This is a genomic window from Burkholderia sp. AU38729, assembly GCF_020419725.1.
GTDB lineage: Bacteria > Pseudomonadota > Gammaproteobacteria > Burkholderiales > Burkholderiaceae > Burkholderia.
The window spans coordinates 115,344-170,867 of record NZ_JAIZQO010000002.1 but is presented as its reverse complement, the minus strand read 5'-3'; the positions used below and the strand labels follow the sequence as shown (position 1 = coordinate 170,867).

General features: G+C 68.2%; 52 protein-coding genes and 2 pseudogenes (2 of these 54 running past the window's edge). 30 read left to right on the top strand and 24 right to left on the bottom strand.

Features of this window, described 5'->3' with window-relative positions:
- The 5 genes from LGM56_RS05850 to LGM56_RS36925 all read right to left on the bottom strand — a co-directional run.
- Nucleotides 1–307: the 5' portion of a hypothetical protein gene (locus tag LGM56_RS05850; RefSeq protein ID WP_089427567.1), read on the bottom strand. The gene continues 68 nt to the left of window position 1, outside the view; the window shows 307 of its 375 coding nt (coding positions 1–307); its start codon is at nucleotides 305–307; its stop codon lies beyond the left edge, outside the window.
- A 287-nt stretch (nucleotides 308–594) separates the two neighbouring features.
- Complete coding sequence (locus LGM56_RS05845) at nucleotides 595–1,530, bottom strand: DMT family transporter (protein ID WP_226203456.1); 936 nt, start codon at nucleotides 1,528–1,530, stop codon at nucleotides 595–597.
- 125 nt (nucleotides 1,531–1,655) lie between these two features.
- The gene (locus LGM56_RS05840; RefSeq protein WP_226203454.1) at nucleotides 1,656–2,306 is read right to left on the bottom strand and encodes an AEC family transporter; all 651 of its coding nucleotides are present in this window, start codon (nucleotides 2,304–2,306) and stop codon (nucleotides 1,656–1,658) included.
- A gap of 182 nt (nucleotides 2,307–2,488) precedes the next feature.
- Entirely contained in the window at nucleotides 2,489–3,373 is an 885-nt protein-coding gene (locus tag LGM56_RS05835) for a LysR substrate-binding domain-containing protein (protein ID WP_226203452.1), read from the bottom strand.
- A gap of 139 nt (nucleotides 3,374–3,512) precedes the next feature.
- Nucleotides 3,513–4,082 carry a helix-turn-helix domain-containing protein gene (locus tag LGM56_RS36925; RefSeq protein ID WP_319000750.1) on the bottom strand — a complete coding sequence of 190 codons (570 nt, stop codon included), beginning with the start codon at nucleotides 4,080–4,082 and terminating at the stop codon, nucleotides 3,513–3,515.
- Between the two features lie 453 nt (nucleotides 4,083–4,535).
- On the opposite strand from LGM56_RS36925, the gene LGM56_RS05825 reads away from it, so the two are divergent.
- The gene (locus LGM56_RS05825; protein ID WP_226203448.1) at nucleotides 4,536–5,966 is read left to right on the top strand and encodes a cytochrome P450; all 1,431 of its coding nucleotides are present in this window, start codon (nucleotides 4,536–4,538) and stop codon (nucleotides 5,964–5,966) included.
- A 208-nt stretch (nucleotides 5,967–6,174) separates the two neighbouring features.
- Nucleotides 6,175–6,492 carry a panthothenate synthetase gene (locus LGM56_RS05820; protein WP_226203446.1) on the top strand — a complete coding sequence of 106 codons (318 nt, stop codon included), beginning with the start codon at nucleotides 6,175–6,177 and terminating at the stop codon, nucleotides 6,490–6,492.
- A 75-nt stretch (nucleotides 6,493–6,567) separates the two neighbouring features.
- On the opposite strand, the gene LGM56_RS05815 is transcribed toward LGM56_RS05820, so the two are convergent.
- Nucleotides 6,568–7,038 (bottom strand): hypothetical protein, encoded by a 471-nt coding sequence (locus tag LGM56_RS05815; protein ID WP_226203444.1) that lies wholly within the window; start codon nucleotides 7,036–7,038, stop codon nucleotides 6,568–6,570.
- Between the two features lie 49 nt (nucleotides 7,039–7,087).
- Nucleotides 7,088–7,888: a helix-turn-helix transcriptional regulator gene (locus LGM56_RS05810; protein ID WP_124577893.1), complete on the bottom strand. Its 801-nt coding sequence runs from the start codon at nucleotides 7,886–7,888 to the stop codon at nucleotides 7,088–7,090.
- Nucleotides 7,889–8,029: 141 nt separating this feature from the next.
- Between LGM56_RS05810 and LGM56_RS05805 the strand changes: the two genes are divergently transcribed.
- Entirely contained in the window at nucleotides 8,030–9,436 is a 1,407-nt protein-coding gene (locus LGM56_RS05805) for an APC family permease (RefSeq protein ID WP_089497034.1), read from the top strand.
- 80 nt (nucleotides 9,437–9,516) lie between these two features.
- Entirely contained in the window at nucleotides 9,517–10,626 is a 1,110-nt protein-coding gene (locus LGM56_RS05800; RefSeq protein WP_226203442.1) for a P1 family peptidase, read from the top strand.
- A 129-nt stretch (nucleotides 10,627–10,755) separates the two neighbouring features.
- On the opposite strand, the gene LGM56_RS05795 is transcribed toward LGM56_RS05800, so the two are convergent.
- Together LGM56_RS05795 and LGM56_RS05790 are read right to left on the bottom strand one after the other, a co-directional pair.
- Nucleotides 10,756–10,968: a hypothetical protein gene (locus LGM56_RS05795; RefSeq protein WP_069251508.1), complete on the bottom strand. Its 213-nt coding sequence runs from the start codon at nucleotides 10,966–10,968 to the stop codon at nucleotides 10,756–10,758.
- Between the two features lie 137 nt (nucleotides 10,969–11,105).
- A complete protein-coding gene (locus tag LGM56_RS05790) occupies nucleotides 11,106–13,289 on the bottom strand; it encodes an FUSC family protein (protein WP_226203440.1) in 2,184 nt (727 codons plus the stop codon).
- Between the two features lie 200 nt (nucleotides 13,290–13,489).
- Between LGM56_RS05790 and LGM56_RS05785 the strand changes: the two genes are divergently transcribed.
- A complete protein-coding gene (locus LGM56_RS05785) occupies nucleotides 13,490–14,437 on the top strand; it encodes a LysR family transcriptional regulator (RefSeq protein ID WP_226203438.1) in 948 nt (315 codons plus the stop codon).
- Between the two features lie 124 nt (nucleotides 14,438–14,561).
- Here LGM56_RS05785 and LGM56_RS05780 read toward each other — a convergent pair whose 3' ends face one another.
- Together LGM56_RS05780 and LGM56_RS05775 are read right to left on the bottom strand one after the other, a co-directional pair.
- On the bottom strand, nucleotides 14,562–14,864 hold the full coding sequence (locus tag LGM56_RS05780; protein ID WP_089497030.1) for a DUF4148 domain-containing protein: 303 nt from the start codon (nucleotides 14,862–14,864) through the stop codon (nucleotides 14,562–14,564).
- Between the two features lie 217 nt (nucleotides 14,865–15,081).
- The gene (locus LGM56_RS05775) at nucleotides 15,082–16,224 is read right to left on the bottom strand and encodes a porin (RefSeq protein WP_226203436.1); all 1,143 of its coding nucleotides are present in this window, start codon (nucleotides 16,222–16,224) and stop codon (nucleotides 15,082–15,084) included.
- A gap of 258 nt (nucleotides 16,225–16,482) precedes the next feature.
- Between LGM56_RS05775 and LGM56_RS05770 the strand changes: the two are divergent.
- The 3 genes and pseudogenes from LGM56_RS05770 to LGM56_RS05760 form a co-directional block, all read left to right on the top strand.
- Nucleotides 16,483–16,617: pseudogene (locus tag LGM56_RS05770) on the top strand (cytosine deaminase); the annotation flags it as partial.
- A 168-nt stretch (nucleotides 16,618–16,785) separates the two neighbouring features.
- Nucleotides 16,786–18,120, top strand: coding sequence for a chloride channel protein (locus LGM56_RS05765; protein ID WP_226203434.1), 1,335 nt, complete (start codon nucleotides 16,786–16,788; stop codon nucleotides 18,118–18,120).
- A gap of 207 nt (nucleotides 18,121–18,327) precedes the next feature.
- Entirely contained in the window at nucleotides 18,328–19,650 is a 1,323-nt protein-coding gene (locus LGM56_RS05760; protein ID WP_039367294.1) for a TIGR00366 family protein, read from the top strand.
- Between the two features lie 68 nt (nucleotides 19,651–19,718).
- Here LGM56_RS05760 and LGM56_RS05755 read toward each other — a convergent pair.
- A pseudogene (locus LGM56_RS05755) lies at nucleotides 19,719–20,074 on the bottom strand (hypothetical protein); the annotation flags it as partial.
- A gap of 184 nt (nucleotides 20,075–20,258) precedes the next feature.
- Between LGM56_RS05755 and uppS the strand changes: the two are divergent.
- From uppS to LGM56_RS05740, 3 genes are all read left to right on the top strand, one after another.
- Nucleotides 20,259–21,026 (top strand): polyprenyl diphosphate synthase, encoded by a 768-nt coding sequence (uppS, locus tag LGM56_RS05750; protein ID WP_226203432.1) that lies wholly within the window; start codon nucleotides 20,259–20,261, stop codon nucleotides 21,024–21,026.
- 118 nt (nucleotides 21,027–21,144) lie between these two features.
- Nucleotides 21,145–22,149 carry a terpene synthase family protein gene (locus LGM56_RS05745; protein WP_226203430.1) on the top strand — a complete coding sequence of 335 codons (1,005 nt, stop codon included), beginning with the start codon at nucleotides 21,145–21,147 and terminating at the stop codon, nucleotides 22,147–22,149.
- Between the two features lie 164 nt (nucleotides 22,150–22,313).
- Nucleotides 22,314–23,054: a class I SAM-dependent methyltransferase gene (locus tag LGM56_RS05740; protein WP_226203428.1), complete on the top strand. Its 741-nt coding sequence runs from the start codon at nucleotides 22,314–22,316 to the stop codon at nucleotides 23,052–23,054.
- 34 nt (nucleotides 23,055–23,088) lie between these two features.
- Here LGM56_RS05740 and LGM56_RS05735 read toward each other — a convergent pair whose 3' ends face one another.
- Nucleotides 23,089–24,510 carry a cytochrome-c peroxidase gene (locus tag LGM56_RS05735; RefSeq protein ID WP_089497019.1) on the bottom strand — a complete coding sequence of 474 codons (1,422 nt, stop codon included), beginning with the start codon at nucleotides 24,508–24,510 and terminating at the stop codon, nucleotides 23,089–23,091.
- Nucleotides 24,511–24,605: 95 nt separating this feature from the next.
- A complete protein-coding gene (locus tag LGM56_RS05730; protein WP_226203427.1) occupies nucleotides 24,606–26,279 on the bottom strand; it encodes a phospholipase C in 1,674 nt (557 codons plus the stop codon).
- A gap of 349 nt (nucleotides 26,280–26,628) precedes the next feature.
- Between LGM56_RS05730 and LGM56_RS05725 the strand changes: the two genes are divergently transcribed.
- Nucleotides 26,629–27,540, top strand: a complete 912-nt coding sequence (locus LGM56_RS05725; protein WP_226203426.1) for an EamA family transporter — start codon at nucleotides 26,629–26,631, stop codon at nucleotides 27,538–27,540.
- Nucleotides 27,541–27,570: 30 nt separating this feature from the next.
- Here LGM56_RS05725 and LGM56_RS05720 read toward each other — a convergent pair whose 3' ends face one another.
- Nucleotides 27,571–28,044 (bottom strand): Lrp/AsnC family transcriptional regulator, encoded by a 474-nt coding sequence (locus LGM56_RS05720; protein WP_039367332.1) that lies wholly within the window; start codon nucleotides 28,042–28,044, stop codon nucleotides 27,571–27,573.
- 319 nt (nucleotides 28,045–28,363) lie between these two features.
- On the opposite strand from LGM56_RS05720, the gene LGM56_RS05715 reads away from it, so the two are divergent.
- The 6 genes from LGM56_RS05715 (at nucleotide 28,364) to LGM56_RS05690 (ending at nucleotide 32,749) form a co-directional block, all read left to right on the top strand.
- On the top strand, nucleotides 28,364–29,749 hold the full coding sequence (locus LGM56_RS05715; RefSeq protein ID WP_069251526.1) for an amino acid permease: 1,386 nt from the start codon (nucleotides 28,364–28,366) through the stop codon (nucleotides 29,747–29,749).
- A 46-nt stretch (nucleotides 29,750–29,795) separates the two neighbouring features.
- A complete protein-coding gene (locus LGM56_RS05710) occupies nucleotides 29,796–30,998 on the top strand; it encodes an amino acid aminotransferase (RefSeq protein WP_175238704.1) in 1,203 nt (400 codons plus the stop codon).
- Nucleotides 30,999–31,160: 162 nt separating this feature from the next.
- Nucleotides 31,161–31,559 carry a DUF488 domain-containing protein gene (locus LGM56_RS05705; protein WP_226203425.1) on the top strand — a complete coding sequence of 133 codons (399 nt, stop codon included), beginning with the start codon at nucleotides 31,161–31,163 and terminating at the stop codon, nucleotides 31,557–31,559.
- Between the two features lie 138 nt (nucleotides 31,560–31,697).
- Nucleotides 31,698–31,988 (top strand): DUF1488 domain-containing protein, encoded by a 291-nt coding sequence (locus tag LGM56_RS05700; protein ID WP_089427535.1) that lies wholly within the window; start codon nucleotides 31,698–31,700, stop codon nucleotides 31,986–31,988.
- 16 nt (nucleotides 31,989–32,004) lie between these two features.
- A complete protein-coding gene (locus tag LGM56_RS05695) occupies nucleotides 32,005–32,244 on the top strand; it encodes a UDP-glucose 4-epimerase (protein WP_089497012.1) in 240 nt (79 codons plus the stop codon).
- Nucleotides 32,245–32,398: 154 nt separating this feature from the next.
- Nucleotides 32,399–32,749 (top strand): metal ABC transporter ATPase, encoded by a 351-nt coding sequence (locus LGM56_RS05690; protein WP_226203424.1) that lies wholly within the window; start codon nucleotides 32,399–32,401, stop codon nucleotides 32,747–32,749.
- 45 nt (nucleotides 32,750–32,794) lie between these two features.
- Here the strand turns inward: LGM56_RS05690 and LGM56_RS05685 are convergent, their stop codons facing one another.
- From LGM56_RS05685 to lhpI, 3 genes are all read right to left on the bottom strand, one after another.
- The gene (locus LGM56_RS05685; protein WP_089497010.1) at nucleotides 32,795–33,574 is read right to left on the bottom strand and encodes a helix-turn-helix domain-containing protein; all 780 of its coding nucleotides are present in this window, start codon (nucleotides 33,572–33,574) and stop codon (nucleotides 32,795–32,797) included.
- Nucleotides 33,575–33,590: 16 nt separating this feature from the next.
- Complete coding sequence (locus LGM56_RS05680) at nucleotides 33,591–33,995, bottom strand: response regulator transcription factor (protein WP_226203423.1); 405 nt, start codon at nucleotides 33,993–33,995, stop codon at nucleotides 33,591–33,593.
- A 170-nt stretch (nucleotides 33,996–34,165) separates the two neighbouring features.
- Nucleotides 34,166–35,101, bottom strand: a complete 936-nt coding sequence (gene lhpI, locus LGM56_RS05675) for a bifunctional Delta(1)-pyrroline-2-carboxylate/Delta(1)-piperideine-2-carboxylate reductase (RefSeq protein ID WP_226203421.1) — start codon at nucleotides 35,099–35,101, stop codon at nucleotides 34,166–34,168.
- Nucleotides 35,102–35,363: 262 nt separating this feature from the next.
- Here lhpI and LGM56_RS05670 point away from each other — a divergent pair, with 262 nt between their 5' ends.
- The 6 genes from LGM56_RS05670 to LGM56_RS05645 all read left to right on the top strand — a co-directional run bounded on the left by LGM56_RS05670 (nucleotide 35,364) and on the right by LGM56_RS05645 (nucleotide 42,695).
- The gene (locus LGM56_RS05670; protein ID WP_226203419.1) at nucleotides 35,364–36,101 is read left to right on the top strand and encodes a FadR/GntR family transcriptional regulator; all 738 of its coding nucleotides are present in this window, start codon (nucleotides 35,364–35,366) and stop codon (nucleotides 36,099–36,101) included.
- A gap of 121 nt (nucleotides 36,102–36,222) precedes the next feature.
- Nucleotides 36,223–37,344 carry a branched-chain amino acid ABC transporter substrate-binding protein gene (locus tag LGM56_RS05665; RefSeq protein WP_226203417.1) on the top strand — a complete coding sequence of 374 codons (1,122 nt, stop codon included), beginning with the start codon at nucleotides 36,223–36,225 and terminating at the stop codon, nucleotides 37,342–37,344.
- A 65-nt stretch (nucleotides 37,345–37,409) separates the two neighbouring features.
- Nucleotides 37,410–38,417 carry a trans-3-hydroxy-L-proline dehydratase gene (gene lhpH, locus LGM56_RS05660; RefSeq protein WP_226203415.1) on the top strand — a complete coding sequence of 336 codons (1,008 nt, stop codon included), beginning with the start codon at nucleotides 37,410–37,412 and terminating at the stop codon, nucleotides 38,415–38,417.
- Nucleotides 38,418–38,592: 175 nt separating this feature from the next.
- On the top strand, nucleotides 38,593–41,181 hold the full coding sequence (locus tag LGM56_RS05655) for a penicillin-binding protein 1A (RefSeq protein ID WP_226203413.1): 2,589 nt from the start codon (nucleotides 38,593–38,595) through the stop codon (nucleotides 41,179–41,181).
- Between the two features lie 79 nt (nucleotides 41,182–41,260).
- Entirely contained in the window at nucleotides 41,261–42,142 is an 882-nt protein-coding gene (locus LGM56_RS05650) for a PilZ domain-containing protein (protein WP_226203411.1), read from the top strand.
- A 223-nt stretch (nucleotides 42,143–42,365) separates the two neighbouring features.
- Nucleotides 42,366–42,695 (top strand): DUF4148 domain-containing protein, encoded by a 330-nt coding sequence (locus LGM56_RS05645; protein ID WP_069251539.1) that lies wholly within the window; start codon nucleotides 42,366–42,368, stop codon nucleotides 42,693–42,695.
- 132 nt (nucleotides 42,696–42,827) lie between these two features.
- Here LGM56_RS05645 and LGM56_RS05640 read toward each other — a convergent pair whose 3' ends face one another.
- The 3 genes from LGM56_RS05640 to LGM56_RS05630 are packed head-to-tail and all read right to left on the bottom strand — an operon-like array spanning nucleotide 42,828 to nucleotide 45,144.
- Nucleotides 42,828–43,721 carry a DMT family transporter gene (locus tag LGM56_RS05640; protein ID WP_226203408.1) on the bottom strand — a complete coding sequence of 298 codons (894 nt, stop codon included), beginning with the start codon at nucleotides 43,719–43,721 and terminating at the stop codon, nucleotides 42,828–42,830.
- 8 nt (nucleotides 43,722–43,729) lie between these two features.
- Complete coding sequence (locus tag LGM56_RS05635) at nucleotides 43,730–44,518, bottom strand: DUF2182 domain-containing protein (RefSeq protein WP_226203406.1); 789 nt, start codon at nucleotides 44,516–44,518, stop codon at nucleotides 43,730–43,732.
- A 23-nt stretch (nucleotides 44,519–44,541) separates the two neighbouring features.
- Nucleotides 44,542–45,144: a DUF1326 domain-containing protein gene (locus LGM56_RS05630; protein ID WP_089458173.1), complete on the bottom strand. Its 603-nt coding sequence runs from the start codon at nucleotides 45,142–45,144 to the stop codon at nucleotides 44,542–44,544.
- Nucleotides 45,145–45,490: 346 nt separating this feature from the next.
- Here LGM56_RS05630 and LGM56_RS05625 point away from each other — a divergent pair, with 346 nt between their 5' ends.
- A complete protein-coding gene (locus tag LGM56_RS05625; RefSeq protein ID WP_226203404.1) occupies nucleotides 45,491–45,895 on the top strand; it encodes a lysozyme inhibitor LprI family protein in 405 nt (134 codons plus the stop codon).
- A gap of 82 nt (nucleotides 45,896–45,977) precedes the next feature.
- On the opposite strand, the gene LGM56_RS05620 is transcribed toward LGM56_RS05625, so the two are convergent.
- Both LGM56_RS05620 and LGM56_RS05615 read right to left on the bottom strand, forming a co-directional pair.
- On the bottom strand, nucleotides 45,978–46,625 hold the full coding sequence (locus LGM56_RS05620) for a response regulator transcription factor (protein ID WP_006483707.1): 648 nt from the start codon (nucleotides 46,623–46,625) through the stop codon (nucleotides 45,978–45,980).
- Entirely contained in the window at nucleotides 46,622–48,730 is a 2,109-nt protein-coding gene (locus LGM56_RS05615) for a PAS domain-containing sensor histidine kinase (protein ID WP_226203402.1), read from the bottom strand. The genes LGM56_RS05620 and LGM56_RS05615 overlap by 4 nt, the downstream gene beginning before the upstream one ends.
- A gap of 323 nt (nucleotides 48,731–49,053) precedes the next feature.
- On the opposite strand from LGM56_RS05615, the gene LGM56_RS05610 reads away from it, so the two are divergent.
- From LGM56_RS05610 to LGM56_RS05590, 5 genes are all read left to right on the top strand, one after another.
- On the top strand, nucleotides 49,054–49,524 hold the full coding sequence (locus LGM56_RS05610) for a universal stress protein (protein ID WP_226203400.1): 471 nt from the start codon (nucleotides 49,054–49,056) through the stop codon (nucleotides 49,522–49,524).
- Between the two features lie 368 nt (nucleotides 49,525–49,892).
- Nucleotides 49,893–50,399 (top strand): cupin domain-containing protein, encoded by a 507-nt coding sequence (locus tag LGM56_RS05605; protein ID WP_226203398.1) that lies wholly within the window; start codon nucleotides 49,893–49,895, stop codon nucleotides 50,397–50,399.
- A 185-nt stretch (nucleotides 50,400–50,584) separates the two neighbouring features.
- Nucleotides 50,585–51,610: a DedA family protein/thiosulfate sulfurtransferase GlpE gene (locus LGM56_RS05600; RefSeq protein WP_041493311.1), complete on the top strand. Its 1,026-nt coding sequence runs from the start codon at nucleotides 50,585–50,587 to the stop codon at nucleotides 51,608–51,610.
- Between the two features lie 443 nt (nucleotides 51,611–52,053).
- A complete protein-coding gene (locus tag LGM56_RS05595) occupies nucleotides 52,054–53,436 on the top strand; it encodes an amino acid permease (RefSeq protein WP_089458175.1) in 1,383 nt (460 codons plus the stop codon).
- A 218-nt stretch (nucleotides 53,437–53,654) separates the two neighbouring features.
- Nucleotides 53,655–54,590, top strand: coding sequence for a universal stress protein (locus tag LGM56_RS05590; RefSeq protein WP_089496996.1), 936 nt, complete (start codon nucleotides 53,655–53,657; stop codon nucleotides 54,588–54,590).
- Between the two features lie 553 nt (nucleotides 54,591–55,143).
- On the opposite strand, the gene LGM56_RS05585 is transcribed toward LGM56_RS05590, so the two are convergent.
- Nucleotides 55,144–55,524, bottom strand: the 3' portion of a protein-coding gene (locus LGM56_RS05585; protein ID WP_089496995.1) for a hypothetical protein. The gene runs 54 nt beyond the window's last position; only the last 381 of its 435 coding nucleotides appear in the window; the start codon falls outside the window, past its right edge; its stop codon occupies nucleotides 55,144–55,146.

The window sequence follows — 55,524 nt, the reverse complement described above, 5'->3', positions numbered from 1 at the left end:
TCGAGAAGAAGTACAGCGGCTTGCCCTTGTACGCCCATTGCGGGCTGCCGTCATCGCGCTTGATGATCGTGTAGGGGCCGACCGGGACGTCGGTCGCGCTGGCCTTGTAGGGCGGCCAGAAGGATTCGCATTGGCCCGTGCAGGCGCTGGTGCCGGCGTTGGGCTTGTCCTGGTCGAATGCGTAGACGGTCATCCCGTTTGCGGCGACGAGCGCGCCGTTTTCGACTTTCGTGATCGAGCCTTGGGCCGACGCCGAAGCGGATGCAATGGCGAGCAGGGCGGAACTGACGAGCAGCGCGGCTTTCATGAGGGCCTCCTGTAATCCGGTGGGCGGCCGCGATGGCGCACGGGCGAGCGTGCGCCGGGATCGCGATGAATGGTGCCGGAACGCGGTGCCGTTACCGCCGGTGCGAGCGACGCAGGGTCGAGTGGCGGTGAACGGGGCGCTCCATTCACGATAGGCGGTTTTTGGCGGGGCTGCGAGAACATCGGGGGGCGTATCGGCCGCGCGTGGGCGTGACACAACGGCCGTCACGCTCCGGCGCCGGGATTCGACATCCGTCCCCTTGGGCGCGAGGAGCGCATGCCGATGCGTCAGCGCCTCGCGCGATTGGTCAACGCGACGCCCGCGATCACGAGCGCACCACCGGCCAGCATCGACGGCGACAACGGCTCGCCGAGCAGCGCGACCGACAGCAGCACGCCGAACACGGGGACCAGGTTGGTGAACACGGCCGCACGGGCCGGCCCGAGTTCGCGGATGCCCTGCGAATACCAGACGAACGCGACTACCGTGCCGATCGCGCCGAGGTAGAGCATCGACGCGACGGCCTGCCACGTCAGCGGCGTGCCGCTGACGGCGGGCGAGCCGAACAGGTGCGCGCCGATCAGCAGCGCGAGGCCCCACAGCGCCGCATACGTCGTGGCCGCGAGCGGCGACAGTCCGTCGAGCGCGCGTCGGCCGATCACCGTATAGGCGGCCCAGCTCAGCACCGCGCACAGCATGAAACGTTCGCCCGAGCCGAACGTGTCGCCGAGATCGGTCAGCACCCGCAGCAAGTCGCCGCGGCTGATCACGACCAGCGCGCCGAACAGCGCGACGGCGATGCCGGCCCAGCGCGACAGCGACAGGCGCTCCCCGTGCACGACGATCGACAGCAGCACGGCAGTGGCCACCGGGTTCAGCGCGACGAACAGCGCGGTGCGGCCCGCCGGCATCCGCGCCAGTGCCGCGAAAAAGCACACGTTGTACAGGAAGATGCCGGTCGCGCCGAGCCCGAAGGTCGTCAGGATCTGGCGGCCGCTCAGCTTCGGCAGCCCGCCTTCGATCTTCCACGTCAGCACGACCAGCAGCAGCGCGGCGATCGCGAAGCGGCCGGTGGCCGCGGCGGTCGCGGACATCGTTGCGGCCAGGATCCGACCTGCGATGAATGTGCCGCCCCAGAACAGCGCGACGAGCGTGAGCTTCACGTAGATGGCCGCATGCGGCCGGGGGGCGACGAGGGCGGCGGGCGGGGCGGGAGCGTTCATGTGAAGGGTTTCTCGGTGAGCGCCTGCGGCCACGCGTGAGCGACCGCGCGCGGCCGACGATGCGGAATCGCGCGATGGCCGGCTGGCAGTCTGGATTCAGGGGGAAGGAGGGAGGCGCTGCGTCGTCAGCGAAACGCGGGCGCCGACGCGAGCGCGCTCAGCACGACCGGCATCGCGAGCGCCGCGGCGACCGTCTGGAACGCGGTGATGCCGGCCATCAGCGGTGCATCGCCGCCGAGCTGGCGCGCCATGATGTAGGACGCCGACGACGTCGGCAGCGCCTGGAACAGCAGCGCGACCGTCAGCGCCGCCGCGCCGAGCCGCGTGTCGCCGTAGCGCGCGAACACGAGCACGCACATCAGGTTGGCGGTCGGGACGATCGCCGCGACGCATACGGCCGCGAGCGCGATGCCTTTTGCGCCGAACAGGCCGGCCGCGAGCGCGGTGCCGACATAGTTGTTGAAGCGCACGGCGCCCTGGAAGACCGACGTGAAGCCGGCGCCGTCGACCCGCACGAACCGGCGGACCAGCAGGAGAAGCGCCGCGGCGAGTGCGGTCGAACCGACCAGCGCGGCCGCGAGCGGTAAAACGGGCAGTGATTGCAGCCGTGCGTTCGCGAGGCCGTCCGCGAACAGCGCGGGCAGCAGCACGTAGTAGCACAGCCGCTCGGCCTGCGGCCAGAACGCATCGCCGATGAAGCCCGTGCGCCGCAGGCCGTGGCCGAACGCGACCAGCAGGGCAACCGGCGCCAGCGCGAGCACGATCGGGCCGATCATCGACGCGCCTTCACGCGAGCCGTGCTGGCCGTGCTGGCCGCCGTGAGCGACAGGCCCGAAACACGGCAGAACGAGGCGGGAATCCATCCGGCGGGCAACATGGCGACACGCATTCGAAAGAGTGACGATGCCGCCAAGTTAACACGCGCAAGCAACAGGAATAATGGTTAATTATCGGGTGTTCAATGAGAAATTCTCATCGATGACGCGGTGACTTCGGCGGCCAGCGCACGTGCGAAACGCTCGGCCGGACGCGACTGGTGTTCGAGCAGGACGACCGCGCGCGCCATCTGCGGCTGGCCGAACGGCAAGCGCGTGACGGGCGGCAGCCGCGCGAGCGTCGCATCGGGGAGCGCGACGATCGCCGCGCCGAGCCCTCGCGCGACCATGCGCGCGATCGTTTCCGCGCTGTCCAGCACCATCTCCTCGCGCACGCGCACGCCGATGCGGCGCAGCTCGGCGGCGATCATGCGGCCGGCCCAAGCCTGTGCATCGAAGCGGATGAACGGCAGCGCATCGAGCAGCGTGACCGCATCGCGTTCCGCATGGTCGGGCGGCGCGAGGAGCCAGAAGCGATCCTCGTACAGCGTGGTCCACGTCAGTTCCGCCGGATGCGGGCGCACGGGGCGCGTCGTGATCGCCGCATCGAGTTCGCCGGCCGCGACGCGGTTCGCGAGTTCGGCCGACATCCCGGCCGACACGTGCACGCGCAGCCGCGGGTGCGCCGCGCGCAGCGCGAGCAGCGCGTCGGGCAGCGGGCCGGACAGCGCGGTCTGGATCGCGCCGATCCGCAGGCGGCCGACCAGCTTCTTCTCGTCGCTGAGCGCGTCGGGAATCCGGTCGACCATTGCGAGCACCTGCTCGGCCTGGGCCAGCAGGATGTTGCCGGCCTCGGTGAGCACCGGCTGCCGGCGCGAGCGATCGAACAACTGCACGTTGTATTCGCTTTCGAGCGTCTTGATCTGCAGGCTCACCGCCGATTGCGTGAGGCCGATGGCTTCGCCGGCGCGTGCGAATGTACGGTGTCGGGCGATGGCGACCAGCGTTCTGAATGCGCGTAATGACATGGGTGAAGTCACATGAGGGGCGGGATGGACCGCGGACGACAGGCATGCGCAGGGTCCGCGCCCATCGTGCCCGCTCGGGTTGGATCGGGCAACCGGGAACCGGTACGGCAACGGCGGCCGAAGCGCGATCGCCGGCGCCTTACACCCACAGCCGGTACATCCAGAACGATTCGTCGTCGATGAAGCGTTGCGTGAATTCGCTCGGCGAGAACCCCGTGATGCGCTTGACCTCGCGGCTCAGGTGCGCCTGGTCGGCGAACCCTTCGTCCAGCGCCAGCGTGGCCCAGTTGAACGCGGCGCCGGCTTCGTACCGGTCGCGCGCCGCGAAGAACGCGCTTTCCGTCCTGACGAGCGTTTGCCATTCGCGCAGCGATCGGCCGCTGTAGGTCTTGATCCGCCGCTCGACCTGGCGCGGGCTGTGGGTATCCCGCCATTCGCGCGCCTGCAGCGCGAGGCGCTCGACCCAACTGCGTCCCGCATTACGTAGCGATGACAGCGGCGTCGTGGGCCGCAACGCCTGCCAGCGAGATGCAAGATGACGTTCGATCGCCGCCAGCGCATCGGCATCGCGGTCCGCGCCGGCCAGCGCATCGAGCAGCGGGTGCCAGTCGTCGCCGAGGCACGCATGGGCGTCGAGCACGCGATCGTGGATGTCCGCGAGCGCGATGCCGAACAGCGCCCGCGCCGCATCGGCGGTGAAGCAGATCATGCCGATTCGTCCGCCCGTCGGCGCCCAGGCCACGGTAGGGGCCGAATGGCTGCCCGACAGCGTCACGGCGGCACCGAAGGGGCGCCACCGGGGCCCGTCGGCCGTGGGTTCGACGAAGCCCACGTCGAGATCCCGATACCATGACACGCACACGAGCGGCGTGGCCGGAAAATGCGAGAGCCGCTGCGCGTCGCTCAAGGCGACCCCGCGCGTATCGTGCAACACGATCGCGACCACCGCGCCCTGCAGGGCAGCCGGCGCGGGGTATAGCCGTCCACGCGGCGCTCGCCCGTCGCTCGGCGCGCGAGGGGCGCGCGCCAGCGGATCGGGGCACGACGGCGGGATCGATGACGGGTCGGAGAACATGACGCTGGAGTATAGGGAGCGGCCCGACGCGTGTCGATGTCGTTTGCGTTCAAGACCGCTGCCATGCCGGTGCGGACAATCCGGCCCATGAACACGCGATCCACATCCTCATGTCCATTCCATACGGGCGCTGCTGCTGCGGCGCCCGTGCTTCACCCGCCCGGCGTATGGCCGCCGGGGCCGCCTGCCGGCCTGACGGGTTGGGGGCTGCTGCGCGCGATGTCGCGCGACCTGCTCGGCGCGCTGGCCGGCTGGCAGCGCGCATACGGTGACGTCGTGCACGTGCGCGTGTGGCCCGAGCATGCGGTGGTCGTGACCGATCCCGCGCTCGTGCGCGAACTCCTGGTCACGCATCACGATGCGCTCGGGCGCTGGGAGCGTGCCGTCCGCGTGTTTGCGGAGGTCCACGGCCATAGCGTGCTGATCGCCGAAGGCGACGCGTGGCGCGACAAGCGGCAGGCGTTGCAGCCGAATTTCATGCCGAAGGCGGTACAGACGTTCGTGCCGTCGATCGCGGCGACGGCCGGACATGCGCTCGCGCAGTGGCCCGCGCGCGATCCGGACTGGCCGATCGAAAGCGCGCTGACGTCGCTGGCGATGGACGTGATCATGCGCACGATGTTCTCCGACGCGATCGGCGACGACGCACGGGCGGCCGAGGAAGCCGTACGCGCGGTGAGCGCGGCGGCCAACGCCGATTTTTACTGGCCCGCGAGCACGCCGGACTGGGTGCCGTGGAAGCGCGGCAAGGCACGGGCGATGGCCGTGCTGAACGGGCTGATCGACCGGCAACTGCATGCGCGTCTCGACCTGCCGGCGCGTGCGTGGCCCGACGATCTGCTGTCGCGTTTGTTGCGGCTGCATCGGGACGACGCGCGGCGATGGCCGTTGCAGGCCGTGCACGACGAATGCATGACCGCGTTCCTCGCGGGCCACGAGACGACGGCTGGGGCACTGACCTGGTGGGCGTGGTGCATGGCGACGAATCCGGCGGCGCAGGCCGCCGCGCGCGATGAAGTGTCGCGTGTGCTGGGCGGTTGCGCACCGTCCGCCGAGACGCGAGCGTCGCTACGCTACCTGACGCACACGCTCGAGGAAACGCTGCGCCTGTATCCGTCCGCGCCGATGCTGATCAGCCGCCGCGCGTCGCGGCCGATCGTGCTGGGGCCGTGGCAGTTTCCCGCGCGGACGCTGTTCATGCTGCCGCTGCAACTCATGCAGCGCGATGCGAGATGGTTCGACGCACCCGACGTATTTCGCCCCGAGCGTTTTGCCGACGACGCGCCGGCCGCACCGCGCGGAACCTATATGCCGTTCGGCACGGGCCCGCGCGTGTGTCTCGGGCAGCATCTGGCGATGACGGAAATGACGGTCGTCGCGGCGATGATCCTGCAGCGCTACGCGTTGTCGGCGCCGCCCGGCAGGGTGCCGCCGCGGCCGGTGCTGAACGTGACTCTGCGGCCGGACCGGCCGCTGCATCTCGCGATCGCGCCGGCGGCGGATGGGTGTTCCGCGTGATGCGGTCGGCGCGGCCGGGCGAGCGTGCCGCTGAGTCGACGGCAGATATCGAACGCGACGGCAGGCTCGGCTGATCGCGACACGCAACGCAATCGAATCGTCGGAATGTGAATGCGTGCCGGCCGCTGCCTTCGACGCCGCTGGCGCGGCATCGCGCAGCACCTATGCTTGAAGGGCCCAGGCCGGGCGCAGCCCAAGGAGGATGGTCATGCGCATGCTTCTCAACATACGAATTCCTCACGAGCCGTTCAACACGCTGGTGCGCGACGGCAGCGTCGGCGACGTGATCGGGCGAATACTCGAAGCGGTCAAGCCCGAGGCCGTGTATTTCACGGAGCAGAACGGCGGGCGCGGGGCGGTCGTGATCGTCGACCTGAATGATCCGTCACAGATCCCGGCGCTCGCGGAGCCGTGGTTCCTGATGCTGAATGCGGACTGCGAGTTCCGCGTGGTGATGTTGCCGGACGATCTCAAGCACGCCGGGCTCGCGCAGATCGGCGCGACGTGGAAGTCGACACAGACGTAGCGGGAATCGGCGCATGACGATACCCCTGCTCGAAACCCGGGCAGGCGGTTTGGCGCGCCGTCGTTCGCGTGCCGGCTATCGCGCAGGCTGCGACGGTTCGGCGTTCGCGGTTTGCCTGTCTTTCGGGCGCACCAGCAACAGCAGGCCGCTCAGTGCCGCGGCAGCGACGAACACGAAAAAGCACTGTTCGTTCCATCGGCGCAGGCTGTCGGACGCCACGCCGCCGTGACTCCCGGCCGAGGCGCCGGCTTCCAGCAGGAACGTGAAGACGGCCGGCACCGGCGCTGAACCGAGGTAGGCCAGGAATGCGAACTGCAGCCGGCCGCGGGTCAGGATCGCCCAGACGCGCTTGCCCCTCAGGCAAGCGACCAGTACCACCGGCGGGATGAGCACGATCGATGCGGCACTGATCGCGCACAGCAGCAGCCAGCCAAGTCCGATGATCGGGATGAGCGACATGAAGCGGGTTTCCTGTTGTCGGGCAATCGTGTTGTCGAAGGCATCCGCATCAGCGTTACCGGATGACCCCGGCAAGCGGCGCTTCACGGAGTGTGCCCGATTCCCTGCCGGTTGCCATCCACCGAGATCGATTCAGTCATCCGGCCGCATCTTCCCCCAGCGCCTGGATGAAGCGCGAAAACAGCTCGGGCTGCGACGCAATCCCGAGCTTCGCGTACAAATGCCGCCGGTGCACCTTCACCGTTTCGGGGGAGATCGCCAGCCGCTCGGCAATCGCCTTCGACGAATTGCCGCGCAGCACCATTCGCGCGATCGACATCTCGCGATCGGTCAGCACGCCCGCGCCGAAGCGGGCAAGCGCCTGCTCGACCCGCGCACCGAGATCGGCATCGGGCGTCGCGCGCGCCGCGTCGCCCACCAGCCGCCAGTGCTGCCGGATCGCCGCGAGCACCCACGGCATCGCGGCCGTCAGCTTGCCGAGCGGCTCGACGTCGAACCGCGTGCCCGCCCCGAGCGACAGCGACAGCAGCGTGTCGGCGTTCGGCCGCACGAGGATCTGGATCTCGTCCTCGCCGACCGCGTCGCGGAAGTAGCTCAGGAAATATTCGCTCTGCCGGAACAGGTCGGGCGCGACTTCCTCGAGCCGGTAGCAGCCGTCGGCGAGCCCGTCGTGCGCGGCCTGCAGGAACGGGTCGAGCAGATACACGCCGTTCAGGTAGAGCGGCACGGGCGACGCGGCGTCGGTGCCGCCCGTGTCGTATTCGTCGAGCACGAGCGGCACGCCGTCGCGGCCGATCGCGGTCGCGAGCGCGTTGTCGAACGGCGCCATTTCATTGAGCAGCAGCACCAGGAACCGCCAGAAGCGCGGCTGGCCGAGATGATCGATTGCGCGGCCGAGCGCCTGGTGCATCGCGATTTCGGAAAAGAGACGATCCATACCACCACCGGAAGGGCGTAACACGAAGGGGGAATAGCGGTCCTGAAATTGGCTTCCTAGACTGCCACGCAATCAATCGGGCCCGAGTATGGGCGTTCAAAAAAAAGTGGCAAAGGATTGGCCCAAGCACAGGAGAACGAAATGGCGATGATGTCGGAATCGACGGGCACGCTGCAAGCGGCGCCTGCAACGGAAGACGCGCCGCGCGCGCTGTCGCAGACGCTCAGCGTGCGCGATGCGGTGATGATCACCGTCTCGGGCGTGACGCCCGCGAGCTCGATCTTCGTGATCGCGCCGTTCGCGATCCAGCAGGCCGGCAGCGGCGCCGTGCTGTCGTTCCTGCTCGGCGGCGTGCTCGCGCTGGCGTTCGCGCTCTGCTATGCGGAGCTCAGCGCCGCGCACCGCAGCGCCGGCGGCGAGTACGTGATGGCCAAGCGTGTGTTCGGCACGCTGCCCGGCTACCTGACCTTCATCACGGTGCTGTCCGTCAGCGTGTTCATCCCCGCCGTGCTCGCGAGCGGCGCCGCGCCCTACCTGAATAACGCGCTCGGCACGCATTTCAGCAACCAGTCGGTCGCGCTGACGATCGTGCTGCTCAGCTACCTGCTCGGCATGCTGAACATCAAGACGAACGCGTGGATCACGGGCGCGTTTCTCGTCGTCGAGATCGGCGTGCTGATGCTGATCGCGGGCCTCGGCTTCGGTTCGCCGCATCGCGGCGCCGACGCGCTGATCGCGCCGGTCGTCGCGAGTGGCAACGCGCTCGTGCCGGCGACGCTGGCCGCGATCGTCCCGGCGATCGGCACCGCGATCTTCTGCTACAACGGCTTCGGCTCGGCCGCCTATCTCGCGGAAGACCTGCGCGGCGGCAACCGCAATGTCGCGAAGGCGGTGATCTACTCGCTGCTCGTGATCCTCGTCGTCGAACTGATTCCGCTCACCGCGATCGTGCTCGGTGCGCCGTCGCTGACGGAGCTGACGAAGAGCGCCGACCCAATCGGCTATGTCGTGCGTTCGCTGAGCAACCCGGCCGTGTCGCGCGTGGTCAGCGGCGGGATCTTCCTGTCGGTGTTCAACGCGATCATCGCGATCGTGATCACGATGGGCCGGCTGCTGTACAGCAGCGGCCGGCACGCGCTCTGGTCGCGCACCTGCAACCGCGCCTTCTCGACGATCCATCCGCGCTTCGAATCGCCTTGGCTCGCCACCATCGCACTCGCGGTGCCGTCGGCGGGGCTCGTGTTCGTGTCGAGCCTCGACGAATTGACCGCGTTCACGGTCGACCTGCTGCTGCTGATCTATCTGGTCGTCGGGCTGGCCGCGCTCGCGAGCCGCTTCGTGCGCCGTGACGTCGAACATCATTACCGGATGCCGTTGTGGCCCGTGACGCCGCTCGTGGCGGTAATCGGCGCCGCGTATACGCTCTACACCACGCTCGCAACGGCCACGAAGCCGACCGACCTGATCATCATCGCGGGGCTGCTGGTCGCCGCGCTCGTGATGTATGCGGTCTGGGCGCGCCACAGCGAAGCCTTCCGCGCGCTCTGAGCGCGGGATCGAAAGCTTGCCGTACCGAAACATCGAAACACTGAATCATCGAACTACTGAAAGACTGGAGGAATTGCATCATGCGCACGAGGGATCTCGGCATCCGCATCGGACTCGGCACGCCGGGCCGCTTCAACGCGATCACGGACGTTCCGGGCGTGCGGGTCGGACATTGCACGCTGAACGTCGAGAATGGCGACGCGTCGATCCGCACCGGCGTCACCGTCATCGAGCCGCGCGCGGGCGCGGCGCACGATTCGCCGTGCTTCGCGGGCGTGCACGTGCTGAACGGCAACGGCGACGCGACGGGGCTCGAATGGATCCGCGAGGCCGGCCTGCTGACCACGCCGATCGCCTATACGAACACGCACAGCGTCGGCGCGGTGCGCGATGCGCTCGTCGCGAACGAGCGCGAAGCGGCGGCCGGCCGCGTGTACTGGTGCATGCCGGTCGTGATGGAAACCTACGACGGGCTGCTGAACGACATCTGGGGCCAGCACGTGAGCGCCGCGCATGTGCAGCGCGCGCTGGCCGCCGCGCAGTCGGGGCCGGTTGCCGAAGGCGGCGTAGGCGGCGGCACGGGGATGATCTGCCACGAGTTCAAGGGCGGCATCGGCACCGCGTCGCGCGTGCTCGCGGCCGACGCGGGCGGCTGGACCGTCGGCGCGCTCGTGCAGGCGAACTACGGCGTGCGCGAGATGCTGCGTGTGGCCGGTTATCCGGTCGGCGAAGTGCTGCGGCACGTGCCGTCGCCGTTCCGCCTGCCGGACGCGCCGGGCGAGGCCGGGATGGGCTCGATCGTCGTGACGATCGCGACCGACGCGCCGCTGCTGCCGCACCAGTGCACGCGTCTCGCCCAGCGCGCGAGCGTCGGGCTGGCGCGCGTCGGCGGCGGTACGGAAGATTCGAGCGGCGACATCTTCCTTGCGTTTGCAACAGGCAACGACGGCCTGCCGGCGGCGAACTACGGCGGCAAGGGCGCGCCGACCACTGGCGTGAAGATGGTCAACAACGACCATATTTCCGCGCTGTTCGTCGCGGCGGCGGAAGCGGTGGAGGAAGCGATCGTGAATGCGCTCGTCGCGGGCGGCGACGTCGAGTCGCGCGGGGCGCGGGTCGAAGGGCTGGGGCAGGCGCGCTTGCTGGATGCGTTGCGCGAGGTGGGCTGGCGGCCGGGGCGCGGCGCCTGAAACGGCATGCGCCGCTTCAATCGAAGCGGCGCGGAAGGGAGCGGCGATGCGGCGATCGGCCGGGCCGCCGCTCGCCCATGGATGCAACGCGGGCGGTGCGGGCCTGGCCGTGACGACGCGGCGTCATGCTCAGCTGCCGAAGTAGATGTTGCAGAAGCTGACGGGGCCGACACACGCGTTCGGGTCTTCCTGCTTCGATTGCGAACGATCGACGCGGCCGGCGGCCTTCACGGCTTCAGCGCGGTTCGCCGGTTGCTGTGCGACGTCTGCCGGTGCCGGCTGTGCGTGAGCAACAGCAGCGGTGAGCGACAGGGCAACGAGGGCGAGGTGCAGCGGCTTCATTTGGGTTTCTCCTGGGTGGGTGCCAGTCTCGCTGGCAGTGAGGACACTATAGGCTCGCACTGCTTAAAGATTAATCACCGCGGCTGTAGAGCTTATTTCCATCCGGAACAAGGATCCCGTTGCGCGCGCACCGATCGTCAATGGCGGTGCCGGTTGAACGGCGCATCCTTGTCGAGCAGCGCGCTGCGCATGAAGTGCAAGCAGCCGACGATGCGCTGCATCCGGTGCCGCTCGTCGGGCACCGCATACCACGCCTGTAGCGTGTGCTGCGCCGCGCGGATCGCCAGGTTCACCGATTTCAGCGTGCGCGCGTGGTGGCCGGGCGTCGGGTCGTCGAAGAAGCGCGGCAACTCGTGCAGCACCGCGTCGATCGAGCCGGTCCAGCGCAGCGTTTGCGGCGGTTTCGATGCGCAGAACGCGTTCAGTTCGTCGCGCAGGTCGATCACCGCGTGGCCGACCTCGAGCGTCGACAGCATCCAGCGCAGCGCGTCGCGATGCTGTCGCGTGCGCCGCACGAGCAGCGTGCGCAGTTGCGCCATCAGGTCGTGCGTGCTCGACTGGAAGCGCTGCGCGAGGCGCTCCGTCGGCCCTTCGCACGCCAGCGTGACCTGACGGCGCAGGTCGTGCGCGATGCGGCCCGTGAGCCACGGCATGTGGGTGGGGAACACGACCGCGAACACGAGCGAGCACGCGAGCATCGCGACGACGATCGCCAGGCCGTTGTTGATCAGCACCTCGGGCGTATACGCGATCGTGTTGTCGGGCCCCGCGAGCAGGCAGAAGAACACCGCGAAGCCGATCCCGTAGCCGGACAAGCCCGGCCGCATCGCGAGAAACGCGCCGAGGCCGAGCACCGGCGCGAGCGCGGCGCACAGCAGCGGGAAGCCGTCGATGTTCGGATACACGTAGCACAGGAACACGTAGCCGACCGCGGTCGCGAACGCCGCGCCGACGCTCATCTGCGCGACGAACTTCGGCGCGCGCGGCGACGTCGAGCTGAGCGCGCACGCGATCGCGGTGGCGATCACGGCGAGCGGGCCGCTCGGCCATTCGGACGCGAGCCAGAATGCGCTCATCGCGCCGACGGCGACGATCGTGCGCAGGAACGCGAACCCGACGAAGAACGAATTGGTCTTCACCGCGTAGTGCGTGACCGAGCGCTCGAACGCGTGATCGTCCTCGTCGAGCGACGCATAGGTGTCGGCGTAGCCGAGATATTCGCCGATGAAGCGGTACAGCAGCTCGATCGCGGTATCGAAGTCGAGCAGGCCGCCGGCAGCGTGCGCCTCGATGGTTCGCCGCGACGCGCGGGCCGCTTTCGGCAACGCGCTGTGGAAGCGGCGCAGCTCGAGCAGTGCGCCGGCGGCCGGCGCGATGCCGCGCTGCTGCTCGTCGCGCAGCGCGGCGAAGCGTTGCGCAAGCGCATCGACGTGCGGCGCCAGCGCATCGAGCACCGCGTCGGAGCCATTGGCGCGCAGCCGCTTGACGAGCTGATGCAGCGCATGCAGCCGCGTGCACGCGTTCATGAACTCGCTGTTCAGCCGCGCGAGGCGGCGGCTGCGCGCGCGAATGTGCGGATCCTCGAACGACGCGAACGCGCGGTTGGCCTCGAAGCCGACGATGTCGTCGACAAAATCGGCGAAGCGCCGCTCGAAATCGCCGCGCGCGACGTCGCCGGCGAGTGCGCCGGCCGTGAATGCCGCGAACGTCGCATGACGGGTGCCCAGCGAACGCATCAATGCCTTCGCGGAGCTGAGCGGCAGGATCAGCGCGCTGACCGCGCCCGAGCACGCGATGCCGAGTGCGACTTCCGCGGCGCGGGTCAGCGCGGACTGGAACAGCGTCTGCGGGGTCATCACGGACGGCAGGCCGATCAGCGCGGCCGTATAGCCGGCCAGCACGAAGCCGTACCAGCGGAAGTGGCGGTTGCGCACCGCGAGCGCGATGCAGGTGCCGATCCACAGCGTGATGCCGGCCATGTACAGCTCGGGCTGCTGCGCGAACAGACCGCCGAGCGCGAGCGCGGCGACGAGGCCGGCCGCCGTGCCGAGCACGCGGTAGAAGCTCTTCGCGAACACCATCCCCGACAGCGGCTGCATCAGCACGAACACGGTCGTCATCGCCGTGCGCGGCTGCGACATCTCCAGGCGCATCGCGATGCCCATCGCGAGGAGCGCCGCGAACACGGTTTTCGCGAGGTGCAGCCAGATCAGCCCGTCGCTCGCGGCCCAGTCGCGCGCCGCGTCGCCGAGTGGATCGAGCCAGGTTCTCCATCGTGCCGGTTCGATGGAAGGGCGCTCGATCGCAGGTTGTGGCTTCATGAAAAGGGGGGGGCCGGTACGGGGCCGGCACGGTGCGCGGCGCGTCCGAACGGGTCCGTTCGACTGTTGAGGCGCCGATTGTAGGAGGGCGGCGCCCGCGCATTAACGCAGCTTCGGGGAAACGATAGTTGCAGCCGGAGTAACAATCTGTCGCATCCCGTGGAGGAAAATAGCGGCTCCGCTACAGGTTGCTCACAGGAATGGATACCCTACAAAACATGCGGGTGTTTTCGCGCGTCGTCGAGACGGGCAGTTTCACCGCCGCCGCGCAATCGCTGAATTCGACGACGGGCGCGATGTCGCGCGCGGTGTCGGAGCTCGAGGCGCGCCTGCGCACCCGTCTGATGAATCGTTCGACGCGCCGTCTCGCGCTCACGTCGGCCGGCGAAAGCTATCTGCGGCGCTGCCGCCAGATCCTCGCCGACGTCGACCGCGCGGAAGAAGAGGCGAGCTGCGCGCACGAACGGCCGGCCGGCGTGCTGCGCATGCACAGCTTCGCGAGCGTCGGCCATCACTATGTGTTGCCCGCGCTGACGCGCTATCACGCGCAGTTCCCGGACGTGTCGATCGAACTGTCGTTGTCGCAGCGCATGCCCGACCTGTTCGACGGTACGAGCGACATGGCCGTCGTCACGGCGTCGTCGCTGCCCGATTCGGAACTCGTGTCGCACCTGCTCGGCTCGACCTTCAGCATCCTGTGTGCGTCGCCCGATTACGTGAAACGCCGCGGCGCGCCGGTACGCCCGCAGGATCTCGCCGCGCACGCGTGCCTGACGTTGTGCACGCCGGCGTTCCCGACGCACGAATGGGTGCTCGAAGGGCCGGAAGGCGTCGAGCAGATCCACGTCGCGGGGCCGGTGCAGACCAATACGGCCGAATCGCTTGCCCTTGCCATCCGCGACGGCATCGGGATCGGCATGCTGCCGCTGTACTCGGCGATCGACGCGCTGCGCGACGGCACGCTCGTCCGCGTGCTGCCCGCGCATATCCTGCAGAAGATGAACGTGTATGCGCTGTATCCGTCGCGCCGCTTCGTCGATGCGAAGGTGCGGACCTGGGTCGAGATGCTGCGGGCCCAGGTGCCGGGGATGATCGCGCGCGACGTCGAGATGCTGAACGCGATCGATCGCGAACCGCAGGCCGCCTGAGCGGCAGGCGCGTACCGGCGCATTGCCGCACCGCCGGTGTCTTCTCTTCAAGCCAATCGAGCGAACGCAACCGAGCCGCGCCCGCACGACATCGTTCACGCGGGCGCGGCGCTTCGTCATGCCGTTACAGCGCGGGCTTGGTAGCCACGCCCGATTCCGTCGCAGGTGCGCCGGCGTGGCCGTAGGCGGCCTGCGCTGCCTTCTGTTCCGCGAGACGCTTTTCGTGGAGTCGTTCCTGCGCCGCCATGATGTCGTCCGGATAGTTGTTGATCTCGCCGCGCGCCGGGTTGTAGCCGACCGACTCGAGATCGATCAGCTCCTGCAGCACTTGCGCGCGCGTGACGGGCGACTGGGCCGACTGGGCGAAAGACAGGGCCGGTGCAACGAGCAGGACGGCAGCGGCGGCGGTAACGACGAGCGATTTCACGAGGTTCTCCTGGGTACGGGGTGGGCGGCCGGTTCGACGCGCGATGCGTGCCCCCCGACCTTTGCAGGCAGTCTACGGAGCGCCCGCGCGCTTAAAAACCCCGATTCCAGGCAGGCTGCCTTCCAGATGGCACAACATTGATGGAGGCCGCCCGCGGCCGGCGAACCCGCGTGCGAACGCAGGTTCCTGGCCGCCGGGCGACGACGCAACGCGCCGGTCAGAAGCGCGTGCGCATGCCGATCGTGCCGACGATCTGGTTCGCCGTGCTCGATGCGCCGCCCGAGCCGTTGATGAACGCCTGGTAGCCGCGGCCCGCTGCGTGCTGATACATCGCTTCCGCATAGACGTCCGTGCGGCGCGACAGCTTGTAGACGGCCTGCAGGTCGACCTGGTGCCACTTCGGATCGGTGCCGTGCTTGCTGTCGGGGTTCGACACGCTGGCGTCCGTGTACACGTAGGCCGCGCCGAGGCTGACGGCCGGCGTCACCGCATAGCGCACGTTCACGTCGTAGTTGTTGAACGCGACCTGGCCGGTCGAGCCGAACGAGCCCGTGTTGTCGTACTGCGAGCGCGTATAGACGAAGCCGACAGTGGCCGGACCGAACCCGTAGCTGATGCCGCCGCCGTACGAACGCATGCGGTCCGAGCCGATCGACCAGCCGCCCTGGTTCAGGCTCTTCGCTTCGGCCGCATCGGTCGCGCCGGGGCTCGCGCTCGTCGAGCCCTTCGTGCCGTTCATCTGCAGGTACGCGCCGGCCAGCTTCAACGGGCCGTTCGTGTAGCTCGCCGCGACGCTGTACGCGCGGTTCGCGCCGAAGTTGGTCGCGTTCGAGAACGCGACCATCGCGCCGACCTTGAAGCCCGCATAGGTCTCGCTCGTGTACTTGACCGCGTTGTTGATGCGCAGCGAGTGGTTCAGGTTGTCGTTGTCGAACGGATGCGCGAAGCTCGCGTCGCCGAAATCGCCGGCCGTGGACGACAGCGGCGCGACGAAGTCGACCATCGTGTCGTACTGGCGGCCGAGCGTCAGCGTGCCGAAGCCGCTCTGGCTCAGGCCGACGTACGCGTGGCGGCCGAACAGTTTGCCGTCCTGCCCGAGCCCGCCGTTGTTCACGTTGAAGCCGTTCTCGAGCACGAACAGCGCCTTCAGGCCGCCGCCGAGATCCTCGGTGCCGCGAAACCCGACGCGGCTGCCGTTGACGGTGCCGCTGTTCAGGCGCCACAGCGACGCGCCGTTGGCGTTGTTGGTGTAGACGATGCCGGCGTCGATCAGGCCGTACAGCGTGACCGAACTCTGTGCGTGAGCGAGCGGGGCGAACAGGGCGGCGGTGCATGCGCCGGCGATGAGGGTTTTTTTCAAGTCAGGGCTCCTGCGTGTGGGACTGGGAACGAAAGTTCGGCGCAAGTGTAGGGGCGCATCGCGCGCGCAAGGCCACCGGGGCGGCGAGCGCACCTTTCCGGATCCCGCAAGAGTCCTTCACAAAACTGACACGATGTGCCGCGCGCGCGTGACGCCGGCGGTTTTTGCGTGGTCGCACGCGGGTGGCAGCCGTTCATCGAGGCGCGCCCGTCGCGTCGTTGCAACATGCGCGGCGTGCGGTACGGCCGTTGATCGGCGCGTCCGGCGAATCTCGTCGTGCTTGATGCGGACAGCGACGACGAAGCGGTGCGGCGACAGGCCAAGGCCACGCTGTCGATCCGCCAGGGGAAAGCGATCCTGCGGCGCGAACCTGAGCGCGTCATGTATCCGGATTCAGGTGAACGGCGGGCGATTTCGGCCCCGTCCGACGCCAGGCATTCACGAAATGCATCAGTCGATTCAAAAAATACGTTTGTCTCATGATGGGCGCCGGCCTACGATGCGGTCCTGACGGCGGCGCGCGTGTTGCGCGCCGTCTTTTCGATTCCATTCGCCGATCCCATGCGCCCCGATCTCCCATCCGCCCCCGCATCCTCCTCGCCGGCCGCCAGCCCGTTCGCGCGCGTGGCCGTCGTCGCGATCCTGACCGGCGTCGGCGCGGGCCTCGGCGGCATGCTGCTCGCACTGCTGCTGCATGCGATCCAGCACGTCGCGTACGGCTACAGCGTCGCGCACGTGATCGGCCCCGAGAGCTTCCTCACCGGCGTGACCGGCGCCGATCCGCTGCGCCGCCTCGCGGTGCTGGTCGTCTGCGGGATCGTCGCCGGCGGCGGCTGGTGGGCGTTGTACCGGTATGGCCGGCCGCTCGTCAGCATTCGCCGCGCAGTACGTGCAGCCGATCCGCGGATGCCGGTCGTCAGCACGACGGTTCACGCGCTGCTGCAGATCGTCACCGTCGCGCTCGGCTCGCCGCTCGGCCGCGAAGTCGCGCCGCGCGAGATCGGTTCGCTGCTTGCCGGGCGGCTTGCGCACGCGGCGGGGCTCACGCCCGACGACTGCCGGCTGATGGTCGCGTGCGGTGCCGGTGCGGGGCTCGCGGCCGTCTATAACGTGCCGCTCGGCGGGGCGATCTTCGTGCTCGAAGTGCTGCTCGGCACGTTCGAACTGCGTGCGCTGGTCGTGGCGGTCGCGACGTCGGCGATCGCCGCGGCCGTTGCGTGGATCGGCCTCGGCAACGAGCACCAGTACACGGTGCCGCCGTTCGTGCTGAGCACGCCGCTGGTGGCGTGGTCGATCGTCTGCGGTCCGCTGTTCGGCCTTGCCGCTTACGGCTTCGTGCGGCTCACCACACGTGCCCGGGCGAACGCGCCGAAAGACGGGCGGTTGCCGGTGCTCGCACTGATCAACTTCGCGATGATCGGCGTGCTCGCGATGGGGTTTCCGTCATTGCTCGGCAACGGCAAGGGCCCGGCGTCGCTGGGCTTCGACGGCACGTTGACGATCGGCCTCGCCGCGGCGCTGCTCGTGCTGAAGGTGCTGATCGAGGCCGGCAGCCTGCGGGCGGGTGCGGAAGGGGGGCTGCTGACACCGGGCCTCGCGAACGGTGCGCTGCTCGGCGTCGTGCTCGGCGGGTTGTGGAGCCTTGTATGGCCGGGCGCGTCGATCGGCGGATGCGCACTGATCGGTGCGACCGCGTTTCTCGCCGCGTCGATGCAGATGCCGATCACGGCGGTCGTGCTGCTGCTCGAATTCACGCGCGCGGATCACGACAGCCTCGTGCCGATGCTGCTTGCGGTGGCCGGCTCGCTCGTTGCGTACCGGTTCGCGCAGCGGTTGGCCGAGCGGCGGGCGAATCCGGTTGCAACCGTGAGCACGCCTGCGACTGCCGTGCGCTGACGCACACGCATTTGTCTTTTCACCGGCGGTGCCGATTGCACCGCCGGTCGTCGTTTTCCTCCCTGTTTCCCCCTCCGCGCCAGCACGCGATCGCAGCCGCGCGCTCCAGAGCGCGTCCGCCGGTTCTGTGCAAGAATCCGCGCGTTTCCGCGCCTCCACCAACAACGACACGCGCGGACGTCCCTATCAGGAAACGAGGAGCTCAAGTTGATACAGCGCATTTCCCAATTCTTCACGCAGGTGGTCCACCGCGTGTTGCCCGACCCGTTGATTTTCGCGATCCTGCTGACGATCGTCACGTTCGCGCTCGCGTTCGGCCTCACGCCGAACACGCCCGTGCAGCTCACGACGATGTGGGGTTCGGGTTTCTGGAACCTGCTCGCGTTCTCGATGCAAATGGTAATGATCCTCGTCACCGGTCACGCACTCGCGAGTTCGCCGCCCGTGAAGCGCATGCTCGTCGCGCTTGCGAGCACCGCGCGCACGCCGGGGCAGGGCGTGATGCTCGTTGCGTTCGTCGGCGCGCTCGCGTGCGCGATCAACTGGGGCTTCGGCCTCGTGCTCGGCGCGATGCTCGCGCGCGAAGTGGCGCGCCGTGTCGCCGGCAGCGATTACCGGCTGCTCGTTGCGTCCGCCTACATGGGCTTCCTGAGCTGGCACGGCGGCTTGTCGGGCTCGGTCCCGCTCGTCGCGGCCACGAAGGGCAATCCGATGGAGAAGACCATCGGGCTGATTCCCGTGTCGGAGACGATCTTCACCGGCTACAACGCGTTCATCACGATCGGCCTGATCGTGATGCTGCCGTTCCTCGCGCGCATGATGATGCCGAAGCCGGGTGACGTCGTCAGCGTCGATCCGGCGCTGCTGGCCGAACCGCCGAGCGTCGAGCGCCAGCTCGGGCCCGATGCGACGTTTGCGGAACGGCTGGAGGAAAGCCGCCTGCTGTCGGTTTTCGTCGCGGCGCTGTGTGCGGCGTTCCTCGTGCTGAAATTCGTGCAGAAGGGCTTCGCGCTCGACATCGACACCGTGAACCTCGCGTTCCTCGCAGCCGGCATCCTGCTGCACCGTACGCCGATGGCCTATGCACGCGCAGTGGCCGGCGCGGCGCGCGGCGCATCGGGGATCATGATTCAGTTTCCGTTTTACGCGGGCATCCAGGCGCTGATGGATCACTCGGGGCTCGCGGGCGTGATCACGAAGTGGTTCGTCGATATCGCGAACGTGCACACGTTCCCGCTGCTCGCGTTCCTGAGCTCGGCCGTGATCAATTTCGCGGTGCCGTCCGGCGGCGGTCACTGGGTCGTGCAGGGCCCGTTCGTGATGCCGGCGGCCCAGGCGCTCGGCGCGGATCTCGGCAAGGCCGCGATGGCGATTGCGTACGGCGAGGCCTGGACCAACATGGCGCAGCCGTTCTGGGCGCTGCCCGCGCTGGCGATCGCCGGGCTCGGCGTGCGCGACATCATGGGGTATTGCGTGACGACGCTGCTGTTCTCGGGCGTCGTGTTCGTCGCGGGGATGTATCTGTTCTGACGGGGCGTAAATGAACGCCGGCGGTGATGCGGTCGCGCGTGGTACGCGCGGCGCCGCCGGCGCGGGATTCAGTCGGACGACCGCACCGCTTTCCGTCCATACGCGTGGCGCAGCGCCAGGCTGGCCATTGCAGCGACCACCCGCGCCGACAGCAGCGCGAGCCCGTTTTTTGCATTGCCGGTCGCCTGTTCGATGCGCCGGCGACAGGCGGCCCGACGGAGCCGCCCGGCAGCCCGCAGGTATTCACGAGCCGAGCCCGCTCGCGAGCGGGCTGCCACCAAGCTGCGACGCGGGAAAACGTGTAGATCGTCAGTTGGTGGCAAAAGTACTCGAAAACCGCGAGCCATATCTGCGGATCGCGCCGCGCCTGATGCATGGCCGCCGTGCATGCCGACGCCAGTGAAATGAACGAATGGGAAAGCAATATCAACCATTATTCAGTTTCCTGAATTGCAATTTCAATTACGCATGAAGGAAAAGTAATGGGGATTGAAATGTCTTGAAAATCCGAAGTCCGCGCCGTACCGTATGTCGCGAACAGCAATTCCGAATCTGATTGCCTGCCCGTTTTCCGTCGCCGATGTCTGCCTGGTCGAAAAGGAGTTTCGATGAGTCAAGAGACAATTCTGCCTGTCGCGGTCGAACAGGCAATCGGCAAGCTCGATGGAGCGGCTTTCGCCGCGCCGGCGATCAACCACCTTGCGGTCATTCTCGACGGCAACCGGCGCTGGGCGAGCCGGCGCCAACTGCCGACGATCGATGGCTACCGTGCCGGCGGCAAAAACGTCCACGCGCTGCTGTCCTGGTGCCGGGACGCGCGCATTCCGATGGTCACGCTGTGGCCGCTCTCCGCGGATAACCTCAAGCGGGATGCGGATGAACTGCACGGGCTTCTGACCGTCATCGTCGAGGTGCTCGACGCGCTGACGGACGGCGGTCTCTACCGCCTGCGCGTTATCGGCGATCTGACCAGGCTGCCGACGGCCGTGATGGAGCGCATATGCACGGCCGAGCAGCGCACCGCTGGCGTTGACGGCATCGACGTGAACGTCGCGATTGCCTACAGCGGGCGTCTTGAACTGCTGCACGCATTCCGGTCGCTGATCTCGGAATATGCGGCGGCCGGTACGCTGGACCACCTGCTGGCCGATCTCGGCCCGGAACTGGTCGCCAGCCGGCTCTATACGGCCGGCCTGCCGGATCCGGATTTTGTCATCCGGACGTCGGGGGAGCAGCGGCTATCTAACTTCATGCTGTGGCAAAGCTCGTATTCCGAGCTGTATTTCACGCCGGTATGCTGGCCCGATTTCAGACGGTCCGATTTTGACGAGGCGATGCGTTTCTTCCATTCTCGCCAGCGTCGGTTCGGACGTTAGTGAATTTTCCTGAGCATGTCACCCAAAATAGGTATTTCGGTCGTTGCGCGTGAACACAGGCAAATGCAGGGCGACGCGGCTATTGCGATTTCAAAGCAGAGACGGATCGGGAGCGGAGATGCCAATTGTCGACTTCGATGTACCGTTTGCAGCCAGCCTGCATCCCCGGCTGGCAGAACTGCTGGATGCCCAGGAAACCTGGTTGAGGGAGAAAGGGCTGGCCGGCAACGCACCCGCCGTGCGGAGTCTCATGAAGACGGACCTGACCGTGGCGATCGCCTGGATGTGGGGAAATATCCCGTTCGAGGACAATCGGATCATTTGCGACACCCTGATGTGGGTGGCCGTTTTCGATGACTTCTGCGTGCGCAACAACGGCAACCTGGCGCAGGTTCGCCCGGTGCTGGAGCGGGTGATCGAGATGATGCGCAATCCCGATGCGTTTGTCCCGCAGTCGGGCCCCGAGTCGGCCTGGCTCGATATCTGGGCACGGGCGCGGCAGGGAAGTATGTCGTCCGAATGGCGGGCGCGATGCCTGCGGGATTGGGAAGATTATTTTCGGCGCCTGCTGGAGGAAACCGAAGAGTACGCGGCCGATACCTGGGAGTCGGACGTGCAGGTCTATCTGCGGAAGCGGGTGAGAAGCTATGCGTACCATATGTTTCTCGATCTGGGCGAACGCGGGAACGAGATCGAACTGCCTTCCGCGCTTCTCGGCTCGGGACATATCGAAGACATGGCATTCGTGTGCTTTGCCGTGTGCTGCATCGTGAACGATGTCGTCTCGCTGGAGCGCGAGGAGAGCGAAGGCGAGCGCAACAACATCGTTATTCAACTCACACATGGGCATGGCATGAGCCGGGCCGAGGCCATCGCTGAGTCGCAGCGGATGGTTGCGCGTCTGTGCCGGGATTTCATCGCGTTGAAATCCGATGTGCCTGCCTGGTGCGAGACCATGGGGCTGGATGCCGTGCTGCGGGAGCAACTGGGCCAGTACGTGGCAATGATGGAAAGAATCATGCGCGGCAATTACGAATGGCATCGCGCGATGCCAGGACGTTATCTGCCGGAAAACCACACGGAATCGATGCAGGACGCCTACCTTTCGCGCGTTGTGACGTGACGTGACGTGACGTCACGTCACGGCTGAAACGATGAAACTGGTTCGTCGTGCGGGCGGCTCGCGTGTCGGAAGCCGGGCGCGCAATTGATCGGAGCGGCATGGGGGTGCGACGCATCCTGAAAGTCAGGCAGAATCGCTCGCCTGTCATGGACACTGGACGCAGCATGACCGACATCAGAGATCCGAACGAACCACCCGGCCGCCAGGCATACGCGAGCTTCGCGCAACGCTACGCCGACATCGCGCCGACGAAGGCGCACAACGCGCTCTACGAACGTCCGGCAACGATGGCGCTGCTCGGCGACGTCGACGGCCTGACGGTGCTCGACGCCGGCTGCGGGCCCGGGATCTGCAGCGAACACCTCGCACGCCTGGGCGCGACTGTGCATGCGTTCGACGTCACGCCGGAGATGGTCGCGCTGGCGAGAACGCGCTGCGAGGGCCTCGCGGTCGACGTCGTGGAGGGCGATCTGGAGGGGCCGCTCACGTGGTTGCCCGACGAAGCGTTCGACAAGATCGTCTGTTCGCTTGCGTTCGACTACGTGCGCGACCTTGCGCCGACGCTGCGCGAATTCCGGCGCGTCGCACGGCCGGGCGCCACGCTCGTGTTTTCGATGGCGCATCCGATGCGCGACTGGATGGACGAACGCACGCGCGGCGAGGGCACCTATTTCGATACGTCCCGCTTCGGCTTCCACTGGTCGGGTTTCGGCGAACCGAAACCCTATGTCGAAGCGTGGCGGCGGCCGCTCGCCGACATCCTGAACGCCGTGGCCGACAGCGGCTGGCGGCTCGACCGGTTCGTCGAGCCGAAGCCGCTGCCGGAGATGAAGGCCGCATCGGAGCGGCTTCATGCGGAGCTGTCGCTGGCCCCGGCGTTCCTCTGCATCCGCGCGCGCCGCTGATACGACACGACGCGGCGCGGCGGTCATCCCGCACTCAATGCCGAACCGGCTCGTCGTTCAGCGTGCCGAGGAACGCTTCGATATCCTTGATGTCCTGCGCCGTCATCGCGGGCTGGTCGCCCGGCTTGCGGTCGAACGGCGCATCGGTCACGTCCACGTTCGCGCGATATTTCGGCGGGATGTCGTCGTACTCGTCGACCTTGCCGTCCGCGCTGCGCGAATAGAACTTCTGCGGCGAGATGCTGCGCTCGTTGTAGAACGCCATCACCTGGTCGAGCGTGTGGAACACGCCGTTGTGGAAGAACACGTGGCGCGTTGCCGAATTGCGCAGCGTCGGCGTCAGGAACATCCCGCAATACTGCGTCTGGTCCTTCAGGTCGTCGCGGAACGGCCCGCACACGCCGAGATCGTAGAACGCCGGGTTGCGGTTCTGCGCCAGCTCCTTGTTGCGCGGCGCGCCGAGCGCCTCGTACTGGTAATCGGTCAACATCGGCGGCAGCCCGTCCTTGCCGGGTTTCGACAGATGGCAGCCCGCGCAATTCGCCTTGTCCGGATCGTTGAACAGGCGCAGCCCGCGCAGTTCGGCCTGCGTGAAGCGCGCACGGCCTTCGAGCCAGCGGTCGTACTTGCTGTTGTACGGATGGAACGACGGATCTTCCACCTGGTAGCGCGCGATCGCGAACATCGCCTCCGACACCGCGAGCTGCGGGCTGTCGAACACGCGCGGGCCGAACAGTTGCTCGAGCTGCGCGCGGTGCGACGACTGCTTGAGCTTGCGCGCGACGTCGGCGACGCTCGCGTTCGCCATCTCGACCGGATTCAGCAGCGGGCCGAACGCCTGTTGCTGCAGCGTATCGGCGCGGCCATCCCAGAACAACCCGCCCTGCGGCACGAGTTGCGGCGCGGCCGACGTGCCGGCCACCTTCTGCGCCTTCACGACGCCGGCCGCGGATGCAGCCTGCTGCGCGACGCTCGGCGCGGCGTCGTTTTCACCGGCATCGGGGCCGATGCTGAAGTTCGGCTGACGGTACAGGTACATCAGCGACGGCGGCGGGCGATAGCCCTGCTGCGTCATCGCGAGGCCGCCCGGCTGCACGTCGAGCGCATTCGGCGGGCCATACGCATGATCCGGGCTGTGGCACGACGCGCACGACTGCTTGCCCGACGCGGACAGCGACGGATCGGCGAACAGCGCGCGGCCGAGCTGCGCGACCGCCGACAGCGGTTGCGCAGCGGGCCGCTGCAGCACGACCGGATGCGGGTTCGCGCCCGTCCAGTCGGCGACGACGGTGCCGATCGCCGCGGGCACCTGCGCGGGGAACGCGATCGCGAACGCGCCGTAGCCGAGCACGGCGGCGCCGATCACGAACGCCGCGCGGCGCAGCAGGCGGGAAGGGGCACGCGGCGTAGGTGTGCCGGCGGCATCGGGAGACGGAAACGCGGGGCGGGCTGTCATGCTGTCGGTCGAAAAACGGGCGTCGCACGAAGCGACGCGTTGAAATGGAAACGGCCGGCGCGTGCTGCGCCGGCCATGCGGTCACGACGTCCCGGTCAGATCGCCGGTGCCGAGCTCAATACGGTGCCGAGCGTCGGGTCGAGGTACAGGGGCGTCGTGTTCGGCTTCGACGTGAAGTCGAACAACGCGCGCAGGTCGCCCGCCGTCGCATCGAACGAGCCGCCGCCGATGCGCTGGCCGCCGAGCCAGTTGTCCTCGATGAAGCGCACGACGGACGCCTGGTCGAGCATCGTGTGGTCGACGTAGTTCTGCTTCGCGTACGGCGAGATCACGACGAGCGGAATGCGCACGCCCGGGCCGCAGCGGCCGTTCACGGTCGCGCCGTTCACGCCGGTGGTGCCGCCCGTGCCGCACTTGCCGCTGCCGTTGACCTGGTCGACCGGGTCCGACGATGCGTGCGTCGGCGCCGTGTAGACGTGGTCGTACCAGCCGTCCGAGTCGTCATAGGTGACGATCACGGCCGTGTTCTGCCAGTCCGGCTGCTGTTGCAGGAAGTTGACCACCTTCGTCACGAACGCCTGCTCGTCGAGCGGATCCGAATAGCCCGCATGCCCGTCCTGCGCCGCCGGCGCCTTCAGGTAGCTGACCGACGGGAAGTTGCCGGCCTTCACGGCGGCGAAGAAGTCGTCCGTGTCGTACTGGTGGTTCGCCGGTTCGGCGGTCTTGCCGTCGGTCTGGAAGCTCGAACCGATCGCGGCGACCGAGCTCGGGCGCGTGTGCTGCGGGTTCGCGGTCGACGCGTAGTACTGGAACCAGTTGTGGTGCGGGATGTAGTCGGCCGTCGCGGCGTTCACGGCGGTGGCGACCGTGCTGCGCGCGCAGCCCGTGGTGCCGTTGCCGTTCGTCGTCGACAGGTTGAAGCCGCCCATGAAGCCGCCCCACGTGATCTTCGCGCCGTTCAGCAGGTCGCCGATGTTCTTGCCGGTCATCATCGCCTGGTCGGTCGTGCTCGAGCACACGTCGAAGCCCGGGTCGACGTCGTTGATCATCGTGAAGCCGCCCTGGCCGTCGTTGATGTAGTACGAGGTCGCGGCGAGCGTCGACGGCTGCTTCGACGTCTTGACGATCTGCATCCCGTTGGTCTGGCCCGACACGACGTTCAGCGCCCCCGGCGTCGACGGGCCGTAGACCGTCGTGAACGTGTTGTCGCTCATCGCGAAGCGCTGCGCATAGTTCCACAGTGCCGTCACGGTGTTGCCGTCGAAGTAGCCCATCACCTGGCCCTTCGTGCCGAACGCGCCGGCGCCGCCGGACGAGCCCTTGCCGGTGTATTTCGGGAACAGGTCGGCGAGGCCGTTGTCCTCGGCCTGCTGCTCGGCCGTGTACGCGTGGTTCTGGTCGGCGGTCGCGGCCTGCGTGCGGTCGAGGCGAAACGGGTTCGCCGCGTCGGTGCCGTTGGCCGTGTTCGTGAAGTTCGGGTTCGCGGTGAGCAGCGTGCCGGTCAGCCCGTTGATCGTCGGCGTGCCGGACTGGGCGGTGAACGCCGGTTCGCCCGACGGGTTCGTCGCGTTCGGGTAGGTGCCGAAGTAATGGTCGAACGAGATGTTTTCGCCGTAGATCACGACGACGTGCTTGATCGGCGTGGCGGTCTGCAGCGCATCCTGCGACGACACGGCAGGCGTCGACGTGGGATCGTCGCTGCCGCCGCAGGCGAACAGCGCCAGCGCCGCGGCTGCGCAGGCGGTGACGAGCAAGGCTTGACGGAACATCGGGAAACTCCAGGTAAGGTCTTCGATGGTGGAGAGCGGCCCCGTCGCCGTGTCGGTTCGGCGCGAAGCTCTTGAGCGAGCACGCGCATTGGAACAGCCCCATATGAAGATATGGGGACGGAGTGGTTTCGTCGTGATTGCGTTGCGGTATCGATTTCATTACGGCGGAATGCGACGCGAAAGCGAACGGAAAGGGGCTGCCCGCATGCCACCTTCGCGTCACATCTCGCGGTGCGTGGGTCGGTTGCCGCGGATGCCGCGCGGGGCAGGCGAAAGGACGTGATCGACCGGTGGCCGCACGGTGCGCTGCAGCGCCCTTTTTTTGACAATCGGATGACGTATTCCTACGATGAACGCCCTGCGGCGACGATTTCGCGTGGCCGACCGTCAGCGAGTATTCAGCGTGCCGATCCCCGTTCTGTTTGCCGTCCTGTGTGCGGCGTTCCTGCACGCGTCGTGGAATGCGCTCGTCCGCAGCAGCGGCGACCGGCTCCGGTCGGCCACGGTGCTGCAGATCGCGATCGGGCTGTTCGCGCTGCTGTTCCTGCCGGCCGCGGCGCCGATCACGCCCGCGAGCTGGGCGTGCGTCGTCGCGTCGGCCGTGCTGCACGTCGTCTATACGCTGCTGCTGGTGCGCGCATACGAGCACGGCGACCTCACCGTCGCGTATCCGGTCGCACGCGGCACCGCGCCGCTGCTCGTCACGCTCGGTGCGGCGGCGTTCGCGGGCGAGCGGCTGAACCCGGGCGCGCAGGCTGGGCTCGTGCTGATCTGCGCGGGCATCCTGGCGATCGGCCTGGAGCGCGGGCGCGGCGCGAAGCACCGGATGACGCAGGTGCTGCCGACCGCGTTCGCGACCGGCGTGTCGATCGCGGCCTACAGCGTGGTCGACGGGATCGGCGTGCGGGAAAGCGGCAATACGGTCGGCTATACCGTGTGGATGTTCGTGCTGACGGGCGCGATGATGGCCGCGTACTACCGGCTGCGGGCGGGGCCGCTGCGGCTGACGCAGGAGGCCGGGGAAACGGCGAAGGCCGCGTGCGGCGGCGTGTTCGCGGCGCTCGCATACGGCATCGTGATCTGGGCGATGGATCGCGCGCCGATGGGGCCGGTGTCGGCGCTGAGGGAAACGAGCGTGGTGTTCGCGGCGCTGATCGCGCGCGTGTATCTCGGCGAGCGGCTGACGCCGCGCCGGGCGGCCGGTTGCGCGGTGATCGCGACGGGGGCGTTGCTGATCAGTGCGTTCGAAGCGGTGAGATAACGGGGCCGGCCTGGCGCGCGGCCCGCCCCATCAAGCCTCGACCGGCATCGCACTCGTGCACTTGATCTCGTCGAGGCACACGCTCGAATGCACGCCGCTCACGCCGGGAATGCGCATCAGCGTCTCGAGCAGGAATCGCGACAAGCCCTTCAGATCGTGCGCGACGACCTTCAACACGTAGTCGATGTCGCCCGTCACCGAGAAGCATTCCTGGATCTGCGCGAGATCGGACACCAGTTTCTGGAACTTCGACAGGTCGCGGATATGCCCGCGCTCCATCGTCACGTGCACGAAAGCGGTCACGCCGAAACCGAGCGTGTCGGGGCACAGCCGGGTTTCATAGCGACGGATCGCGCCGATTTCCTCCAGCCGCCGGTGGCGGCGCAGCGTCTGTGCGGGCGACAGGCCGACGGCCTTCGCCAGGTCGAGGTTCGACGCGCGGCCGTTCTCCTGCAGGATCGCGAGCAAGTGGCGATCGAGGCGATCCAGAACCGGTTCATGCATTTTTGTTTCCTTATCCGTCTCCCGGATGCAATCTTATCTCATAATGTAGGGTTTGCATGAACGGGTTACGAAACCCGATTTCGCCGTCGCGACGCTAAACTGACGCCGGATTTTCGTGTGCGAGCGCAGCAAGGCGGGCGCGGCGACGGTCGGCGGCCGGTCTGGCGGGCACGCCGACGCGAATCGGGCGCCGCCACGCGAAGATTGCAGTCCCCAACCCGGCGGCTCCACGAACGGCCCCGGCACACCAAAACAGCGCCCGGCACACCGAGGCGCGCCGCACCCCGCTGCAGGCGGGCGCGGACAGAGTGGAGAAGACATGGTTTCTGGAAACGAGAGCGACGGCCTGAAGCGCGGGCTGAAGAACCGGCACATCCAGCTGATTGCGCTCGGCGGCGCGCTCGGCACGGGGCTGTTCCTCGGCATCGCGCAGACGATCAAGATGGCGGGCCCGTCCGTGCTGCTCGGCTACGCGGTGGCCGGCATCGTCGCGTTCTTCATCATGCGCCAGCTCGGCGAGATGGTCGTCGACGAGCCCGTCGCCGGCTCGTTCAGCTACTTCGCCAACAAGTACGTCGGCCACTTCACCGGCTTCCTGTCGGGCTGGAACTATTGGGTGCTGTACATCCTCGTCAGCATGGCCGAGCTGTCGGCCGTCGGGATCTACGTGCAGTACTGGTGGCCGGGCGTGCCGACCTGGGTGTCGGCGCTGGTCTTCTTCGTCGCGATCAACCTGCTCAACCTGGCCAGCGTGAAGTCGTACGGCGAGACGGAATTCTGGTTCTCGATCATCAAGGTCGCCGCGATCGTCGGGATGATCGGCTTCGGCGGCTGGCTGCTCGCGAGCGGCCATGCGGGGCCGGAGGCGAGTGTCCGGAACCTGTGGCAGCACGGCGGCTTCTTCCCGAACGGCGTGTCGGGGCTCGTGATGTCGATGGCGGCGATCATGTTCTCGTTCGGCGGGCTGGAGCTGATCGGCATCACCGCGGCCGAGGCCGACGATCCGAAGCGCAGCATTCCGCGCGCGACCAACCAGGTGATCTATCGCATCCTGATCTTCTACATCGGCGCACTCGCCGTGCTGCTGTCGCTGTATCCGTGGGAAAAGGTCGTCACCGGCGGCAGCCCGTTCGTGCTGATCTTCCACGCGCTGAGCAGCAACCTGGTGGCCAACGTGCTGAACGTGGTCGTGCTGACGGCCGCGCTGTCGGTCTACAACAGCGGCGTGTACAGCAACAGCCGGATGCTGTTCGGCCTCGCGAAGCAGGGCAATGCGCCGAAGGTGCTGTGCTCGGTGAACAAGCGCGGCATTCCGCTCGCCGCGCTCGGCGCGTCGGCGCTCGCGACCGGCGTGTGCGTGCTGGTCAACTACTTCATGCCGGGCAAGGCGTTCGAGGTGCTGATGGGCCTCGTCGTGTCGGCGCTGATCATCAACTGGGCGATGATCACGCTGATCCACCTGAAGTTCCGCCAGGCCAAGCGCGCGGCCGGGGAGGAGACTTCCTTCCGCAGTCTGGGCTATCCTTTCACGAATTACCTGTGCCTGGCATTCATGGCCGGCATTCTCGTCGTGATGTACCTGACGCCGGATCTCCGTCTGTCGGTGTACCTGATCCCGGTATGGCTCGCGGTGCTCGCGGTCGGGTATCGCTTCCGTCAGAAGAATGCAGGCTATGCGGTGCACGACGGCGCATCCGCACGCTGATACAGGCCACGACCGACCATTCTTCCAAACGAGACCGACTCAAGCCATGTTCGAACACATCGACGCGTACCCGGGCGACCCGATCCTCACGCTCAACGAGAACTTTCAGAAAGATCCGCGCGACCAGAAGGTCAACCTGAGCATCGGGATCTACTTCGACGCCGAAGGCCGGATTCCGGTGATGGGCGCCGTGCGCGAAGCCGAAACCGCGCTGCAGCGCGACAGCGGCGCGAAGCCGTACCTGCCGATGGTCGGCCTGGCCGCGTATCGCGACGCCGTGCAGGCGCTCGTGTTCGGCGCCGATCACCCGGCCCGCGCGGCCGGCCGCATCGCGACGCTGCAGACGCTCGGCGGCTCCGGCGCACTGAAGGTGGGCGCCGATTTCCTGAAGCGCTATTTCCCGGAATCGCAGGTGTGGCTCAGCGATCCGAGCTGGGAAAACCATCGCTTCATCTTCGAGCGCGCCGGCTTCACGGTGAACACGTATCCGTACTACGACGAAGCGACGGGCGGCCTGAAGTTCGACGCGATGCTCGCGGCGATCGACGCGCTGCCGGCGCGCAGCATCGTGCTGCTGCACGCGTGCTGCCACAACCCGACCGGCGTCGACCTCGATGAAGGCCAGTGGGAGAAGCTGATCGACGTGATCGAGGCGCGCGGGCTGCTGCCGTTCGTCGACATGGCGTACCAGGGCTTCGGCGCGGGCCTCGACGCGGATGCGTTCGCGGTGCGCGAACTGGCCCGCCGTGGCGTGCCGGCGCTGGTCGCGAACTCGTTCTCGAAGAACTTCTCGCTGTACGGCGAGCGCGTGGGCGGCCTGAGCGTCGTCTGCGAGGATGCCGCCGCGGCCGACCGCGTGCTCGGCCAGCTGGCCGGCGCGGTGCGCTCGAACTACAGCAACCCGCAAACCTACGGCGCGAAGGTCGTGGCAACCGTGCTCGGCACGCCCGCGCTGCGCAAGCAGTGGGAAGAGGAACTGGCGGCGATGTGCCGCCGCATCGCGCGGATGCGCCAGTCGATCCATGACGGCCTGCGCGACCACGTCAGCGGCGAGGCACTGACGCGCTACGTGAAGCAGCGCGGGATGTTCACGTACACGGGCCTGACCGAATCGCAGGTCGACGCGCTGCGCGAAGTGCACGGCGTGTACATCCTGCGTTCGGGCCGGATGTGTGTCGCGGGCCTGAACGACTCGAACGTCGCCATCGTCGCGGATGCCATCGGCAAGGTGCTGAAGAGCGGCGTCTGAGCGCGGCGCGCTCCGGCGCGCCACGCGGCTGGCCGAACCGGCTGTCTCCGCAAGGAGGCAGCCGGTTTTTCGTTGCGCGGCCGCAATGTGCGCCACCCGGCTGACGCGGGGCCACGCACGGCGGTACGATCACGGCATCCCACGCAACTCGGAAGGAAGCACATGGGCATCCGGATCATCCAGCTCGGCACGCCGCGCGCGGCCGGCGAGGGCCTGCGGATCGGCACGGTGCGGCGGCCGCCGCGCGGCGTGCCGAAGGCGGAATTCGCGTCGCGCAACTACTATGATGTATGGCTGCCGACGCTGTCGCCGAGCGCGGAACTCGTCGCCCAGGCGCAGGCCGCCGAAACCGATGCCGAATGGAACGCGTTCCGGCGTCACTTCCGCGCGGAGATGGCGCATGGCGATGCGCCGAAGGTGCTCGACCTGCTGGCGGCGCTGTCGGCGACCACCGCGTTTTCGATCGGCTGCTATTGCGACGACGAGCGCCATTGCCACCGCGGCGTGCTGCGCGAGCTGCTCGCGGAGCGCGGCGCGGCGATCGAGCCCGACGCGGGCTGAAAGCCGTTTGCAGCGGCATCGCGCAGCCGCGCCGGCACGCCGCCGCGCCGTTATCGTGCGGCGCAGCGAACCGGTTGACGTGGGTCAAGCGTGCGGGCGCGCGCGCCACTATGCTCTTGTCATGGAGCCATCACGACGATGACAGGCCGACAGATGCAGATTGTTTTCCCGCCGGAACCCCCCGAATATTGCGCACGCGACCTGGTCGTGGCGTTTTCGGCGCTGGTCGACGGACGGTGCGTGCAGTGCGCGGTCACGGCCGAGGCGCTGGAGGATCATTTCGGCGCGCCGTCGCTGCTCGAACGCGACCTGCTGGCCGCATTCGACGCGCACCGGTCGGCGATCGAGGCGATGGCACGACGCATGCTCGAGGAAATCGGCGGCCGGCCGGTGCTGCTGCACAGCGGGCACTTCCGGCTCGGAGACTGATACCGCAGGAGGGCGCATGACACTGCAGGGCAACATTCACGAACGCGACTGGTCCGTCGAAGTCGAGACGCGCCCGTGCGAATCGGGCGAATTCCGCTGCCGCGTGTCGGTCGAGCACGGCAGCGGCGCCGCGCGTTTTCATCATACGTTCGAGCACAGCCATGCGTATCCGACCGAACGCGAGGCGATGATCGAAGGGCTGCGGGCCGGCATGACGTGGATCGAGATGAAGACGTCGCAGACCTTCAACGTATGAACGGACCCGCGCCGGCGACGGCGCGGGCAGACTATCGGCCGGCAGCGATCGCAGAAATCGCGCCGTGCCACGGGCAACGCGTGCCGCCGCCTTTCGGTGGGGGCGGCACATGCAAGGCGGTCGACGAGCGGGCGGCCCCGTCAGGAGACACGACATGGGCGTGGGCATGCAGATCGCCTGCCTGGGATTCGCGGGGACCGCCGCGGTCGAAGCCGAAGCCGGCGCGCAGTTGGTGCGGCTCGAACGGTTTCGCACGCTGATCGACGGCTGTCACCTCGCCATTGAAGCGAGCGCCGACGCCGATGGCGCACGCGTGTACGACGTACGACTCGACCTCGTGATGCACGACACCGCGCGCTGGCCGCTGCCGCCGTGCGTCGGCGGCAACCTGGACGACGCGCTGCGCCGCGCGTTCATGCGGCCCGAACAGGCGCTGCTCGCGTGCCAGGCGGCCGGTGCAAGGGTGGGGCTGCGCAACGCGGCGGCCGATGGCGCGGTGCGATGATGCATCGCGCGCGGCGCCGCCAGGCGCGGCCTTGGTTCCGGGTTGTCAGACCCGTGCGAGCGCTTGCGAATCGATGATGCGCACGCGCTTGCCGCGCGTTTCGACCAGCGCTTCGCGATGGAACCGCGAGAACATCCGGCTCACGGTTTCGAGCTTCATCCCGAGATAACAGCCGATTTCCTCGCGCGTCATCCGCAGGTTGAATTCCGTCGCCGAATAGCCGCGCGCCTCGAAGCGCGACGACAGGTTCAGCAGGAAATGCGCGACGCGCTGCTCGGCCGACATCGTGCCGAGCAGCAGCATCTGGCTCGATTCGCGGACGATCTCGCTGCTCAGCATCTGGTAGAGGAAGTGCTGCATCGGCTTGATCTCGCGGCACGCCGCTTCGAGCGCACCGAACGGGATGATGCACACGACGCTGTCCTCGAGCGCGATCGCGTCGCAGCAATGCTGGCCGCCGCCGATGCCGTCCATCCCGAGCGTTTCACCGGCGATCTGGAAGCCCGTCACGTGTTCGCGGCCGTCGCGATGCATCATCACCGTCTTGAACGAACCCGCACGTACCGCATAGATGCTCTGGAACGGATCGTCGGTGCGGAACAGCGCGTCGCCCTGGCGCACCTGCCGGGTCGTGCAGATGATCGAGTCGAGGCGGCCGTATTCGGCCGCGGTCAGGTGCGGCGGCAGGCACATCGAGCGCATCGCGCACACCGAGCAGCGCGCGGCGGGATGTTTGGCGGCGTCGGCGCGCGTGACCGCGCGAAGCGGAATCGTCGGCCGGGGCGTGATGGATACGTCGGCGGCGCAGGGGGTGGCTGTGGACATGAGTCACTCCGGCTCGTCAGGGGTGGGGCACGCGAGCGTGCGCCAGGGATTCGATGACCTGGCATGCGGCGTCGAATTCGACGGTCTTGTCGAAGAAGTAGTCGGCTCCGGCCAACGCGCATGCCTCTCTGAATGCCGGCGCCGAGTGATTCGTCAGCACGATCGTGACGATGCGCGGCGCGGCCTTCGACAGCGTCCCGATCAGCTCGAGGCCGCTGCCGTCCGCCAGCCGCAGGTCGACGATCACCACGTCCGCCTGGCTGCTGCGGATATGGGTCCACGCGTCCTGGCCGTCTTCCGCTTCGCCGACGACGGCGACACCGCGGATCGCGCCGACGAGCAGCGCGATCCGCTGCCGGACGGCAGCGGCATGATCGACGAGAAATACCCGGAGCGCGGCGGGTAACTGGCTGGCATTCATGCGGGCAGTATCGTGTTGCGCCGCCGAAAATGAAATCGGCCGAATTGGAAGTTGATGTAGGCCGCTGCGACGCGTTGTAGGGCGATTCCTACAACGCGTACGGGAAATCGCCGGCGCGGCTGCGAGGGGGCGATGCCGCGAGCGCGGCCGAAGGGGGGGGCGTTGCCGGGTCAGCCGGCCTGGCGCGCAGCCAGCGCATCGCGCGCCGTGCGGCATGCGGCGAGATCCCACGCCGCACAGCCGACGCTCTTGAACAGCAGCGGCCCGGTGCGGTCGAATGCGCCGCCCAGCACGTCGGCGAGCGATGCGACGTGCTGCCAGTCGACCTGCGCGACGATCAGGTCGCCGGCCTCGTGGCGCGCGCCGGCCGGATCGTCGACGACCAGCCGGCTGGCGCGCACCGTGTTCGCGTCGATCTCGGCCGCGTCCGCGGTGAACGCGCCGACGCCGACCACGAGCCGGCCTGCGCGCGCGGCTTCGCGATAGACGGGCGTGCGGCTCGTCGTCAGCGTGACGACCACGTCGATCGCATCGGGAATCGCGTCGCCGTCGAGCGGCACGAGGCGCGGCGCCTGCGCGCGGTGCGCGGCACAGAATGCCGCTGCGCGGTCGGCGCGCGTGCCGCGCACGTGAAGGCGCGCTTCGGGAAAGATCGCGGCGAGCGCTTCCGCGTGATTGGCCGCCTGCTTGCCGGTGCCGATCAGCAGGATGTCCTGCGGCGCGGCGCCCTGCAGCGCCTGGATGCCGAGCGCGGTGATGGCCGCCGTGCGGCGCCCGGTGACCGTCGGGCCGTCGAGCGCGAAGCGCATCTCGCCGGTGGTCGCGTCGTAGGCGGTGACCTGGCCGAGGATCGTCGGCAGCCCGCGCGCGCCGTTGCCCGGGCACACGTTCACGAGCTTGTGGGTCGCGAGGTCGCGCGCGCTCGACGGCATCGACAGCATCACGCCGCCCGCCTGCAGCGGCACGACCAGGCGTTCGGGGCTGACGATCTCGCCCGCCGCATAGTCGGCGACGGCCTGCCTGAGCGTGGCGAGCAGCGCCGGGTAGTCGAGCAGCGCGGCCGTGTCGGCCGCGTCGAAAACGGGAATCGGGGAAAGAGCGGTCATCGTGTACGTCGCATGCGTCGGTGAGCGTGGACGACGGGCGCATGCCGCGCCCGCCAAGAGCTGCCGGATACCGTGACACAGGGCAGTGTGGATCGAATCTATACCACTTGCTGGCCCACCTGCAACCCAGAAAATAAAGCGCTTCGCCGGTTTTGGTTCTAATATCTGTCCAGAAGGGCCGCCATGGCCTCGATGCCGGCGCGCTCCGGTATAGTGCGAACCCATTCCCGATTCACGCCCGCGACCGGGCAGGAGCCATACGATGATGTCCGCGCGTCCCGACACACTCGAAGGCGGTTTCAGGCCGCTGCAGATCTACGAGCAGGTGGCCGAGAAGATCCGCGACGAAATCCGCGCGGGGCGCTATGCCGCCGAGTCGCGGCTGCCGTCCGAGCGCGAGCTCGCAGGGCTGTTCCAGGTCGGCCGGCCGGCCGTGCGCGAGGCGCTCGGCGCACTGCAGAACGAAGGGCTCGTGTTCACGAAGCGCAATTCGGGCACCTACGTCGTCGCGTCGCCGCTCGACGTGCTCGCGGCGCGCGGCGACACGCACCGGGCGGCCGAACCCGATTTCAGCCCGACGTCGACGCTCGACGTGCGGCTGATCCTGGAGCCCGCGATCGCGCGCCTTGCGGCCGCGCACGGCCGCGCCGACCCCGGTGCCGAACGCTATCTGGCCCAGATGGAGACCATTACCGATGTCGACGATCCGCATCAGCGCGCGCTGTGGAACGAGAGCGACCGGCTGTTCCACCGCCAGTTGGCGTTGATGACCGGCGACGCGCTGATCGTGAAGATCGCGGACGAAGTCGCGAAGACGATGGACCAGCCGCTGTGGAAGCGGCTGAAGGACGACGGCATCTACGATGCGGGCCGGATCCGGCTGTACGTGTCCGAACACCGGCTGATCTACGAGGCGATCGTGTCCGGCGACGCCGATGCGGCGGCGTTCTATGTCGAGCAGCACATCCGCCGCGTGCGGCGCGACATCACGCCCAAGTGACCGTGCTGGGCTCGTTCTGGTCTGAAAAATGACCAAAATCGACATTTTTATTTTGAAATTGCTTGCATGGTAACCACGCGTATCCTACATTGGTTTCACACAAAACCAATCAGGAGACATCATGCGACACCTCGTTACCGCGCTCTCGGTGGCCATCGCCGCCGGCGCGCTGACTTCCGCGCAGGCGCAGGAAGTGGTCATGATCGGCCATTCGGCGCCGCTGACCGGTCCGCAGGCCGCGAACGGCAAGGACAATGAAAACGGCGCACGCCTGGCCGTCGACGAACTCAACAAGGCCGGCATCAAGGTCGCCGGCAAGACCGTCACCTTCAAACTGGTCTCCGACGACGACCAGGCCGATCCGAAGGCCGGCGTGCAGGTGGCGCAGAACCTCGTCGACAAGGGCGTCGTCGCGGTGCTCGGGCCGTACAACTCGGGCGTCGCGATTCCCGCCTCGCGCGTGTACTCGACTGCCGGCGTGCCGATGCTGCCGGTCGCGTCGAACCCGGCACTGACCAAGCAGGGCTTCAAGAACATCTTCCGGATCGGCGCGAGCGACGAACAGCTCGGCGGCACGATGGCCACCTTCGCCGCGAAGACGCTGAACGCGAAGACCGCCGCCGTGATCGACGATCGCACCGCGTACGGGCAGGGCGTGGCCGAGCAGTTCATGAACGTCGCGAAGGCGAACGGGATCAAGATCGTCGACCAGGAATTCACGAGTTCGTCGGCCACCGACTTCCTCGGCATTCTCACCAAGATCAAGGCCAGCAACCCCGACGTGATCTTCCTCGGCGGCTATGCGGCACAGGGCGCGCCGATGGCCAAGCAGATGAAGCAGCGCGGCCTGCGCGCGAAGCTGCTCGGCGGCGACGGCATCTGCTCGGCCGACATGGGCAAGGTCGCGGGCGATGCGGCGTCGATCGTCTACTGCGCGCAGGGCGGCGTCGCGCTCGAGAAGACGGCGGCCGGGCGCGAATTCCTGAAGAAGTACCACGACACGTATCACACCGATACGCAGGTCTATGGCGTGAACTACTACGACGGGATGAAGCTGCTCGCCGACGCGATGGTCAAGGCCGGCACGACCACCGACAAGGCGAAGCTGATCGCGCAACTGGCGAAATCGAACTACACGGGCGTCGCCGGCACCTATTCGTTCGACGCGAACGGCGACCTGAAGGGCGCGCCGACCACCGTCTACGTGATCCGCAACGGCCTGCCGGAACCGTACGCGAAGTAACGGCCAGCCTGCCATCGGACGGCGGCGCGGCCGCCGTTCTTCGTTTCAACGCTTCCGATTCCCCCATGAAAATTTCCCGATCCCTTTCCACCGTCGAAGTCCATACGGGCGGTGAAGCGTTCCGCATCGTCACGAGCGGGCTGCCGCGCGCGCCCGGCGACACGATCGTCCAGCGCCGCGCGTGGCTCAAGGACAACGCCGACGAGATCCGCCGCGCGCTGATGTTCGAACCGCGCGGCCATGCCGACATGTACGGCGGCTACCTGACCGAGCCCGTGTCGCCGAACGCGGATTTCGGCGTGATCTTCGTGCACAACGAAGGCTACAGCGACCATTGCGGACACGGCGTGATCGCGCTGTCGACCGCGGCGGTCGAGCTCGGCTGGGTGCAGCGCATGGTGCCGGAAACGCGGGTCGGCATCGACGCGCCGTGCGGCTTCATCGAGGCGTTCGTCAAATGGGACGGCGAGCACGCGGGGCCGGTGCGCTTCGTCAACGTGCCGTCGTTCATCTGGCAGCGCGACGTGTCGGTCGAGACGCCGTCGTTCGGCACCGTGACCGGCGACATCGCGTACGGCGGCGCGTTCTATTTCTACGTCGACGGTGCGCCGTTCGACCTGCCGGTGCGCGAAGCGGCGGTGGAACGGCTGATCCGCTTCGGCGCGGAAGTGAAGGCCGCCGCGAACGCGAAGTACCCGGTCGTGCATCCGGAGATCCCGGAAATCAACCACATCTACGGCACGATCATCGCGAATGCGCCGCGCCACCCGGGCTCGACGCAGGCGAACTGCTGCGTGTTCGCGGATCGCGAGGTCGACCGCTCGCCGACGGGCTCCGGCACCGGCGGCCGGGTCGCGCAGCTCTATCAGCGCGGGCTGCTCGCGACCGGCGACACGCTCGTCAACGAATCGATCGTCGGCACGGTCTTCAAGGGGCGCGTGCTGCGCGAAACGACGGTCGGCGACATCCCGGCCGTGATTCCAGAAGTGGAAGGCAGCGCGCATATCTGCGGATTCGCGAACTGGATCGTCGACGAGCGCGATCCGCTGACCTACGGTTTTCTCGTGCGCTGAGTCGCCGCGCCGATCGGCCGCGCCCGACGCGGCCGCCCGTTTGTCGTACCAGGCTTGGCGCGTCGTTCCCGTTGCGGGGCGCGCGCCTTTTTTGCATGGGGATCGCCCGCGCAGGCGCCCCGGGTAGGTCGCCGCCAGGCCATCGCCGTCAGGCGGCCCGCGCGAGTTTGGTACGATGCACCCTTTTCAGCCGAGCTCCACCCGAGTGAATCGCCGAAACGTGTCGTCAGTGCGTGCCTTCTGTGCCAGATGGGTCGCGCGCGCCCAACCCGTCGCGGCTGCCGCCGTCGCGCGGGTCAAGCCTCTCGCCGCCACCGCGTGGCACCATGTCCGTCACCCGACGCGCCGCGGTGTGCTGCTCGCCGGCGCCGCCGTGCCGGCGCTGTTCGTGGTGTACGTGGTCGTGCTCATCCCGTTCACGCCGGGCATCGGCGACATCCGCAAGGCACGCGTCGACCAGCCCGCCCAGGTGCTGTCCGCCGACGGCAAGCTGCTGGCCGAATTCAAGCCGTCCAACCGCGAGTGGGTGCCGCTCAAGCAGATCTCGCCGCACATGGTCGACGCGTTGATCGCGACCGAGGATCACCGTTTCTACGAGCATCACGGCCTCGACTGGAAGCGTACGGCGTCGGCCGCGCTCCACACGTTCTCGGGCAGCCGCCAGGGCGGCTCGACGATTACGCAGCAGCTCGCGCGTAACCTTTACCCGGACGAGATCGGCCGTGCGCCGACGCTCACGCGCAAGGTGAAGGAGGCGATCACCGCGCTGAAGATCGAGGTGGTCTACAGCAAGGACCAGATCCTCGAGACCTACCTGAACACGGTGCCGTTCCTGTACAACGCGTACGGCGTCGAGATGGCCGCGCGCACCTATTTCGACAAGTCGGCCGACGAGCTCGACGTGCTCGACAGCGCGACGCTGGTCGGGATGCTGAAGGGCAACAGTTACTACAACCCGGTGCTGAACCCCGAGCGCGCGCTGCAGCGGCGCAATACGGTGCTCGGCCAGATGGTGAAGTACGGCAAGCTGTCGCCCGCGCAGTTTGCGCAGTTGCAGCGCCGGCCGCTGCGGATCGACTTCGAGCGCCAGAAGGAGCCGCCGGGGCCGGCGCCGCACTTCGCGCAGCAGCTGCGCAAATGGCTGATCGCGTGGGCCGACCGCAACGACTACAACATCTACTCGGACGGGCTGATCGTGCGCACGACGATCGACGCGCGGCTGCAGCAGATGGCGACGCAGGCGCTCACGCTGCAGGGCAACCAGCTGCAGGGCATCGCGAACAGCGCGTGGAGCGGCCGCGACGGCTGCGGCACCGACAACGAGGTGTTCCGCACCTTCATGCGCGAGTCGCCCGAGTACAAGGCCGCGCAGGACGCCGGCAAGGACGACGCGGCCGCGATGAAGCTGCTCGCGGCCGACCGTGGTTTCATGCGCGCGCTGTGCAAGACGAAGACCGACGTGCAGGCCGGCTTCCTCGCGATCGATCCGCGCGACGGGCAGATCCGCGCGTGGGTCGGCAGCCGCGACTTCACCCACGAGCCGTTCGACCACGTCGCGCAGGCGCGGCGCCAGCCGGGCTCGACGTTCAAGCCGTTCGTCTATGGTGTCGCGTTCGCGAACGGGATGAAGCCGGACGATACCTTCATCGACCAGCCGGTCGAGATCCCGTTGAAGGGCGGCGAGATCTGGCGGCCGAATGACGACGTGCCGCCCACCGGCAAACCGATGACGCTGCGCGACGCGGTCGCGCTGTCGCGCAACCGGATCACCGCGCAGGTGATGGAGAAGGTCGGCCCGGCTGCCGTGGCCCGACTCGCACGCGACATGGGCGTGCGCGAAAGCCCGCTCGAACGCGTGCCGTCGCTGGCGCTCGGCACGAGCCCGGTCACGCTGAAGGAGATGGTCGCGTCGTACGCGACGATCGCGAACGGCGGGTTGTATGTCGAGCCGCAGATGGTGACGCGCATCGAGAACCGCCAGGGCGACGTGCTTGCCGAATACGCGCCGGCGCCGCCCGAGCGCGCGCTCGACGCCGAAACCGACAAGACGCTGCTCAGCGTGATGCGCGACGTCGTGACGCGCGGCACGGGCGGCAGCATCCGCACGCGCTTCGGGATCCGTGGCGACGTGGCCGGCAAGACCGGCACGACGCAGGACAACGCGGACGGCTGGTTCATCCTGATGCAGCCCGGCCTCGTCGCCGGTGCGTGGGTCGGTTTCGACGACGGCCGCGTGACGCTGCGCAGCGACTACTGGGGGCAGGGCGCGCACAGTGCGCTGCCGATCGTCGGCGATTTCTTCCAGCGTGCGCAGCGCGCCCGGCTCGTCGATACGAAGGCGAAATTCGATACCGAGCCGTCGCCGGGCTGGTTCGCGTCGCTGCGCGAACGCGCGACGGACCTGTTCGACACGTGGTTCCCGCCCGACGCGAAGAAGGCGCCCGCATCGGTCAGGACGCAGCGGGTGGAGCGGGCGCCCGAGGCGGATACCGACGAGGCGTCGGCCGCCTCGGCTGCCTCGGCGCCCGAAGCGGCATCCGGGGGCATCGTCGAGGAATGGGTGCCGGCGTCCGAAGTGGCCGCGTCGGCCGCCGCGCTGTCGGCGGGCGCGTCGCAGCCGCCACCCGCGCAGCCGCCGGCGGGGGCGAGCGCGGCCGGCGGAGGCAGCGCGGGCCTCGGCGCCGCACCGGCTGCCGCCCCTTCGACCGCACCGTCCCAGGCGCCGGCACCGGCCGCGCCGGACGCAACCGGCGCATCGCAGTAACGGAGCCGTTCAGAATTCGCGCGATGCTGCCGTAATCATGTTGTCATGACAGCTCGCGCGGTCGCTCCGCGCCTCCACGATGAGGCTATCTACCGACTACGTCCCGCTCACGCGCGACGATCTCGCCGCCGGCGTCCCGCTCGGCTTCGATCTCTACGATGCCGACGGTGCCGCGCTGCTGCCGGCCGGCACGACGCTGCACGATGCCGCGCAGCATGCCTTCCTGTTCGACCATTTCCGGCCGGTACGGCGGCGCGACGACGCCGAAGCCGAAGCCTCGCCGCGCGTGCCTGACGCGATGCCTCACGCACCGCGGATGGGGTTGTCGGCGGGCGCTTCGATCGGCATCCGCCGCCGGGTCGGCACGACCCGCGGGCTGCAGCGCTGCCGGTTGATCGGCATCGCCGCGTCGGGCGCGCTGTTCGTCGAGCCGCAGCCGGCGGCCGCGCTCGACTTCGCGCGCGGCGACGACATCGAGGCCGTGGCGATCGGCCGTGCCGCGGTGTCGCGGTTCGGCGCGACGGTCGAGTCGGTGCAGGCGGCGGGTGCCGCACGGTTCCTGGTACTGTCGCCGCCCGGCTTCGTCGACCGGCTGCGCACGCGAGCGGAGCCGCGCGTGCCGGTGCGGATCGCCGCCTGTTGCGCGGGCGGGGCGGAGAGAGCGGAAGGCATCGGGATGGTGCACGACATCAGCTTGAGCGGCCTGTCGATTGCCGTCGACCGGCCGATCGCCGCAACCGGCGAACCCTTGCGCGTGCAGCTTCCGTACGCGGCCGGCGGCCGGGTCGAGCTGCTGGCGCTCGACGGCACGGTGCGGGCCGTCCATGCCGACCCGGCCGCGCCCGCGCTGACGCTGCATCACGCGGCGTTCGGCGAGACCGGTGCCGACGACCTGATCCGCCTCAAGGCGCTGCTGTTCGACCGGCTCATGGCGCCGTCGGAAACCGACCGACGGCGCTGATGCACGGCCGGACGCACGGGGCGCCGCGCCACGGTATTCAGCACGTGAATGCCGATAATCATCTGACGATTCGACGTATTCCGTGGCGATTGTCTGGTTTCCGTCAACAGTGAATTCGCGATTTAAGTATTTACCCTGATAGCGTCGCCTCCTAGACTTCTACTCATGCGCAACGACCCCGAGTCCGAAGCGCCTGACAAAACAATTCTGGAGGTAACGCATCATGAAATCGCTGATCAAGGCAGTTGCACTGGCCGCCCTGGTGGCCGCACCGGTCGTCTCGTTCGCCCAATCGAACCAGCAGCCGCTGACGCGCGCGCAAGTGCGCGCCGAGCTGGTCCAGCTCGAAAAGGCCGGCTACAACCCGAACGACTGGATGAACTACCCGGAAAACATCCAGGCCGCCCAGGCAAAGATCGCCGCCGCGCAGAACACCGGCGCGCAAGCTGATGCAACGGGCTACGGTTCGAACCCGGCCGCGGCGTCGCAATCGGGCCAGCGCGTGGTCGTGCCGGCCGCCACCGACCGATCGTCGGTGTTCTTCGGCCACTAAGCTAGGCAGCGCCCGCAAGGGCGCCCGGTTTGCCGTTTCATCCGAAACCCGTGCACGGTATCCGTGTACGGGTTTTGCATTTGGGCCGCTGGAATGGGCGGGGCTGCGTGAGCGTGCCGCGCCTGACGGGCATCACCGCGTGCTGCCCGCCCGCCGCGCCCGCGTCGCGAGCACGGTCGCGACGCCGCCGAGGATCGCTGCCGATGCGAGCGCGAGCCGCCAGGTCGGCTGTTCGGACAGGAGCAGCACGGCGCCGCACGCGGCGATGGGCGGGACGGACAACTGAACCGCCGCGGCGCGCATCGCCGTGAGGTGCCGCAGCGCGGCATACCAGACCACGTAGCCGAGGCCCGACGTCAGCGCACCGGAAAGCGCGGCGAGCGCGAGGCCGGCCGGCGTGACGTGCAGGCGGGCGGCGAGTGCGACGCTCAGTGCGAGCGCCAGCGGCGCGGCGCGCAGGAAGTTGCCGGCGGTGGTCGCGACCGGATCGACGGGGCGACGGCCACGGATCGAATAGATGCCCCATGCGATGCCGGCTGCCGTCATCAGCGCGGCGCCGCGCGGCGTCGGCGCGGCGAGCCCGGGCGACACGAGGTAGACCAGCCCGCCGAGCGCCGCGCCGAATCCGGCCCAGCCGGTCGCGGCAAACCGCTCGCCGGCATGCCATCCCGCCGCGAACATCGTCAGTTGCACCGCGCCGAACAGGATCAGCGCGCCGGTGGCTGCGCTAACGGTCAGATACGCAAACGAGAAGCACGTGACGTACACGAACAGCATCGCCGCGGCCGGCCAGTCGGCGGGCGGGGCGGGCCGTCGTGCCCCCGCACGCGCGACGATCGCGAGCATCAGCGCGCCCGATACGAGGCGCAGGCTGCCGAAGCTGGCCGCGTCGATCCGTCCGGCCTGCAGCGCGAGCCGGCACAGCAGCGAATTCGATGCGAAAGCGAGCATCGCGATCGACGTCAGCGCGACGGCGCGCATGCCCGGCCGGACATGCAGCACGAGGGCGGACTCGGGCGGTCGCATCGCGGGCCTCACGCGTGGCTGGCGACGATCAGCACGGCCGCGCCGAACAACGCGGCGCCGAGCGGCGCGGTGAGCGCCTGCCCCCATGATGCGTTCTTCTCGAGGGCCATCAACGCGGCGAGCGCCAGCATCCAGCCGAGACTGCCGGCGCCGACGACGAACATCAGCAGCATCAGCGCCCAGCAGCAGCCGACGCAGAAGAGCCCATGGCTGACGCCCAATGCAAACGCGTGACGCATCGGCGTGCGGCCGCGCCAGCGGCTGATCACGAAACTGAAGGGGGTGCGGCACCGGTCGAGGCATTGCGTCTTCAGTCCGCTGAACTGGAACGCGCCGGCGAGCGCGAAGACCGCCGCGCCGATCAACCAGCCGCGCCACGCGAGCGCCGGCACCCGCGCGACACCGGTCAGCAGCAGCCCGTGCAGCCCATGCGCGACGAGGCCGAAGCCGCTCCACGTGGCGACGTAGCCGATGCCGACGAGCGCGAGCAGGCGCGTCTGGTCGGGGCGGCTGGCGACGACGCGGGCGAACGCGTCGAACAGCGACAGCGTCGTCGGCAGCATCATCGCGAGGATCATCAGCGTCCAGCCGGCCGCGGTGAACGCGGCCGGCAGCCATAGCGCGCCGCCGGGCAGCGCGCGGCAAAGCGCGTTGAACGGTTCGGCCAACGTGCCGTCGCCGTGGTCGAGGTAGCGCCCGTAAGGACTGCGCGTCCACGCCCACAGGGTGAGCCAGGCGAACGCGACGAGACTCGCGAGCACGAGCGGAAACAGGCGCCGGTGCAGCGATGCGGCCATGACCGTGGGCGTGCGATCGCGCGTCACGCGTCGAACCGGAACGTGCTCTGCAGCGCGTTGTGATTCTTCAGGTCGACGTCGATGCCGATCGCCGCGTTCTTCGACCGGTAGACGGGCGCCTTGCCGACGAACACCGGCGCGCCGGGCACCGTCGAGAACACGGTGTCGGTCAGCGTCGTCTGCGCGCCGCTCGGGCCGAGGTACGGCTCGAGTTCCGCGTGGTAGTCGGTGCCGATCGACAGCGTGCCACGAGCCCCCTCGACATTGAACGTGATGGGCGCGCGTTCGATCGACACGACCGTGCCGATCAGTTTCGCGAGTTCGGCGATGGGGCCGCCGGCCTGGCCCGTGTAGACCCTGAGGAGCGCCTGCTCCTGCGCTTCGGACGCCGTGTCGCTGACGTAGATCGCAGCCGTCCAGTTGCCTTCGAGGATGTTGCCGGGCACCCGGCACACGGCGGCGATCGTGTTGCCGCCCACGTCGACGCCGTCGACGGTGCCTTTGTCGACATGCCACGCGACGATCGTGTCGCAGACGCCGAAATCGGGATCCTCGCCGATCCAGCACGGGCAGAGTACGCGACAGTTGCAGACCTCGAGCAGACGGCCTTCAAGGTGATAACTCATGATTCCCTCCAGGGGGCGACGGCGAAGGCACGTCGGGCCGGGGGGAGGAGGCTGGCAGACGAATCGTCACCCCGCTCGGCGATGCGAACGCGAAATGCGCTGAGGAATGCGCGGAAGCGGAGACGGGATGGATGCGATAGCGCGGGCCTGAAGCGGCGTATCGATTTTCAAGTGTAGGTGCGAAGGGGCGATATGCAAGCCGTCGCGGGCTGCGACACCGGCTGACAAGCCGGCGCGCGTGCGCTAGCATCGCGATCGGTGTCGCCCCGAGACGGCGGCCGATGCGCGACCGCGCGGCAAGCCCGGCACCGGGTTCCACGACTTCAACGAACAACAAGGAGCATCCATGCGTGTCTTGACCGGTCTGCTGTGCTCGCTCGCACTGGCGGCGAACCTCGCCCACGCGCAGGCGAATTGTGCCGACGCGACGGATCAGGCGGCGATGACGGCGTGCGCCGATCGCGCGTACAAGAAAACCGACGGGGAACTGAACCGGACGTACCAGGCCGTCACCGCGCGCCTGCGCGATACGCGGCCGCTCGCCGACAAACTCGTGAATGCGCAGCGTGCGTGGATCGCGTACCGCGATGCCGAATGCAGCTTCTCCAGCGCGAACGCCGAGGGCGGCAGCGTGTATCCGATGGTCGTGTCGACCTGCCTGGACGATCTGACGAAAGCCCGTACCGAAACGCTGAAGGGCTATCTGTCGTGCGAGGAAGGCGATCTCGCGTGCCCCGTGCCGGCCAAGTAAGCGGGTAAGCGGGGTGCTCCGCCCGGCTGCAGGCCGTGCGGCCGGCGGCACCTGAGATCCAGGCGGGGCCGGGCGTCGTCCGCTACACGTCGTCCGTTTCGTCGAGCAGCTTGTGCCGCATCGCGTAACGCACCAGCGCCGCTTCGTGCGGCATCTGCATCTTTTCCAGGATCCGCGTCTTGTAGGTGCTGACCGTCTTCGCGCTCACGCACAGCGCGTTGGCGATCTCCGTCAGCGTCTGGCCGGCGGCGATCCGCCGGAACACGTCGAATTCGCGGTCGGACAGCCGCTGGTGCGGCAGCGTCTCGGCCGGCTCGTTCAGGCTCTGCGCGAACTGCTCGGCCATCGCGAGGCTCACGTAGACGCCGCCTGACGCGACCTTCGTGACCGCGCCGACCAGTTCGGCGCTCGCGCTTTCCTTCGTCAGATACCCGGACGCGCCGGCGCGGAACGCGCGCACCGCGTACTGCTGCTCCGCGTGCATGGTCAGCACGAGGACGCGCAGCGCGGGCTTCTCGTCCTTGATCTGCTTGATCAGCTCGACGCCGTTGCGGCCCGGCATCGACAGGTCGAGCACGAGCACCTGCGCGGGCGTGGCGCGCACGAGCGCGATCGTCGACGGGCCGTCGCAGGCTTCGCCGGCCACCTCGAATCCGGTGGCGTTCTGGAGGATGTGCCGCAGACCGTCGCGTACGAGCGTATGGTCGTCGGCGATGAGCACCTTGATCATGTGATGAGCGTTTCCTGTTGGACGGTACTGAGCGGGAGCGCGACGGTGATCGAGAAACCGCGCGCGAGCGCGGTGTCGATCGTCACGCTGCCGCCCAGCATGTGGGCGCGTTCGCGAATGCCGATCAGGCCGAACGATTTGTCTTCATGGGCCGGGCCGCCGGGCGCCGAGCCGCGGCCGTTGTCCGCGACACGCAACACGCAGAAGCCTTCCTCGACGTCGAGCCGCAGCGCGACGCGCGTCGCATCCGCGTGGCGCGCGACGTTCGTCAGCGCTTCCTGGACGATCCGGAACAACGTGGTCGCGCCCGCGCTGGTGAACGTGAGCCCGCCGGTTTCGATGTGCCGCTCGACATCGATCCCGTAGCGGTTCGTGAAATCGTTCGCGAGCCATTCGATCGCCGGCACGAGGCCGAGATCGTCTAGCATCACGGGCCGCAGGTCGGCCGCGATGCGCCGCACCGACGCGACCGTCGCGTCGATCAGCCGTCGCATGCCCTGCAGGTGCGTCTGCACGTCTTCGTCGGGTTGCGTGCGACCCGGCACGCGCAGCTGCTGTTCGACCACCGACAGATCCATCTTCAGCGCGGTGAGCTGCTGGCCGAGGTCGTCGTGCAGTTCGCGCGCGATGCGGGTTTTTTCCTCTTCGCGCACGTTCTGCAGGTTCGCCGACAGTTCGCGCAATTCCTCGCGCGACTGCTTGAGCGCGTTATCGGCGCGCTGCCGCTCGGTGATGTCGCGCAGCATCACCGTATAGAGCTTGCCCGACGCGTCGCGGATCTGCGAGATCGACGCCTCGATCGGGAATTCCTCGCCGTTGGCGCGCAACCCGAACAGCACCCGCTGGCGGCCCATCTGGCGCTCGGACACGCCCGTCACGCCGAACTGGTCGACGTGCTTGGCGTGCGCGGCGCGGAACCGCTCGGGGATGAAGCGCGACAGCGGCGCACCGATCGCCTCCATCGCGGATACGCCGAACACCTGCTCGGCCATCGGATTGAAGATCACGACCGTCTGTTTTTCGTCGATCGTGATGATCGCTTCCATCGACGAACGGATGATGCCCATCATCCGCGCCTCGTTGAGGATGCCGCGGCTGCTCGCGCCCGGATCGGCGGCGGAGCGGCCGCGCAGCAGCGCATGGATCAGCACCGCGAACGCGATCGACGCGATCAGGCCCGCGGCGAGCACGGTGCCGGCCGCGCGCTGCGCGCCGGTGGCGCTCGGGCGGCCGTCCGCGGAATACGCGAGCGTCAGCACGGTACCGCCGAAATTCAGCTCGTCGGTGCGCCGCATCAGGTCGGGCGATGCCGACGCCTCGTCGGTCGTCGTTTCGACGCTGACGATCGCGCGCCGATCGCCGCCGGCGGTGATCCACACGTCGATCCCGCGTTCCGCGTCGAGCGCACGCTCGACCAGGCGCCGCGGGCTCAACGCCGCGAACAGCACGCCGTCGGCGCCGGTTTCGCGCAGGCCGGGCGGTGCGGCGGCCGCATGCGGTGACGCGGCGACCGGCAGGAACAGCGTGAAGGTGCGGGCGTCGCGGGACGTGTCGTCGTCGGCCGGGTGGACGCCGAGCGCGACGTCGCCCGTCTGCAGCGCGCGCGTGAGCGGCGCCGCATCGGACGCGCCGAAGCGCACGACCGGTGAATTCGACGCCGGTGCGCTGAGCGCGGCGGTCGCGAGCGTGCCGGCCGGCATCGGCTTCGCGCCGGCGAGGGCCGTGCGCGTCGCGGGCGGCAGCGGGGCATAGCCGATCTGGCGAACCGGCGAGCGCCCGCTGTCGAGGTCGAGCATCTCCGCATACCGGCGCCATTGTTCGGGCGTCATGCCCGGGACGAGGTTGAACGCGCCGCGCGCGCCTTCGAGCACGGCCGCGCTGGATTGCAGCTCATGGCGGAGCATCGCCGTCACATGCGTCGTGCGGCGTTCGAAACGCGTGTGGACGGCGCCTTGCCACTGCTCGCGCACGAGCAGCGCGACGCCGAGCGACAGCACGGCGCCGGCGCACAGGGCAACGACGCTGGACGCGAGCGGCTGGCGTAACATGGTCTGGAGGCGCGTGGGCCCTCGGGTGTCACGCGTCGGGGTTCCACTTGCGGTCATTCGATTGGCATTCTGTTGTCAGGGGCCGCCCCCTGGCACCGGGAGCGGCACAGCAAAACCGGGCGAAACTCGCACCGGCTGCGCGCAACGTCTAATTTCAAGATGAAATTGTGCGCGATTTACATGTTTTTTGTAATGGGGTCACTGGAAATTGCGGCAACCGGCGTGAAGCAGCGGGCGCGCCGGCCGCGCTTGACGCGCATCAACGGGCGCGTCGGCACGTGGGGCAGACTGTTCGGCAGGCCATCCGGCATCGGGCCGGGTGGCGATGACGGGCCGCCGTCGCGCGACGCGCGATGCGTGCCCGGTCGGAGGGACGGACCATGTACAAGCGGATTTTCGTCGGGCTCGACGGCAGCCCGAGCGCGCGTCTCGCGCTGAACGAGGCGATCCGGATCGCGGCGGCGTCCGGCGGCGACGTGACCTGCGCGTATGTCGTCGAGCACCGGCCGCAGCTCGTCGACGTCGATGCGGGCTTCGCGGCCGCGCGCGAGGGCGATGCGGCCGCGACCGATGCCGTGACGCCGGCGCTCGACGAGGCGAAGGCCGTGCTCGCGCAGGCGCATGTATCGGGCACCGTGCGCGCGCTCGACGCGTACGGCGAGGATGTCGCCACCGTGCTGATGCGCACGGCGGCCGAAGCCGATGCCGACCTGATCGTGATGGGCACGAGCGGGCGGCATGGCCTGCGCCGGCTGCTGCTCGGCAGTGTCGCCGAATCGCTGCTGCGCGCGGCCGACCGGCCCGTGCTGCTGGTGCGGCACAGCGAGACCGGCACGTCGGCGGCTGCGTGACGCACGCGGCAACGCACCGACGTTGACGCACACACGGTCGCGGGCGGCGGTCGTCTCGCGCATTCGTAGGATGACGGCCTGATGAAACGGAAACGCCCCGCGCACGGCGGGTGAGCGCGACTGCCGCTGCCGACACATCGACCGCGCGAGGGCGGCACGCCCGGTGTCCCCCCGCGCGCGATCGCGTGCCGGCGGTTGCATCCCGACATGCAGTTCTGGCAGCATCGACCGGTGTCCGCTTGTTCGCCGCGCGCATGGCCGCGGCGATCGACGCAGCAGCATCCGGCGATAGGCGACCGCGTTCGCGATGAGCGAGGCGACGCCGTCCGCCGGGTGCCCGGTTCCTTACCTTACCGACGTCATCCGCCATGCCGATATCCGCGACCGACCTGATTCGCCAGTTCGACCTGCAGCCGCATCCCGAAGGCGGCTATTTCCGCGAAACCTACCGTGCGGCCGATTCGGTCGTGCGTCCGGCCGACGGCGCGCCACGCGCCGCGTCGACCGCGATCTATTACCTGTTGTGCGACGGCGCATATTCGTCGTGGCACCGGATCCGTTCCGACGAAGTCTGGCATTTCTACGCGGGTGACCCGATCGAAGTGTGGGTGCTCGACGAACGCGACGGGCTGACGATCCACCGGCTCGGCAACCCGCTCACGCATCCGGGCACCGTGTTCCAGGCGGTCGTGAGGGCCGGGCGCTGGTTCGGCGCGCGCTGCGCGCTGCCGGAGCATGTCGCGCTCGTCGGCTGCACGGTGGCGCCGGGCTTCGAGTTCGCGGAATTCGAGCTGGCCGACGCGGCCGCGCTGGCCGCCGCGTTTCCCGATTACGCGGAGCACGTCGGGCAGCTTGCCCAGCGCACCGACATATGACTGACACGGCGGCGCCACCCAGCGCGCGAAGCCCGTGCCGACGGTGCGTGTTCCGCGCGGTCGCGGCCAAACCCGTTTAGAATGCCGTGGTGCATCGGGTCGGCCGCGGGCGTGCCGCGGCGGCCGTTGCCCAGCGGTGCCGACGGCCCTCGTCGCACGGCTGCATGCCTTCCAGGAGCGCCGCCGTGTGGCACTTTCCCATCGCTATTCCATCGTCGCTCGGCCCGTGGGCCGTGTTCGCGAGCGTGTTGATCACGCAGCTCGGCGTGCCGGTGCCGGCCGTGCCGATGCTGATTCTCGGCGGCACGATGGCGGCAATGGGGCAGGCGTCCTGGGTCAGCATGTTCGCGGCGGCGATCGGCGCGACGATGCTGGCCGATTCGCTGTGGTTCTTCATGGGCCGCACGCGTGGCCGGCGCCTGTTGAACGGCCTCGTGCGCTTCTCGCTGTCGCTCGACACGACGCTGCGTTTCGCACGTAACGTCTTCGAAAGATACGGCGCACCGCTGCTGGTGCTGTCCAAATTCCTGCCGGGCCTCGGCCTCGTGTCGGCGCCGCTGCTCGGCACGACCGCGATCGGCGTCGGCGTGTTCCTGTTCTGGGACCTGGCCGGCGCATCGCTGTGGGCCGCGTTCTGGCTGGTCGGCGGTGCGGCCATTCACGACCAGATCGTCCAGTTCGTGCTGTGGGTGCGCGCGAGCGGCGGCACGATCCTCGATGCATTCCTCGCGATCTTCATCACGTTCCTGCTGTACCGCTGGGTGCGTCGCGTGCAGTTCCGCCGCTATCTCGCGCAAGTGCGCATCTCGCCGCCGCAGCTCGTCGAAATGATGACGTCGGACGAGCCGCCGCTGATCTTCGACGCGCGGCCGAAAGCGATCCGCGAGCGCGAACCGTACCGGATCGCCGGCGCGGTGCCGGTCGATCTCGATTCGCCGGACCTGCTCGATCCGGAGATGCTGAAGCGGCCGATCGTCGTGTATTGCGTGTGCCCGAACGAAGCCACCGCGAAGCGCCTGATCGCGAAGATGCAGCGCAAGAAGATGATCCACAACATCCGCGCGCTGAAGGGCGGCCTCGATGCGTGGGAAAAGCACGGCTATCCGGTCGAGCCGATGCCGGCCGATCTCGATGCGTCGCGGTATTTCGTGCGGCCGGATCACGGTGCGATCGAAGGCGAATATACGGTGCGCGCGACACTGTCGAAATAAATCCAAGCGCGAGCGTCGCGCGCATTCGGATTCCACTACCGGTTTCACGCCCCGCGATTTTTACGAAAATCGGCTGGCGTGAAACGGCTTATCCTCCCTATAATCCCGCCTGCATAATGCGTGCGCCTGATCGCGCACCTTCGACGCGTGTTCGTTCGCGCCGAAAGCGATTGATCCCGTCGCCGTCCGTTACGCGCACAGCCGCGTCGAACGGGCCGCGCGGGCGTATTCCGTGAAAGGCCCGATCCGTTTTCCGGATTGTTTCGGAACATACGGATAATCGGCGGCGATTCCCATCGGATTGACGCAACATCCGTGTCGTTTCTAATTCAGAAAACGACGGCGGAGATTATTTCGTTTTCGGCATGCCGGGATCGGCATGAACGGTCGCGCATTGATATCGACAATGACGGCGGCCCATTCGCGGTTGCCAGGAGACGGACTTGAAACAACCAGAAGACCAGTTGCATCGAGGGCTGGAAGAGCGGCACATCAACCTGATGGCGCTCGGCGCGACGATCGGCGTCGGCCTGTTCCTCGGCTCGGCCAGCGCGATCCGCGTCGCCGGCCCGGCCATCCTGCTGACCTACCTGCTGGGCGGCATCGCGATTTTCCTGATCATGCGCGCGCTCGGCGAGATGGCGATTGCCAATCCCGTTGCCGGCGCGTTCAGCCGCTACGCGCGCGACTACCTCGGGCCGCTCGCCGGCTACCTGACCGGCTGGACCTACTGGTTCGTATGGATCGTCACCTGCATGGCGGAAATCACGGCCGTCGGCGTCTACATGCACATGTGGTTCCCTGGCGTGCCGAACTGGATCTGGGCGCTCGCGGCGCTCATGGCGATGGGCTCGGTGAACTTCATCGCGGTCAAGCTGTACGGGGAATTCGAGTTCTGGTTCGCGCTGATCAAGATCGTCACGATCGTGCTGATGATCATCGGCGGCGGGTTGATGATCGCGTTCGGCATCGGCAACGGCGGTGTCGCGATCGGCCTGTCGAACCTGTGGGCGCACGGCGGTTTCATGCCGAACGGCCTGAACGGCGTGGTCGCCGCGTTGCCGATCGTGATGTTCGCGTATCTCGGCGTCGAGATGCTCGGCCTCACCGCCGGCGAGGCGCGCAACCCGGAGAAGTCGCTGACGAAGGCGGTGAACTCGGTGTTCTGGCGCGTGCTGATTTTCTACATCGGTGCGCTGTTCGTGATCATGTCGCTGTATCCGTGGGACCAGATCGGCACCCAGGGCAGCCCGTTCGTGATGACGTTCTCGCGGCTCGGCATCCCGGCGGCGGCCGGCATCATCAACTTCGTCGTGCTGACCGCGGCGCTGTCGTCGTGCAACAGCGGCCTGTTCAGCACCGCGCGCATGCTCTACAACCTCGCGCAGCAGGGCCAGGCGCCGAGCAAGCTCGGCCAGGTCAATCGCAACGGCGTGCCGGTGTACGGCGTGATCGTGTCGGTCGCGCTGCTGCTGATCGGCGTGCTGCTCAACTATCTCGCGCCGCAGCACGTGTTCACGTGGCTCACGTCGGTGTCGACGTTCGGCGCGATCTGGACGTGGTGCGTGATCCTGATCGCGCAGATGCGCTTTCGCCGCACGCTGTCGGCCGACAAGATCGCGCGCCTGCCGATCCGCGTGCCGTTCTATCCGCTCGGTTCGTTCGTCGCGCTCGGCTTTCTCGTGCTGGTCGTCGTGCTGATGGCGTTCACGCCCGACACACGCGTCGCGCTCGTGATCGGGCCGGTCTGGATCGTCCTGCTCGGCATCACGTATGCGCTGTTCTACGCGAACCGTCCGGCGGCATCGGTGCCGACGAAGTCGTAAGCCGCACGGGCAGGGGCCCGCGCGACCCTTGATCACGATCATGCACGCGCGGGCCGGACGACCTATGCTGAACGAATGGATTGTCCGCGTTTCGCGTGGCAACCCGCCGATCCCCGTGACCGCCGCGACCGCGGCGGTGGCCCGGCCGCCGTGCGCCGCTTCCGCGCGAAGCTCCCGTCGTCGTTCCGCGACGACGCGCACGCACGGAGGCCTTCGCCATGCAGCCTGCCCAGCCCATCCCGACGCTTGCGCGGATCGCGCTGGCCGTCGATCCGACGCCCGAATCGCTGTCCGCCGCGCGCTATGCGCGCACGCTGCTGCGCCCCGGCATGCGATTGCGCATCGTCTGCGCCATCGACAACCCGCGCCTCGTGTTGCCCGACATCCCGCGCATCGACGCACTGCTGACGTCCGCGCGCGAGGACCTGATGCGCGACGCGCAAGCCATCAACGAACGGATCGCGGCGATGTTCGCCGGCAGCGGTGTCGAGGTCGAGCAGGCCATCATCGATACGTCGGTGACGGGCGGCTCGGTGGCCGATGCCTTGGTGAGCGATACGTCGGCATGGAACGCGGACGTGCTGATGGTCGGCGCGAATCCGCATCACGGGCTGCTGCGGCTCGTCGAAGGCGCGATGTCGGACACGTTGACGACACGCGTGCGCTGCGCGTTGCTGATCGTGCCGGCAGCCTACGTACGGCCGTCGGACGGCGGCCTGCAGCGGCTGATGTTCGCGGTCGACGGCAGCGAGCCGTCGCTGCACGCGGTGCGCGTCGGGCTCGGCTTCGCGACGCCGACGACGTTGCTGTACGCGGCCTACGTGATCGATCGCGCGGTTCGTCTGACGGATATCGTGCCGGTGCGCGCGCTCGAGGATGCCTATCGCGCGGAGGGCGAGGATGCGCTCGCGAAGATCGGCCCGCTGTTCCATGCGACCGGGAACCCGAGCAAGCGCGGTGTCGTCGAAACCCGCCCGACCAGCGACGACGTCGCTCATGCGCTGATGCGCGACGCCGTGCACTGGCGCGCCGAACTGCTGGTGGTCGGCACGCATGGCAGGCGCGGCATCGCCGCCTGGCTGATCGGCAGCGTGGCGCGCCGCATAGCGCATCTCGCACAGGTGCCGGTGCTCCTCGTGCGCGGTGCCGAATAAATCGTGCGATGTCGAGAGCGAAGCAGGCTTGGCTTGACCTGCATCAGAAACGGCGTGCCTCGCGCGTGAGACATTGAAGGAACGTCCGGCGACACCGCCGGTCTGTCGTGCATGTACCGCGCAGCCACGCTGCAACACGCGTGTTGATGGCGGTGATCGACGGTGCATTCACAGCCGTGACATCAATTTCCGGAGCCGCACCATGCGATGCACGGCGCGTCATCCGACCGAGAACTCTCTGGCACGAGGGTAGGCAGCCACGGTTGCCTTGGAGGACGGGCGGGGTGCAAGTCACCCCGTCCGCTTTCCGCGTTCGTGTTGTAGTTGGCCCCGTCTGGATTGCCTTCCCCGCAGGAATCGTCGTCATGGCCGCCGCGTCGAACGGCGCGTCATGAGGCGTGATGGCGCGCGGTGGCGCCGATGCGGATCGGTGAGGATCGCGGCAGGTGCGCCGCTCGCTGTAGTACAGGCGCGGCGTGCGTCAGGCGCTGCGACGTCGTGAGACGTTCAGCCGTTGCACGGCCCCCGCGCCGCCCAACGGCTGCCTGCATGCTCAGGTGAAGCGAACCATCGACCGCAGGTCGTGCCGTCGGCCGGGAGCGCGGCGCACCCGCGGACGCTGACGCCCGACATGCAGCGGCGCGCACGCGCTGCACATGCGGTTGCGCAGGCGGTTCGCGTGCGGCCAGCCGGGGCGCGCCTTGCGACGTGGCTCGGCATCGGCCGGCGCGTCGGGTGCGGCCCGCGCGCAGAGTGCCGCGGCGAACCGTTGCAACGCGAGCACCGAGCCCGCGACGCTCTGGTACTTTTCGCGGCCGATCTGCCCGTCGAGCGTGACGAGCAAGCCGGCCTCGCGTGCCAGCGCAAGCAAGGTGTCGATATTGTCGGACGGAAGGTTGCCCGCCGACACGGGCTGGGCAGGCAGGGCGCGCGC

What these genes read in the sequence shown, in the direction of transcription:
- LGM56_RS05845 (WP_226203456.1), bottom strand. Translation starts at nt 1,530, where the DNA reads ATGAACGCTCCCGCCCCGCCCGCCGCCCTCGTCGCCCCCCGGCCGCAT.
- LGM56_RS05840 (WP_226203454.1), bottom strand. Translation starts at nt 2,306, where the DNA reads ATGATCGGCCCGATCGTGCTCGCGCTGGCGCCGGTTGCCCTGCTGGTC.
- LGM56_RS05835 (WP_226203452.1), bottom strand. Translation starts at nt 3,373, where the DNA reads ATGTCATTACGCGCATTCAGAACGCTGGTCGCCATCGCCCGACACCGT.
- LGM56_RS36925 (WP_319000750.1), bottom strand. Translation starts at nt 4,082, where the DNA reads ATGATCTGCTTCACCGCCGATGCGGCGCGGGCGCTGTTCGGCATCGCG.
- LGM56_RS05825 (WP_226203448.1), top strand. Translation starts at nt 4,536, where the DNA reads ATGAACACGCGATCCACATCCTCATGTCCATTCCATACGGGCGCTGCT.
- LGM56_RS05820 (WP_226203446.1), top strand. Translation starts at nt 6,175, where the DNA reads ATGCGCATGCTTCTCAACATACGAATTCCTCACGAGCCGTTCAACACG.
- LGM56_RS05810 (WP_124577893.1), bottom strand. Translation starts at nt 7,888, where the DNA reads ATGGATCGTCTCTTTTCCGAAATCGCGATGCACCAGGCGCTCGGCCGC.
- LGM56_RS05805 (WP_089497034.1), top strand. Translation starts at nt 8,030, where the DNA reads ATGGCGATGATGTCGGAATCGACGGGCACGCTGCAAGCGGCGCCTGCA.
- LGM56_RS05800 (WP_226203442.1), top strand. Translation starts at nt 9,517, where the DNA reads ATGCGCACGAGGGATCTCGGCATCCGCATCGGACTCGGCACGCCGGGC.
- LGM56_RS05795 (WP_069251508.1), bottom strand. Translation starts at nt 10,968, where the DNA reads ATGAAGCCGCTGCACCTCGCCCTCGTTGCCCTGTCGCTCACCGCTGCT.
- LGM56_RS05790 (WP_226203440.1), bottom strand. Translation starts at nt 13,289, where the DNA reads ATGAAGCCACAACCTGCGATCGAGCGCCCTTCCATCGAACCGGCACGA.
- LGM56_RS05785 (WP_226203438.1), top strand. Translation starts at nt 13,490, where the DNA reads ATGGATACCCTACAAAACATGCGGGTGTTTTCGCGCGTCGTCGAGACG.
- LGM56_RS05765 (WP_226203434.1), top strand. Translation starts at nt 16,786, where the DNA reads ATGCGCCCCGATCTCCCATCCGCCCCCGCATCCTCCTCGCCGGCCGCC.
- uppS (WP_226203432.1), top strand. Translation starts at nt 20,259, where the DNA reads ATGAGTCAAGAGACAATTCTGCCTGTCGCGGTCGAACAGGCAATCGGC.
- LGM56_RS05745 (WP_226203430.1), top strand. Translation starts at nt 21,145, where the DNA reads ATGCCAATTGTCGACTTCGATGTACCGTTTGCAGCCAGCCTGCATCCC.
- LGM56_RS05740 (WP_226203428.1), top strand. Translation starts at nt 22,314, where the DNA reads ATGACCGACATCAGAGATCCGAACGAACCACCCGGCCGCCAGGCATAC.
- LGM56_RS05735 (WP_089497019.1), bottom strand. Translation starts at nt 24,510, where the DNA reads ATGACAGCCCGCCCCGCGTTTCCGTCTCCCGATGCCGCCGGCACACCT.
- LGM56_RS05730 (WP_226203427.1), bottom strand. Translation starts at nt 26,279, where the DNA reads ATGTTCCGTCAAGCCTTGCTCGTCACCGCCTGCGCAGCCGCGGCGCTG.
- LGM56_RS05725 (WP_226203426.1), top strand. Translation starts at nt 26,629, where the DNA reads ATGAACGCCCTGCGGCGACGATTTCGCGTGGCCGACCGTCAGCGAGTA.
- LGM56_RS05720 (WP_039367332.1), bottom strand. Translation starts at nt 28,044, where the DNA reads ATGCATGAACCGGTTCTGGATCGCCTCGATCGCCACTTGCTCGCGATC.
- LGM56_RS05715 (WP_069251526.1), top strand. Translation starts at nt 28,364, where the DNA reads ATGGTTTCTGGAAACGAGAGCGACGGCCTGAAGCGCGGGCTGAAGAAC.
- LGM56_RS05710 (WP_175238704.1), top strand. Translation starts at nt 29,796, where the DNA reads ATGTTCGAACACATCGACGCGTACCCGGGCGACCCGATCCTCACGCTC.
- LGM56_RS05705 (WP_226203425.1), top strand. Translation starts at nt 31,161, where the DNA reads ATGGGCATCCGGATCATCCAGCTCGGCACGCCGCGCGCGGCCGGCGAG.
- LGM56_RS05700 (WP_089427535.1), top strand. Translation starts at nt 31,698, where the DNA reads ATGACAGGCCGACAGATGCAGATTGTTTTCCCGCCGGAACCCCCCGAA.
- LGM56_RS05695 (WP_089497012.1), top strand. Translation starts at nt 32,005, where the DNA reads ATGACACTGCAGGGCAACATTCACGAACGCGACTGGTCCGTCGAAGTC.
- LGM56_RS05690 (WP_226203424.1), top strand. Translation starts at nt 32,399, where the DNA reads ATGGGCGTGGGCATGCAGATCGCCTGCCTGGGATTCGCGGGGACCGCC.
- LGM56_RS05685 (WP_089497010.1), bottom strand. Translation starts at nt 33,574, where the DNA reads ATGTCCACAGCCACCCCCTGCGCCGCCGACGTATCCATCACGCCCCGG.
- LGM56_RS05680 (WP_226203423.1), bottom strand. Translation starts at nt 33,995, where the DNA reads ATGAATGCCAGCCAGTTACCCGCCGCGCTCCGGGTATTTCTCGTCGAT.
- lhpI (WP_226203421.1), bottom strand. Translation starts at nt 35,101, where the DNA reads ATGACCGCTCTTTCCCCGATTCCCGTTTTCGACGCGGCCGACACGGCC.
- LGM56_RS05670 (WP_226203419.1), top strand. Translation starts at nt 35,364, where the DNA reads ATGATGTCCGCGCGTCCCGACACACTCGAAGGCGGTTTCAGGCCGCTG.
- LGM56_RS05665 (WP_226203417.1), top strand. Translation starts at nt 36,223, where the DNA reads ATGCGACACCTCGTTACCGCGCTCTCGGTGGCCATCGCCGCCGGCGCG.
- lhpH (WP_226203415.1), top strand. Translation starts at nt 37,410, where the DNA reads ATGAAAATTTCCCGATCCCTTTCCACCGTCGAAGTCCATACGGGCGGT.
- LGM56_RS05655 (WP_226203413.1), top strand. Translation starts at nt 38,593, where the DNA reads ATGCACCCTTTTCAGCCGAGCTCCACCCGAGTGAATCGCCGAAACGTG.
- LGM56_RS05650 (WP_226203411.1), top strand. Translation starts at nt 41,261, where the DNA reads ATGAGGCTATCTACCGACTACGTCCCGCTCACGCGCGACGATCTCGCC.
- LGM56_RS05645 (WP_069251539.1), top strand. Translation starts at nt 42,366, where the DNA reads ATGAAATCGCTGATCAAGGCAGTTGCACTGGCCGCCCTGGTGGCCGCA.
- LGM56_RS05640 (WP_226203408.1), bottom strand. Translation starts at nt 43,721, where the DNA reads ATGCGACCGCCCGAGTCCGCCCTCGTGCTGCATGTCCGGCCGGGCATG.
- LGM56_RS05635 (WP_226203406.1), bottom strand. Translation starts at nt 44,518, where the DNA reads ATGGCCGCATCGCTGCACCGGCGCCTGTTTCCGCTCGTGCTCGCGAGT.
- LGM56_RS05630 (WP_089458173.1), bottom strand. Translation starts at nt 45,144, where the DNA reads ATGAGTTATCACCTTGAAGGCCGTCTGCTCGAGGTCTGCAACTGTCGC.
- LGM56_RS05625 (WP_226203404.1), top strand. Translation starts at nt 45,491, where the DNA reads ATGCGTGTCTTGACCGGTCTGCTGTGCTCGCTCGCACTGGCGGCGAAC.
- LGM56_RS05620 (WP_006483707.1), bottom strand. Translation starts at nt 46,625, where the DNA reads ATGATCAAGGTGCTCATCGCCGACGACCATACGCTCGTACGCGACGGT.
- LGM56_RS05615 (WP_226203402.1), bottom strand. Translation starts at nt 48,730, where the DNA reads ATGACCGCAAGTGGAACCCCGACGCGTGACACCCGAGGGCCCACGCGC.
- LGM56_RS05610 (WP_226203400.1), top strand. Translation starts at nt 49,054, where the DNA reads ATGTACAAGCGGATTTTCGTCGGGCTCGACGGCAGCCCGAGCGCGCGT.
- LGM56_RS05605 (WP_226203398.1), top strand. Translation starts at nt 49,893, where the DNA reads ATGCCGATATCCGCGACCGACCTGATTCGCCAGTTCGACCTGCAGCCG.
- LGM56_RS05590 (WP_089496996.1), top strand. Translation starts at nt 53,655, where the DNA reads ATGCAGCCTGCCCAGCCCATCCCGACGCTTGCGCGGATCGCGCTGGCC.